Source organism: Rhizobium mayense (assembly GCF_030272705.1).
In the GTDB taxonomy this organism is placed as follows: domain Bacteria; phylum Pseudomonadota; class Alphaproteobacteria; order Rhizobiales; family Rhizobiaceae; genus Rhizobium; species Rhizobium mayense.
In genome coordinates this window covers 56398-113489 of the sequence record NZ_JARFYM010000009.1, presented here as the reverse complement: position 1 = coordinate 113489, position 57092 = coordinate 56398, and the positions used below count along the sequence as shown (strand labels likewise).

55 protein-coding genes (1 of these 55 running past the window's edge) are annotated in these 57092 nt (G+C 60.1%); 22 read left to right on the top strand and 33 right to left on the bottom strand.

The window, feature by feature from the left end:
* The 5 genes from PY649_RS13665 to PY649_RS13645 all read right to left on the bottom strand — a co-directional run.
* Nucleotides 1-790: the 5' portion of an adenylate/guanylate cyclase domain-containing protein gene (locus PY649_RS13665; protein ID WP_285868993.1), read on the bottom strand. 269 nt of this gene lie to the left of the window's left edge; 790 of the gene's 1059 nt are visible here — the first part of the coding sequence; its start codon is at nt 788-790; its stop codon lies beyond the left edge, outside the window.
* 149 nt (nt 791-939) lie between these two features.
* A complete protein-coding gene (locus PY649_RS13660) occupies nt 940-1386 on the bottom strand; it encodes an SRPBCC family protein (protein ID WP_285868992.1) in 447 nt (148 codons plus the stop codon).
* A 211-nt stretch (nt 1387-1597) separates the two neighbouring features.
* Entirely contained in the window at nt 1598-2446 is an 849-nt protein-coding gene (locus tag PY649_RS13655; protein ID WP_285868991.1) for a helix-turn-helix domain-containing protein, read from the bottom strand.
* 54 nt (nt 2447-2500) lie between these two features.
* Nucleotides 2501-2890 (bottom strand): nuclear transport factor 2 family protein, encoded by a 390-nt coding sequence (locus tag PY649_RS13650; protein ID WP_285868989.1) that lies wholly within the window; start codon nt 2888-2890, stop codon nt 2501-2503.
* A gap of 303 nt (nt 2891-3193) precedes the next feature.
* Entirely contained in the window at nt 3194-4237 is a 1044-nt protein-coding gene (locus PY649_RS13645) for an aldo/keto reductase (RefSeq protein ID WP_285868988.1), read from the bottom strand.
* 196 nt (nt 4238-4433) lie between these two features.
* Here PY649_RS13645 and fabD point away from each other — a divergent pair, with 196 nt between their 5' ends.
* The 7 genes from fabD to gmk all read left to right on the top strand — a co-directional run bounded on the left by fabD (nt 4434) and on the right by gmk (nt 11164).
* Entirely contained in the window at nt 4434-5378 is a 945-nt protein-coding gene (gene fabD / locus PY649_RS13640) for an ACP S-malonyltransferase (RefSeq protein ID WP_285868987.1), read from the top strand.
* Between the two features lie 28 nt (nt 5379-5406).
* Nucleotides 5407-6144, top strand: a complete 738-nt coding sequence (fabG, locus tag PY649_RS13635) for a 3-oxoacyl-[acyl-carrier-protein] reductase (protein ID WP_285868986.1) — start codon at nt 5407-5409, stop codon at nt 6142-6144.
* 294 nt (nt 6145-6438) lie between these two features.
* On the top strand, nt 6439-6675 hold the full coding sequence (locus PY649_RS13630; RefSeq protein WP_003547058.1) for an acyl carrier protein: 237 nt from the start codon (nt 6439-6441) through the stop codon (nt 6673-6675).
* Between the two features lie 114 nt (nt 6676-6789).
* Entirely contained in the window at nt 6790-8052 is a 1263-nt protein-coding gene (gene fabF / locus PY649_RS13625; RefSeq protein ID WP_285868985.1) for a beta-ketoacyl-ACP synthase II, read from the top strand.
* Between the two features lie 220 nt (nt 8053-8272).
* Nucleotides 8273-9499, top strand: coding sequence for an endolytic transglycosylase MltG (gene mltG / locus PY649_RS13620; RefSeq protein ID WP_285869065.1), 1227 nt, complete (start codon nt 8273-8275; stop codon nt 9497-9499).
* A 111-nt stretch (nt 9500-9610) separates the two neighbouring features.
* A complete protein-coding gene (locus PY649_RS13615; RefSeq protein WP_285868984.1) occupies nt 9611-10498 on the top strand; it encodes a YicC/YloC family endoribonuclease in 888 nt (295 codons plus the stop codon).
* A gap of 3 nt (nt 10499-10501) precedes the next feature.
* Nucleotides 10502-11164: a guanylate kinase gene (gmk, locus tag PY649_RS13610; protein ID WP_285868982.1), complete on the top strand. Its 663-nt coding sequence runs from the start codon at nt 10502-10504 to the stop codon at nt 11162-11164.
* A gap of 7 nt (nt 11165-11171) precedes the next feature.
* Here gmk and rsmA read toward each other — a convergent pair whose 3' ends face one another.
* From rsmA to PY649_RS13575, 7 genes are all read right to left on the bottom strand, one after another.
* Nucleotides 11172-11999, bottom strand: a complete 828-nt coding sequence (gene rsmA, locus PY649_RS13605) for a 16S rRNA (adenine(1518)-N(6)/adenine(1519)-N(6))-dimethyltransferase RsmA (RefSeq protein ID WP_285868981.1) — start codon at nt 11997-11999, stop codon at nt 11172-11174.
* Nucleotides 11999-13024, bottom strand: a complete 1026-nt coding sequence (gene pdxA, locus PY649_RS13600; RefSeq protein WP_285868980.1) for a 4-hydroxythreonine-4-phosphate dehydrogenase PdxA — start codon at nt 13022-13024, stop codon at nt 11999-12001. Before pdxA ends, rsmA begins: the two co-directional genes overlap by 1 nt.
* Nucleotides 13025-13032: 8 nt before the next feature.
* Complete coding sequence (locus PY649_RS13595; protein WP_285868979.1) at nt 13033-13980, bottom strand: SurA N-terminal domain-containing protein; 948 nt, start codon at nt 13978-13980, stop codon at nt 13033-13035.
* A 203-nt stretch (nt 13981-14183) separates the two neighbouring features.
* Nucleotides 14184-16574: an LPS-assembly protein LptD gene (locus PY649_RS13590; protein WP_285868978.1), complete on the bottom strand. Its 2391-nt coding sequence runs from the start codon at nt 16572-16574 to the stop codon at nt 14184-14186.
* Nucleotides 16575-17660 (bottom strand): LPS export ABC transporter permease LptG, encoded by a 1086-nt coding sequence (lptG, locus tag PY649_RS13585; protein WP_285868977.1) that lies wholly within the window; start codon nt 17658-17660, stop codon nt 16575-16577.
* Nucleotides 17657-18835 carry an LptF/LptG family permease gene (locus PY649_RS13580; protein WP_285868976.1) on the bottom strand — a complete coding sequence of 393 codons (1179 nt, stop codon included), beginning with the start codon at nt 18833-18835 and terminating at the stop codon, nt 17657-17659. The genes lptG and PY649_RS13580 overlap by 4 nt, the downstream gene beginning before the upstream one ends.
* A 105-nt stretch (nt 18836-18940) precedes the next feature.
* On the bottom strand, nt 18941-19723 hold the full coding sequence (locus tag PY649_RS13575; protein ID WP_285868975.1) for a phosphatase PAP2 family protein: 783 nt from the start codon (nt 19721-19723) through the stop codon (nt 18941-18943).
* A 210-nt stretch (nt 19724-19933) separates the two neighbouring features.
* Between PY649_RS13575 and PY649_RS13570 the strand changes: the two genes are divergently transcribed.
* Together PY649_RS13570 and PY649_RS13565 are read left to right on the top strand one after the other, a co-directional pair.
* Entirely contained in the window at nt 19934-21427 is a 1494-nt protein-coding gene (locus tag PY649_RS13570; protein WP_285868974.1) for a leucyl aminopeptidase, read from the top strand.
* A 32-nt stretch (nt 21428-21459) separates the two neighbouring features.
* Nucleotides 21460-21909 carry a DNA polymerase III subunit chi gene (locus tag PY649_RS13565; protein WP_285868973.1) on the top strand — a complete coding sequence of 150 codons (450 nt, stop codon included), beginning with the start codon at nt 21460-21462 and terminating at the stop codon, nt 21907-21909.
* Nucleotides 21910-22063: 154 nt separating this feature from the next.
* On the opposite strand, the gene PY649_RS13560 is transcribed toward PY649_RS13565, so the two are convergent.
* From PY649_RS13560 to PY649_RS13525, 8 genes are all read right to left on the bottom strand, one after another.
* Nucleotides 22064-22609, bottom strand: a complete 546-nt coding sequence (locus PY649_RS13560) for a GrpB family protein (RefSeq protein ID WP_285868972.1) — start codon at nt 22607-22609, stop codon at nt 22064-22066.
* A gap of 72 nt (nt 22610-22681) precedes the next feature.
* Nucleotides 22682-23605, bottom strand: a complete 924-nt coding sequence (locus PY649_RS13555; protein ID WP_285868971.1) for a Gfo/Idh/MocA family protein — start codon at nt 23603-23605, stop codon at nt 22682-22684.
* Between the two features lie 133 nt (nt 23606-23738).
* Nucleotides 23739-25799, bottom strand: a complete 2061-nt coding sequence (locus tag PY649_RS13550; protein ID WP_285868970.1) for a prolyl oligopeptidase family serine peptidase — start codon at nt 25797-25799, stop codon at nt 23739-23741.
* 123 nt (nt 25800-25922) lie between these two features.
* Complete coding sequence (locus PY649_RS13545) at nt 25923-26813, bottom strand: polysaccharide deacetylase family protein (protein ID WP_285868969.1); 891 nt, start codon at nt 26811-26813, stop codon at nt 25923-25925.
* Nucleotides 26814-26919: 106 nt separating this feature from the next.
* Entirely contained in the window at nt 26920-28809 is a 1890-nt protein-coding gene (locus PY649_RS13540) for an ABC-F family ATP-binding cassette domain-containing protein (RefSeq protein ID WP_285868968.1), read from the bottom strand.
* A gap of 49 nt (nt 28810-28858) precedes the next feature.
* Complete coding sequence (locus tag PY649_RS13535) at nt 28859-29365, bottom strand: hypothetical protein (protein ID WP_285868967.1); 507 nt, start codon at nt 29363-29365, stop codon at nt 28859-28861.
* 193 nt (nt 29366-29558) lie between these two features.
* Entirely contained in the window at nt 29559-30578 is a 1020-nt protein-coding gene (locus PY649_RS13530) for a zinc-binding alcohol dehydrogenase family protein (RefSeq protein ID WP_285868966.1), read from the bottom strand.
* A gap of 36 nt (nt 30579-30614) precedes the next feature.
* Nucleotides 30615-31034 (bottom strand): GlcG/HbpS family heme-binding protein, encoded by a 420-nt coding sequence (locus PY649_RS13525; protein WP_285868965.1) that lies wholly within the window; start codon nt 31032-31034, stop codon nt 30615-30617.
* A gap of 347 nt (nt 31035-31381) precedes the next feature.
* Here PY649_RS13525 and PY649_RS13520 point away from each other — a divergent pair, with 347 nt between their 5' ends.
* Together PY649_RS13520 and ndk are read left to right on the top strand one after the other, a co-directional pair.
* Nucleotides 31382-31747: a winged helix-turn-helix transcriptional regulator gene (locus tag PY649_RS13520; protein WP_285868964.1), complete on the top strand. Its 366-nt coding sequence runs from the start codon at nt 31382-31384 to the stop codon at nt 31745-31747.
* A gap of 272 nt (nt 31748-32019) precedes the next feature.
* The gene (ndk, locus tag PY649_RS13515; protein WP_285868963.1) at nt 32020-32442 is read left to right on the top strand and encodes a nucleoside-diphosphate kinase; all 423 of its coding nucleotides are present in this window, start codon (nt 32020-32022) and stop codon (nt 32440-32442) included.
* A gap of 73 nt (nt 32443-32515) precedes the next feature.
* Here the strand turns inward: ndk and PY649_RS13510 are convergent, their stop codons facing one another.
* Nucleotides 32516-33025 (bottom strand): hypothetical protein, encoded by a 510-nt coding sequence (locus tag PY649_RS13510; RefSeq protein ID WP_285868962.1) that lies wholly within the window; start codon nt 33023-33025, stop codon nt 32516-32518.
* Nucleotides 33022-33573 (bottom strand): CGNR zinc finger domain-containing protein, encoded by a 552-nt coding sequence (locus tag PY649_RS13505; RefSeq protein ID WP_285868961.1) that lies wholly within the window; start codon nt 33571-33573, stop codon nt 33022-33024. The genes PY649_RS13510 and PY649_RS13505 overlap by 4 nt, the downstream gene beginning before the upstream one ends.
* A gap of 64 nt (nt 33574-33637) precedes the next feature.
* Between PY649_RS13505 and PY649_RS13500 the strand changes: the two genes are divergently transcribed.
* Nucleotides 33638-34534 carry a branched-chain amino acid ABC transporter permease gene (locus tag PY649_RS13500; protein ID WP_285868960.1) on the top strand — a complete coding sequence of 299 codons (897 nt, stop codon included), beginning with the start codon at nt 33638-33640 and terminating at the stop codon, nt 34532-34534.
* A 158-nt stretch (nt 34535-34692) separates the two neighbouring features.
* Here the strand turns inward: PY649_RS13500 and PY649_RS13495 are convergent, their stop codons facing one another.
* Nucleotides 34693-35748 carry an aldo/keto reductase gene (locus tag PY649_RS13495; RefSeq protein ID WP_285868959.1) on the bottom strand — a complete coding sequence of 352 codons (1056 nt, stop codon included), beginning with the start codon at nt 35746-35748 and terminating at the stop codon, nt 34693-34695.
* A 100-nt stretch (nt 35749-35848) separates the two neighbouring features.
* On the opposite strand from PY649_RS13495, the gene PY649_RS13490 reads away from it, so the two are divergent.
* Nucleotides 35849-36439, top strand: coding sequence for a TetR/AcrR family transcriptional regulator (locus PY649_RS13490; RefSeq protein ID WP_285868958.1), 591 nt, complete (start codon nt 35849-35851; stop codon nt 36437-36439).
* 56 nt (nt 36440-36495) lie between these two features.
* Here PY649_RS13490 and PY649_RS13485 read toward each other — a convergent pair whose 3' ends face one another.
* The 5 genes from PY649_RS13485 to PY649_RS13465 form a co-directional block, all read right to left on the bottom strand.
* Nucleotides 36496-36966, bottom strand: coding sequence for a molybdenum cofactor biosynthesis protein MoaE (locus PY649_RS13485; protein ID WP_285868957.1), 471 nt, complete (start codon nt 36964-36966; stop codon nt 36496-36498).
* 5 nt (nt 36967-36971) lie between these two features.
* Nucleotides 36972-37226, bottom strand: a complete 255-nt coding sequence (gene moaD / locus PY649_RS13480) for a molybdopterin converting factor subunit 1 (RefSeq protein WP_285868956.1) — start codon at nt 37224-37226, stop codon at nt 36972-36974.
* Complete coding sequence (gene pgsA, locus PY649_RS13475) at nt 37226-37813, bottom strand: CDP-diacylglycerol--glycerol-3-phosphate 3-phosphatidyltransferase (protein WP_285868955.1); 588 nt, start codon at nt 37811-37813, stop codon at nt 37226-37228. The genes moaD and pgsA overlap by 1 nt, the downstream gene beginning before the upstream one ends.
* Before the next feature lie 211 nt (nt 37814-38024).
* Nucleotides 38025-40067, bottom strand: a complete 2043-nt coding sequence (gene uvrC, locus PY649_RS13470; RefSeq protein ID WP_285868954.1) for an excinuclease ABC subunit UvrC — start codon at nt 40065-40067, stop codon at nt 38025-38027.
* Nucleotides 40064-40831 (bottom strand): SDR family oxidoreductase, encoded by a 768-nt coding sequence (locus tag PY649_RS13465; protein ID WP_285868953.1) that lies wholly within the window; start codon nt 40829-40831, stop codon nt 40064-40066. Before PY649_RS13465 ends, uvrC begins: the two co-directional genes overlap by 4 nt.
* A gap of 365 nt (nt 40832-41196) precedes the next feature.
* On the opposite strand from PY649_RS13465, the gene PY649_RS13460 reads away from it, so the two are divergent.
* Nucleotides 41197-41829: an outer membrane protein gene (locus PY649_RS13460; protein ID WP_285868952.1), complete on the top strand. Its 633-nt coding sequence runs from the start codon at nt 41197-41199 to the stop codon at nt 41827-41829.
* 74 nt (nt 41830-41903) lie between these two features.
* Here the strand turns inward: PY649_RS13460 and PY649_RS13455 are convergent, their stop codons facing one another.
* Nucleotides 41904-42746, bottom strand: a complete 843-nt coding sequence (locus PY649_RS13455) for an oxidoreductase (protein ID WP_285868951.1) — start codon at nt 42744-42746, stop codon at nt 41904-41906.
* Between the two features lie 123 nt (nt 42747-42869).
* On the opposite strand from PY649_RS13455, the gene PY649_RS13450 reads away from it, so the two are divergent.
* Nucleotides 42870-43772: a LysR family transcriptional regulator gene (locus tag PY649_RS13450; RefSeq protein WP_285868949.1), complete on the top strand. Its 903-nt coding sequence runs from the start codon at nt 42870-42872 to the stop codon at nt 43770-43772.
* Between the two features lie 12 nt (nt 43773-43784).
* On the opposite strand, the gene PY649_RS13445 is transcribed toward PY649_RS13450, so the two are convergent.
* Together PY649_RS13445 and PY649_RS13440 are read right to left on the bottom strand one after the other, a co-directional pair.
* Nucleotides 43785-44381, bottom strand: a complete 597-nt coding sequence (locus PY649_RS13445; protein ID WP_285868948.1) for a glutathione S-transferase — start codon at nt 44379-44381, stop codon at nt 43785-43787.
* A gap of 31 nt (nt 44382-44412) precedes the next feature.
* A complete protein-coding gene (locus PY649_RS13440; RefSeq protein ID WP_285868946.1) occupies nt 44413-45264 on the bottom strand; it encodes a 23S rRNA (adenine(2030)-N(6))-methyltransferase RlmJ in 852 nt (283 codons plus the stop codon).
* A 63-nt stretch (nt 45265-45327) separates the two neighbouring features.
* Here PY649_RS13440 and PY649_RS13435 point away from each other — a divergent pair, with 63 nt between their 5' ends.
* The 3 genes from PY649_RS13435 to PY649_RS13425 all read left to right on the top strand — a co-directional run bounded on the left by PY649_RS13435 (nt 45328) and on the right by PY649_RS13425 (nt 49390).
* A complete protein-coding gene (locus tag PY649_RS13435) occupies nt 45328-47469 on the top strand; it encodes a molybdopterin-containing oxidoreductase family protein (protein WP_285868945.1) in 2142 nt (713 codons plus the stop codon).
* The gene (locus PY649_RS13430; protein WP_285868944.1) at nt 47466-48059 is read left to right on the top strand and encodes an NUDIX domain-containing protein; all 594 of its coding nucleotides are present in this window, start codon (nt 47466-47468) and stop codon (nt 48057-48059) included. The genes PY649_RS13435 and PY649_RS13430 overlap by 4 nt, the downstream gene beginning before the upstream one ends.
* 161 nt (nt 48060-48220) lie before the next feature.
* Nucleotides 48221-49390, top strand: a complete 1170-nt coding sequence (locus PY649_RS13425; RefSeq protein ID WP_285868942.1) for an alpha-D-ribose 1-methylphosphonate 5-triphosphate diphosphatase — start codon at nt 48221-48223, stop codon at nt 49388-49390.
* Nucleotides 49391-49451: 61 nt separating this feature from the next.
* Here PY649_RS13425 and purN read toward each other — a convergent pair whose 3' ends face one another.
* A complete protein-coding gene (purN, locus tag PY649_RS13420) occupies nt 49452-50123 on the bottom strand; it encodes a phosphoribosylglycinamide formyltransferase (protein WP_285868941.1) in 672 nt (223 codons plus the stop codon).
* Entirely contained in the window at nt 50120-51193 is a 1074-nt protein-coding gene (gene purM / locus PY649_RS13415) for a phosphoribosylformylglycinamidine cyclo-ligase (protein WP_285868940.1), read from the bottom strand. Before purM ends, purN begins: the two co-directional genes overlap by 4 nt.
* Nucleotides 51194-51414: 221 nt before the next feature.
* Between purM and PY649_RS13410 the strand changes: the two genes are divergently transcribed.
* From PY649_RS13410 to ppx, 4 genes are all read left to right on the top strand, one after another.
* Entirely contained in the window at nt 51415-52545 is a 1131-nt protein-coding gene (locus tag PY649_RS13410) for an AI-2E family transporter (protein WP_285868939.1), read from the top strand.
* 2 nt (nt 52546-52547) lie between these two features.
* Nucleotides 52548-53261 carry a DnaA regulatory inactivator HdaA gene (gene hdaA / locus PY649_RS13405; protein ID WP_285868936.1) on the top strand — a complete coding sequence of 238 codons (714 nt, stop codon included), beginning with the start codon at nt 52548-52550 and terminating at the stop codon, nt 53259-53261.
* Between the two features lie 78 nt (nt 53262-53339).
* Entirely contained in the window at nt 53340-55541 is a 2202-nt protein-coding gene (locus PY649_RS13400) for an RNA degradosome polyphosphate kinase (protein ID WP_285868935.1), read from the top strand.
* Between the two features lie 11 nt (nt 55542-55552).
* Nucleotides 55553-57073, top strand: coding sequence for an exopolyphosphatase (gene ppx / locus PY649_RS13395; RefSeq protein ID WP_285868934.1), 1521 nt, complete (start codon nt 55553-55555; stop codon nt 57071-57073).
* The last annotated feature ends 19 nt before the right edge of the window (nt 57074-57092 follow it).

The following is a 57092-nucleotide window of genomic DNA, read 5'->3' as shown; positions in this document are numbered from 1 at the left end:
GCCCCTGCGCCTGCCGCACCGCATCGAGGTGGGCCATGCCGGCGCGGGCGGCGGCGACCGCGCGAAGCGCCGCTTCGCAGGCCTCGCCCGGCGCGCCGGTGGCCGGGAAAATCGCGAGCACGCCGTCGCCGATAAACTTCAGCACCTCGCCCCCGAAAGCATGCACTGCCCCGGCAACGCGGTCGAACCAGGCATCGAGGGCTGTGATCATCGCCGCCGGCTCCGTCGCCTCGGACAGGGCGGTGAAATCGCGTAAATCGGCGCAGAGCAGTGCAGCACGGATCGTTTCCCCGGTGCCTCTGTGCAGCGCGCCGGCTTGTACCCGGGCGGCACTGCGCCGGCCGAGATAGGCCTCGAGAAGCGCTGCCAGCGCCGCTTGCGCAGCCAACGCAGCCAAGGGCGCTCCGGCGAAGCGCGCGGCCTGGCGCAGCCGGCCGGTCTCGACGGAGTCGAATGGCCGAGTCCCGGCCCAGCCCAGCACTGGGCTGTCCTGGGCTGTGCCGATCGTGTCTTCCTGCACTGGGCCAAGCCCGGTCAGCCAGTCGTGTCCGGCTTGGCTAGGTGGACCGCCGGCGAAGCCCAGCGACTCGATCACCGTCCCGGTTTCGGATCGCCATAGCCAAATGCGTCGGGCGATGATCGGATGCGGTACCGCGAGCGACAGGGCTCCCCCGGCAAGCGGCAGGCCATCGGCCAGTAGCCGTCCGCCGAGCTCGGCCAGGAACCGTTCAGGGCCGGGCGAGGCTCCTGCCTCGTCAACCAGCCAGGCAAGAGGGGCGGGCAGATCCATGCCTCGATCATGCCATGGCCGCCGCAGGCTGTCATCTGCGTTGGCGGCGGCGCTTATGTTTGCAATGAAAGCTACGGCTACGTCTTGCGACTGACGCCGTTGGGCGCGGTAGTCGGCTCAAGGCCGGCGATTTCGGGTGCAGAAAGCGGTCATTTTCTGCCAGCCATTGGGTCCGGACCCGGATCTCGCCCGGCTGCAGCTTCGGCGAGCCGTCCAAGATAGTGAGCCCAGCCTTCAGCATGGCCGGCGCATTGTTCGGCATTGGGCAGGCCGGTGTGGGTCAGGCGCAGCAGCGTTCCGTCCGGTTGTTCGATCAGGTCGATCTCGACCAGGCTCGACCCCGGTGGGACCGCGTCGCTGCCATCCCAGCCGAAACTATAGGCCAGGCGGTGTACGGGTACGACTTCGCGAAAGGAGCCGCGGGCAAAACGCGCACCAGTGACATTGACGAGATAGAGCCCCTCGGGCTGAGGCTCGATCTGTGCCTCCGTTCCCATCCAGCGCAGAATCTTTTCCGGATCGGTTAGGAGGGCGAAGACCGCTGCGGGCGGCGCCGGGATGCGCCTCTCTTGGCGGACGACGAGGGTTTCTGGCATCGGTCTCTCCTTTGGTTGCATGGCCTGCCTCACCGGAGGCGGAGAATGGACAGCCACATCCTAACGCGGAACGTCCTCAGGCAACAGCATGTAGGCGCAAGCCTGCCTGCAATAAGGGCGTTACTTGATGCCCGCGACGGGTTGCTACGCTGTGCGCTCAATCTTCATTATTCGCAACGGGCGGAAAGCGGCGTTGGCCTTGGCAATCCCATCAATGATCCGCAGGAAATATCGGCATCGGCGCATCCTTCATCATTTCTGCGTAGAGCCGTTCGGTCTGCTGATCCGTCGGGAACATGCATTCGAGCCTGAGCTCCTGCAATGCGATGGACATCGGGGTGCCGACTGTCGTTATCAGTGAAAAGAAGCCAAGATTCTTGCCACCCTTCACAAAGACCAGAGGAATGACGGGCGTGCTTGTGGGCGCGGTGAGCGCTTTCCAGTCGACTTCGACATCTGGATAGGCGAGCAGTGTTTTCAGCAGCTCCCGGGTCTTGTCGTCGACGACCCGGCCGATGGACTCGCGATGGACGCGCGCCAGCAAGCTTCTCGATGTCTCCGGCCAGTCGCGAATGAAGGGGCGCATTCCGGCGGGGTCGAACATCAGATGCAGCAAATTGCGTGGCGAATTGCGCGCTGCCATATCGACGAAGCAGTTGAAGAAGCGGAGCGTGGCGGTGTTGGACAGCAGAACATTCCAATAGCGATCCATGACAACCGCGGGGAAAGGTTCATGCTGACGCAGCATCCGCCGCAGAGCATCTGCGACGGGTTGCATTTCCGGTGCGTCCCAGGAATCATCCGAATAGATCGGTGCGTAGCCCGCGGCGAGCAACAGTGTATTGCGTTCGCGGAACGGCACGTCGAGCGCCTCGGCGACGGTCAGCAGCCTCTGGCGGCTGGGGACGCTGCGGCCGCTTTCGACGAAGCTGATATGGCGTTGCGAAACGCCCGTCTCCATCGAAAGGTCGAGCTGGCTTTTGCCGCGCACCTCCCGCCAGTGACGCAGCAACGGGCCGAGCTGTTTCGACACAGATATCGCTTTGTTGCTGATCGTCATGAAGGATCTCTTTGTCGGCTGCGCCTGGGGCATCTTATGCCTGGCACGGAAAGGTTAGAATTGCACCGGCCCGACGGAGCCGAACCAGTGACGCACTCTGGTGTGATCAGCCTCGTCCATGTAAAAGAAATGCGTCATGACGGGCTTGACGACAGGGTGGTTCGGATCGTCCGGGGTCATCGTAACGAAGCCGCGAAAGACCTTGAGGACCCCGCCGTCCCAATATTCGATCACATCATGAACGGCGGTAAATCCGGTGTCGATGAAAGCGCGCAGACTTTCGCGGATGGTCTCGCGGCCCTTCCATTCAGCGATACCCAAATTTGCGGTGGCATCGTCTGCGAAGCAGTCGAAGCCGGCGCCGAAGGTCTTGTCGTCAATTTCCTTCCAGAAGGCCAACAGCCAGTCCGGTGTTTCACGCTTCGTAAAAAGCATCTCATTCATAGTCTGTCTCCTGATGTGTTGCTGAAGGCAACAAGAGGCCAGAGCTGCCGGGGCAAAACCGCCGGCGCTTGCTGTCTGTTCTCTCTCGTTGGTGCTTATCTCTTGTGGAGATGTCCCGAAATTACGCGCCAGTACGACACGTCTCAATTACATCAGGGGTCATATTTTCGCGGCTTGTTCGGCCGTCTTTGTGCCGACGGACAAGATCGGCTTACGTGTCGACGCAGATGCGATCGGGCTTCGCAAAAGAGTATCTTGCAGTCGTTGCGCCTTGCCGCGGCGGCAAGGCGCTTTCACCCGACGTTACATCGGCCAAGGATAGAGCCGGTGTACCTTTTCGATCTCGGCAATCGCCTCTTCCGGCAGCGTGACATAGGCTGAAGCAATGTCGGTTTCGAGCTGGCCCATCGAGGTCGCACCGATGATGACGGAGGTCATGAAGGGCTTGGTCAGGCAATAGGCGAGCGCCAGCTTGGCCGGATCGAGATGATATTTGGCGGCGATCTCCAGATAGGCCTTCACCGGCGGCTCCTGCAGCGGCTGCAAGCGGCCGCCGATGTCGGTATTGATAGAGCCGCGCGAGCCGGCCGGCCGTGCGCCACCGACATATTTGCCGCTGAGAATGCCGCCGGCGAGCGGAGAATAGGCGAGCAGGCCGACATCTTCGTAATGCGACAGCTCGGCCAGATCGAGATCGAAGTGCCGATAGAGCAGATTATATTCGTTCTGGGTTGAGACGACGCGCGGCAGGCTCTTTTGCTCGGCGATCGTCAGATATTTCTGGATTCCCCAGGTCGTTTCGTTGGAAAGGCCGATAGCGCGGATCTTGCCGGCCTTCACCAGCTCGCCCATCGTCTCCAGGATGTCGGTGATGTTGGCGATCGCCTTTTCGCGGTCCTGGGTGAAAGGGTTGTAGCGCCAGTTCTGACGGAAATGGAAATGGCCGCGGTTCGGCCAGTGCACCTGATAGAGGTCGATATAGTCGGTTTTGAGCCGCTTCAGGCTGCTGTCGATTGCGGCGCGAATATTGGCGGCATCCGCGCCCTGGCCGCCACGCAGATAGTTGCGGCCGGAGCCGGCGACCTTGGTGGCGAGTACGATCTCCCCGCGCTTGCCAGTCCTTTCGAGCCAGCTGCCGATATATTCCTCGGTACGGCCCTGAGTCTCCGGGCCGACCGGCGTTGTCGGATACATTTCGGCCGTATCGAAGAAATTGATGCCCTTATGGAGGGCATAATCCATCTGCTCGTGCGCTTCGGCCTCGCTGTTCTGCGAGCCCCAGGTCATCGTGCCAAGGCAAATCTGCGAAACGGAAATATCGGTGCGGCCTAAATTCTTATACTTCATGGGAAAACCTTGAGGCTGGCAGGAAAAGTCTTATGGAAAGAGTCGCGCAAATCTAGGCGGGAAATGAGCGAGCGCAAGAAGAAAATCGCCGCTTCTCGCATCTGCAAAAGGCAGTGAACGCAGGGATTGCGCTATTGACTCCACCGCAAACAATGTCATTGGGGAAGCGAAACGACCCCGAAGGAAGCCTTATATAATGACTGTTGCTTTCACATTTCCCGGCCAGGGTAGCCAGACCGTCGGCATGGGCAAGGATCTCGCGGACAATTTTGCAGAAGCGCACGCCGTTTTCGAGGAAGTCGATGAAGCGCTCGGTGAAAAGCTTTCTGACATCATTTTCAATGGCCCCGAAGACAAGCTTACGCTGACTGCGAACGCACAACCGGCGTTGATGGCCGTATCGATCGCCGTCATGCGCGTTCTCCAGGCGAAGGGCCTCGATCTGAAGAGCAAGGTTGCCTACGTTGCCGGTCATTCGCTCGGCGAATATTCGGCGCTGTGTGCCGCCGGCACCTTCTCGCTGGCCGATACGGCGCGGCTGCTGCGCATTCGCGGCAATGCGATGCAGGCGGCGGTTCCGGTCGGTGTCGGTGCCATGGCGGCGATCATCGGCCTGGAACACGCCGACGTCGTCGCGATTTGCGGCGAGGCTTCGGCCATCGGTGCTTGCCAGATCGCCAACGACAATGGCGGCGGTCAGATCGTCATTTCGGGCGAGAAGGCTCCCGTCGAAAAGGCTGCCGAACTCGCGACCACCAAGGGTGCAAAGCGCGCCATCCTGCTTCCGGTGTCCGCACCCTTCCATTCGTCGCTGATGGCGCCCGCCGCCGAGGCTATGCGGGCGGCTTTGGCAGAGGTCGCGAAATCCGATCCGGTCGTGCCGGTCATCGCCAATGTTCGCGCGGCTCCGGTGACGGACGCTACCACGATCGGCAATCTACTGGTCGAGCAGGTTACGGGTCAGGTGCGCTGGCGCGAAACGGTGGAATGGTTTGCCGCCAATAATGTAACGACATTATATGAAATCGGCGCCGGCAAGGTGCTGACGGGCCTGGCCCGGCGCATCGACAAATCGGTGACCGGTATCGCGGTGAATTCGACCGCCGATATCGACACCGCGCTCGCCAGCCTGCTTGGCTGATACAACAATTTGGAACGAGGGAAATCACATGCTTGATTTGACCGGCCGCAAGGCCCTGGTAACCGGCTCTTCCGGTGGTATCGGCGAAGAAATCGCACGGCTGCTGCACAAGCAGGGTGCCATTGTCGGCCTGCACGGCACGCGCGTCGAGAAGCTCGAGGCTCTGGCCGCCGAACTTGGCGACCGCGTCAAGATCTTCCCGGCCAACCTTTCCGATCGCGATGAGGTCAAGGCACTCGGCGTCAAGGCTGAAGAGGAACTCGGCGGCGTCGACATCCTCGTCAACAATGCCGGCATCACCAAGGACGGCCTGTTCGTGCGCATGAGCGACGAGGACTGGGACAGCGTGCTGGAAGTCAACCTCACCGCCGTTTTCCGGCTGACCCGGGAGCTGACCCATCCGATGATGCGCCGTCGCTACGGCCGCATCATCAACATCACCTCCGTCGTCGGCGTCACCGGCAATCCGGGTCAGGCCAACTACAGCGCCTCCAAGGCCGGCATGATCGGCTTTACCAAGTCGCTGGCGCAGGAGATCGCGACGCGCAACGTGACCGTCAATTGCGTTGCCCCCGGCTTCATCGAGAGCGCCATGACCGGTAAGCTGAACGACAAGCAGAAGGAAGCTATCATGGGTGCCATTCCCATGAAGCGCATGGGCAGCGGGGCCGAAGTCGCGTCCGCCGTCGCCTATCTGGCCTCCTCGGAAGCAAGCTATGTCACCGGCCAGACGATCCACGTCAACGGCGGCATGGCAATGATCTGAAAAAGGAAAAGTCTGTTGGGGGGAACTTTCCCTCCAATAGCATGTTGAGCAACCTGGAAGCGGCTATTTTCTGGCTTTGCGACAGACTTAAACCGTGTTAAGCGGGCCATGACTGTGTTCAGTCGTCCCGAAAATGCAGACGGACTGGGCCGCGTGTATGGCGGCAGGGCCGAATCTCAAGACCGGGTTGAACGGGTTTGCCAGCGGCGCCGATACAAGCGCTGCAGGCTTGAACAGGGTAGGGATGTCAGACGGCATTCTGATCAGGACATAAATAAGGTCGAGGAAACCGACATGAGCGATATCGCAGAACGCGTAAAGAAAATTGTTATTGATCATCTTGGCGTTGACGCCGACAAGGTTGTTGAAAGCGCAAGCTTCATCGACGATCTGGGCGCTGACTCGCTCGACACCGTCGAACTAGTCATGGCCTTCGAAGAAGAATTCGGCGTTGAAATTCCTGACGACGCTGCCGACTCGATCCTGACGGTTGGCGACGCGGTAAAGTTCATTGAAAAGGCCCAGGCCTAATTATTTGCGCTTTGTAAAGGGCGGGCTCTCTGAGTCCGCCCTATTTCGTCCGGCAAGGTCGGACGGACCATATTCATACGCATGGCATGATAAAAAGACGGGGGTCTGCGGGCGATGAGACGTGTCGTTATCACGGGTACCGGCATGGTATCACCTTTGGGCTGTGGCACTGAGGTGTCTTGGGCGCGCTTGATCGCTGGACACAACGGCGCGCGTCTCGTGACGGAATTCGAGGTCGAGGATCTCGCGGCGAAGATTGCCTGCCGCGTTCCGGTCGGCGATGGCAGTGACGGCACATTCAATGCCGACGACTGGATGGAGCCGAAGGAACAGCGCAAGGTCGATTCTTTCATCATCTACGGCATGGCTGCCGCCGATATGGCGCTGAATGATGCCGGCTGGCATCCGACATCCAATGAAGACCAGATCGCCACGGGCGTCATGATCGGCTCCGGCATCGGCGGCCTGGAAGGCATTGTCGAGGCTGGCTATACGCTGCGCGACAAGGGTCCGCGGCGGATCTCGCCCTTCTTCATTCCGGGGCGTTTGATCAACCTCGTTTCCGGCCAGGTCTCGATCCGCCACAAGCTGCGTGGTCCGAATCATGCCGTCGTCACGGCCTGCTCCACCGGCGCACATGCGATCGGCGATGCGGCCCGCCTGATCATGCTCGGTGATGCGGACGTGATGGTCGCCGGCGGCGCAGAAGCTCCGGTTTGCCGTATCGCGCTCGCCGGCTTTGCCGCCTGCAAGGCGCTGTCGACGCAGCACAACGACGATCCGCATAAGGCATCGCGCCCCTATGATCGCGACCGCGACGGCTTCGTCATGGGCGAGGGCGCCGGCATCGTCGTGCTGGAAGAGCTGGAGCACGCCAAGGCGCGCGGCGCCAAGATCTATGCCGAAGTGGTCGGCTACGGTCTTTCCGGCGATGCCTATCACATTACCGCGCCGTCTGAAGACGGCGAGGGCGCATTCCGCTGCATGACCTCGGCTCTGAAGCGCGCCGGGCTGACGCCGGCAGATGTCGACTACATCAATGCGCACGGCACCTCGACGATGGCCGATACGATCGAGCTCGGTGCTGTCGAGCGGCTGGTCGGCGACGCAGCGTCCAAGATTTCGATGTCGTCGACCAAGTCGGCAACCGGCCACCTCCTTGGGGCCGCCGGTGCGATCGAGGCGATCTTCTCGACGCTCGCCATTCGCGACAATGTCGCGCCGCCGACACTGAACCTCGATAATCCGGAACGGGAAACGGCCATCGATCTCGTTCCGCATAAGGCCCGCAAGCGGGACATCAATGTCGCGCTGTCGAATTCCTTCGGATTCGGCGGTACGAACGCATCACTTGTTCTGCGTCGTTATGAGGCATAAAAACAGCGCGTAATTCCGAAAAGCAGGGAGTGCTTTTCGGCAAGGCCATGCGCCATCCTTGAATGTTATTGCGTCCTTCGCGTGTCCCGTGGGATGTGACGCGGTAATGTCTGATCGGTCGAAAGCGGATCTTCGCCAGGCTCCGCTTTATCTTCTGAACCTGTTTTTTGCCGCATTGCTTGGCCAAACAGCAGGCAACGACAAAATAAAGGGATTGCCGGTGAGCGATACGAACCAGAACAACGGAACTCCGAACGGGCAGAAGGGGCCGATCATCCCGAAATCGGCCAACGAAGCCCTGCGTCCGGAGCGTGTTCCGGATCCGCCGAAGCGTTCCCGTAAAGCCCGCAGCCAGATGGTGATCTTCCTGAACTTTCTGATGACGCTGGTCGTCTTCGTGATCGTTCTCGCTGTCGTCGGTACCTACTACGCCATTTCCGCTTATCAGAGCCCTGGGCCGCTGACGACGAACAGCAATTTCATCGTGCGCAACGGCGCAGGCCTTGCCGAGATATCCAGCCGGCTCGAAGCCAGTAACATCATCACCGATGCCCGCATCTTCCGCTATCTGACAGCAACTTATCTGCGCAATGGCGAGACGCTGCGGTCCGGCGAATACGAGATCAAGGCCGGCGCTTCGATGAAGGATATCATGGAGTTGCTGAAGTCCGGCAAGTCAATCCTCTATTCGGTCACCTTGCCGGAAGGACTGACCGTACGGCAGATATTCAACAAGCTGCAGGCTGACCCGGTGCTGGAAGGCGATCTGCCATCGGCCTTGCCGCCGGAAGGCAGCCTGGAACCCAATACCTATAAATTCACGCGCGGTGCGAGGCGCACGGAAATCATCGATCAGATGAAGGCCGCGCAGGAAAAGCTGGTCGATGAGATATGGGAGAAGCGCGATCAGTCATTGCCGCTGACGAATAAGCGCGATCTGGTCACCTTGGCGTCCATCGTTGAAAAGGAAACCGGGCTTGCGGATGAGCGCGCCCATGTGGCGTCCGTTTTCCTCAATCGCCTTGGCAAGGGCATGCGCCTGCAATCCGATCCCACGGTCATCTACGGACTCTTCGGTGGCGACGGCAAGCCGGCCGATCGCCCGATCTTCCAATCGGACCTGAAGAAAGAAACGGCCTACAATACCTACCTCATCAAGGGCCTGCCGCCGACGCCGATCGCCAATCCGGGTAAGGATGCGCTCGATGCCGTGGCCAACCCCTGGAAGACACAGGACCTCTATTTCGTTGCCGACGGCACGGGCGGGCACGTCTTCGCCGCGACGCTGGAAGATCATAACGCCAACGTCAAGCGCTGGCGCAAGATCGTTGCGGAAAAGGGAGAGGATCCGAGCGCGATCGCTGTCGACGGTCAGCCGGATGACAGCGGCGCTGCTGCCGCTGGTGGCGGCCTTTCTGGCGCGCAGCAGAAAAAGAAGACGAACTGATCTCTGCTGCGCCGTGCTTTCGATCGGGCGCACGGCGTAGTCTCACCTTTGCATTGGTCTATGATCCTCTGATTTTGAAAGGATTTTGGACGAAAACTATCGGAGGCTTGCATGCTATTGCAGTCCATGACCGGTTTTGCCCGGCGTGAGGGAACGAGCGGCCGCTCGCGTTGGGCCTGGGAGCTGCGATCGGTCAACGGCAAGGGCCTGGATTTGCGTCTGCGCCTGCCACCGGGGTTGGAGCGTGTGGAAACCGATGTCCGCAAGCTTATCACCGACAGGTTTTCGCGCGGCAATCTGCAGGTCGGCCTCTCCCTATCCGTCGATGAAAGCCGTGTCGAAGCGGTCGTCAATCAGGACGCGCTGGCGACGGTGCTGGCGTTGCGCGGCCAGCTCGCGGGGGTCATCGATCCAGCGCCACTGAGCCTGGACACGCTGCTCGCCATTCGTGGCCTGGTTGAATTCAAGGAAGCCGAGGAAGGCGAAGAAGCGCTCGCAGCGCGCGACGCCGATATCATCGCCGGTCTCGAAGCCGCGCTCGTCGATCTCAGCGATATGCGCCGGCGGGAGGGGCAGGCGCTTGGCCAGATCCTGCTCGGCCATGTCGCCGTCATCGAGACGCTGACGGCGACCGTGGAACGCGATCCGTCGCGTTCGCCGCAGGAAATCGCTGCGAGGCTGGCGACGCAGGTTGCCATGCTTCTGGACGGGACTTCCGGCCTGGATCGTGACCGGCTGCATGCCGAGGCCGCGCTCATCGCGACTAGGGCCGATCTGCGCGAAGAGATCGACCGGCTGAAAGCGCATGTATCGGCGGCTCGTGATCTTATCGCCAAGGGCGGACCGATCGGACGCAAGCTTGATTTCCTTGCACAGGAATTTAACCGGGAATCGAATACTATCTGTTCGAAGTCGAATGCCGCGGCGGTCACTGCCGCCGGCATCGAATTGAAGGTGGTCATCGACCAGTTCCGCGAACAGGTCCAGAATTTGGAGTAAGCTATGAAGCCGGCGACATCCACATCCGTTTCGATTGCCCGCCGGGGGCTGATGCTTGCCATTTCCTCGCCCTCAGGCGCAGGGAAATCGACGATCGCGCGCACCTTGTTGGAGATCGACAAGCAGATCGGTCTTTCAGTCAGCGTCACGACGCGGCAACGGCGGCCGAGCGAGATTGCCGGCATACATTATCATTTTGTCTCGCCGCGAGAATTCGAGCGCCTGCGCGACTCCGACTCCCTGCTCGAATGGGCGGAGGTTCATGGCAATTTCTACGGCACGCCGCGCGAGCCGGTAGAAACTGCGATGGCCGAGGGCCGCGATATGCTCTTCGACATCGATTGGCAGGGCGCGCAGCAACTGCAGGAGAAGATGCCCGCTGATGTCGTATCAATCTTCGTGTTGCCGCCCACCATGACGGAGCTGCAATCGCGCCTGCACCGCCGCGCTGAGGATTCGGAAGAGGTGATCGCCACGCGGCTTGCCAATTCAAGGGCCGAGATCGCGCATTGGCGCGAGTATGATTACGTGATCATCAACGACGATCTGACGGCCGCTTTCGACGCGGTTCAGTCCATCGTCAAGGCTGAACGTCTGCGTCGCGACCGCCGCCATGGAATGTTCGATTTCGTTCGTGGCCTGCTGGAAGAAACGCCGAAGCTCTGAACCGCCATCAAAGGCAGTTTGCCAGCCGGCAGAACTCTTCGACGGAGAGCGTTTCGGCGCGTCGCTGAGGGTCGATACCGGCCTTCTGCAGCAGTGCTTCGCCGCCAAGCGGCTTCAGGCTCTGTCGCAGCATTTTGCGCCGCTGACCGAAGGCGGCCTGTGTCACCCTTTCCAGCTTGTCGACGGAGCAGAGGATCGGATTTTCCTTAGGCGTCAGATGCACGACCGTCGAGACCACCTTCGGCGGCGGCGTAAAGGCCTGCGGCGGCACGTCGAAAGCCATGTGCGCATTCGTGCGCCAGCCGCAGAGAACGCCGAGACGGCCATAGTGATCGTCATCCTCATTGGCGACGATCCGCTGGCCGACCTCCTTCTGGAACATCAGCGTGAGCGATTGCCAGAATGGCGGCCAATGGCCCGGCAGCAGCCAGTTCACCAGCAACTGCGTGCCGACATTGTAGGGCAGGTTGGCAATGATCTTGACTGGACCTTCCGGCGCAAGCGCCGCAAAATCCGTCTTCAGCGCATCGCCCTCGATGACGTCCAGCCGGCCGGGATAATGGTCGGCGATCTCGGCCAGCGCCGGCAAACAGCGCGGGTCGCGTTCCACCGCAATGACCTTGGCGGCGCCGAGAGCCAGTATGGCGCGGGTCAGGCCGCCTGGCCCCGGTCCCACTTCAAAGACCGTGACGCCGTCAAGCGACCCGGCCGCGCGGGCAACCTTCTGTGTCAGGTTGAGATCAAGCAGAAAGTTTTGGCCGAGCGCTTTGCGCGCATCGAGGCCGTGGCGCTGGATCACCTCGCGAAGCGGCGGCAGACCGTCAAGTGCGGCCATCAGAGATCGCTTTCGGTCGGGCGGCTGATCTCGCTCGCCAGCTTGAGTGCTGCCACGAGGCTGTCTTCCTTGGCGACGCCTTTGCCGGCGATACTGAAGGCGGTGCCATGGTCCGGCGAGGTGCGGACAAAGGGGAGGCCGAGCGTCACATTGACGGAATCGTCGAAGCCGAGTGCCTTGGCCGGAATCAAAGCCTGATCATGATACATGCAGACGGCGACGTCATAGCGACGGCGCGCATCGTCATGGAACATCGTGTCGGCGGGCAGGGGGCCAAAGGCATCGATGCCTTTGTTGCGCAGCACGTCGATCGCCGGACGAATGATGTCCTCATCCTCCTTGCCAATCGCACCACTCTCGCCGGCATGCGGATTGAGGCCGGCGACTGCAAGCCGCGGCTTTGCGATGCCGAAACGAGTCCTGAGGTCGTGGTCGGTGATCCGGCAGGTTTCAATGATGAGTTCAGAGGTCAGCGCCTGCGGTACATCCTTCAGCGGAATATGGATGGTGACGGGAATCGCCCGCAGTTTCGGCCCGGCCAACAGCATGACCGGCACTACCGGCTTGCCTGTGGCGCGTGTCGCAAGATCGGCAAGGAATTCGGTATGGCCGGGAAAGCCGAAGCCAGCGTCGTAGAGAACCGATTTGGCGATCGGATTGGTCACAACCGCGGAGGTCTCTCCCTTCATGCTGAGCGAGACCGCTGTCTCGATGGCTGCAATCGTCGCCTTGGCCGTCGCGACATGCGGTTCGCCGGCAACCACATCCATGCCGGCGGCGATCGGTAATATTGGGAGCGCCTCCGCGAAGATACGAGAGGCTGTCGATGCATCGGATTCCCGCAGCGGCACGGTCAGGTTCAACTGGCGCGCTCGCGCCGCAAGAACCTTCGGGTCGCCGAGAAACAGGAAGGGCGTCAAACCAAGCTCGCCGCGGCGAAGCCAGGCGGCGAGTGTGATGTCGGGTCCGATACCTGCTGGATCCCCTTGCGTGAGTGCAAGGGGGCGGGCGGGGCGCGAGGGCATCGGAGCGATCAGCGATAGAGGATCTGCGCCTTGGAGCGCAGTTCGTCCACGTACTTCTTGTCGTTGGCGCTGACGCCCTGAGCATTCGCCTTGCCGAGATCTTCGGCGCGGAAGACGGCAGCCGCGGCAACGTCGTCGTTCACCTGGCGCTGTGAGCAGATGGCAACATATTCAACACCACGATCGGTCACGATCGCATCGGTCGTATTGCCCTTGGCCTTCTCAAGCAGCGGTTTCCAGGCCTCCGGAAGGTCGGGTGCGAGCACGCGGCCGAGATCCTGGACGGAAACGTCATGCATCGTTGCAGCAAAGACTTTCGCCTGATCGCAACCGGGGAAATTGGCCCGTGAGGCTTCGGCCTCGGCCTTGCGTTTGGCGAGAATTGCGTTGCGCTTCGCGGTCGGGACGACGAAGACCATCTGTTTCAGGAAATATTCCGTCGTTACCGGCTTTGTCTTGTTTTCCGTCATGCGCGTCACGAGGTCGTCATTCGACATGCGACCACCGCTCGCGCCGAAGCGGGCATTGACGACACGGGGCCAGCTCATGGAAATGGCGATGTAGTTTTTGAAGTGATCGACGCCGACACCCATCTTGTCTAGGATCTGGCTCAGCTGCTGGGTCGACATCTTGTTGCTGGCTGCGAAGCGGGCAAACGCATTGTCGACGTCCGTCGTCGACACCGACATGTGCACACGGGCGATTTCCGAACGCTTCAGCGTCTCATCGACGAGCTGCTGTTGCGCCAGCTTATTGAGGTCGCCTTTCTGGCGCTGCAATTTCAGGAAGTTGACGCGCTTGGCGACATCGCCTGATGTGATCACCGTGTTGTTGACGACGACCTTCACCTCACTTGCCGCGAAGGCAACATCGCTGCTTGGTACGGCAAAAGTGGCCATGACCAACGCTACGGCGCCGAATAGCACAGCGCGCTTCGGTGTCTTTCCAGAGAACATCAACTACCCCTTCCCAAAGGTCCTTGTCCGCACCGCGTCACATTGGGACGCCATTGGCGCAATACGGTAAATTTGCGCTGATATCTACAACAAGCACGACGAATTGCAAAATCCTTGCGGCGAAACAATGACGCGGGGGAATGGCGATCCGATTCAAAGCCAAAAGGCCGGCTTCGAAGCCGGCCTTTTGGGGATTTGATTGCTCAGAACGTTGCGTCCTGTACGTTGCCAAGATTGACGTCGCCGAGCGTGCGGAACGTTATGCGGGCACCGATAGACCAGTCGCTTCCCGATTGGTTCGTCGAATCCTTCTTGTCGAGGAAGGAGACGCTGAAGATCGTGCATTCATCCGCATAGGACAGGCCGATACCCTGGCGGGTGATCTGGCTGTCGTTGAGATCGTAGCTGACCGTGCCGAAGACAGACCAATATTCCTTGAATTTGATCTGCGCGCGGCCCTGGATTTCGTCCTGATCCGTGGTGAAACCATATTGCGGCTGAGCGGCGATATGGGTGTAGGTCATCGAGGTCTGGAAGGCGTCGTTGGCATATCCGACCTGGGTATCGCCGCGACGGAACGCGAAATCCTTTTCGTCGAAGCGGTAGGACGTCGAGAGCGAGATGCCCTGCGGCGTGGTGAGGCCGAACATGGTCACATAATCAGAGCGGGTGGTTTCAAGCCCCGATTCCGCTCCGGCGCCGACCAGATCGTCCGTTGCGAACGAATTGCGCCCGGCAAGCTGGAACGATTGACCAAAGATGCTCTGCAACTTGTAGCCACTGTCGAAGCTGCCGGTGTAGCGCCAGCCGAGGTTGGCGCGCGTGCCACCCTCGATGCGATCATAGCCGGAGAACTTGTCACGGTCGAAGAGATTGGTCGCATCGAAGACAAAGCTCTGAGCGTCCTCATTCGGCAGTTGCCCGGCAAGCGTCTCGTTCGGGCGCACATAAATCTGCGCGATCGGCTCGAACACGTGCGAGCTGTTGCTGGTTGTGATGAGGAAGGGATATTTGGCTTCGAGGCCGGCCGTCAGCATTCCACGCGTGGCATAGTCGCTGGTGTCGTAGTTGCCGGGATAGCTGAAGGACGAACCCAACGAGTTGGGCGAATCCATACCCAGGCCATAGACGTCGCCGCGAGCTGCGAGCAGCGGTGTCAGAACCAGACCCTGATCGGTGGTAAAGGTACGCTGCCACTGCAATTCGGTGCTAAGGCGCGTATAGCTGCCGGGAAGACCGAGAAAGCGGTCGTTCAGGCTGGCGTCGCCGAGATTGTTGACGTTATCCAGCACGGAGGCCTTATCGCGCGACAGGTGCGTCAAATTCATGTTTGCGGACAGTTCGCCGCCATATACCGACTTCGGATCCACATAGTGATAGTCGATGGTCGGATAGACGACCGCCTGCTGCTTTTCAGCAGTGTTGTTGTTGTCGGCATCCTGAATGTCATAGTAGAAGGCGCGCATATCGAAAAAATTGCGCTTGCCGAGACCCGTCAAATAAATGTCGTTCGTGTGGGTGCTTTGGTTGAGACCTTGTAAGTTATAAGTGCGCGAAAAGTTATTGTCGCTTTGCGCCATGACATCCCAGCCGAATGTCCAGCGGGGGTTGATTCTGAAATCGGCCTTCGACGTGATCATGCCGCGAGTCTTGTTTTCGGCGTCACTGGTGCCGGCGGTGAACTGCCCGGGACTCATCTGGTTGATGCCGGCGGCGCGCAGAATAAGCGTGCCGTTTTCAAAGCGTCGGCGGAATTCGCCTTCAAGCAGCAAACCCTGGCTCGTATAGCCGGTGGCGCTGATCGTCGCGTCCATGCTCGGCGAGATCACGTAGTAATAAGGAATCTTCAGGCCGAAGCCGAGATTCTGCGAGATGCTGGCCGACGGAAACAGGAAGCCGGACTTGCGCTTCACCGTATTGTCGGGAACTTCGACCCACGGGACGTAAGCGATCGGCTGGCCAAAGAGCTCGAAGCGGGCATGCTCGAGGCGGACGGTATGCGTCACGCCGTTCTGCACGACGCGCTGGGCCTTGACCTGCCACAGCGGTGCGCGGCCCTGTTCGGAGCAGGGCAAGCAGGCGGTGTAGACGCCCTTTGTCAGGATCAACTGATTGCCGCCAACGCGTTCGCCCTTTTCGGCGACCATGCGGGTATTGTCAGGCATTTCGATGCGCAGGGCGTTGACGAAACCGTCGGAGAAGCTGTCGGTGACATCCATTTTGTCGCCGTACATGCGATTGCCGTCCGGGGTGATCAGCTCGACATTGCCGATCGCCGTCATCCGCCCGGTTTTCTGATTATATTCAACCTTCTGTGCGACCATCTTATAGCCGCCATAGTTGATCTGGACCGCACCGCTTGCGGTGACGATCTGCGTATCCTTGTTGTAGACCAATTCGTTCGACGAAAGGATCAGCTTGGCGTTTTCCGGTACTTTGACCTTGATGGGAGAGGTCGCAGCACCGGCGCCGGCGTTATTATTGTTGTCCTGGGCGTAAGCTACGACCGGGCTCATGACAAATGCATATGCGGCCGCGCCCATGACGAGGGCAGCGACAAATTTCCTGATACTCTTGCGGTTGCCTGCCGCCACTTAGCCGTCCTCCTGATGAAGCAGGATCGTTGCTCCGAATGCCAAAGCGACGATCACGGGTATCCATGTCGCCACGAAAGGAGGAACCACTCCGCTGCTCCCGAATGCCTTTACAAGCACGGTGACAACATAAAGCACGAAGCCTGAGAGGATTCCACCCAGAATCACGGAGCGCGATTGGTTGAATCTACTGAATTTTAAAGAGACGGTTGCCGCAATCAGCGTCATTGCCACCAGGAGGAATGGCTGTGACAGCAACGAGTGAAATTGCGTCTCAAGGGCCTTGGTTGAGATACCAAAAGACCTTGCAATCGCAATTCGATTAGAAAGATCATAAAAAGCAATGGTTTCCGGCTGCGCCAACCGCTCGGAGACGAAATCCTGTTTCAGATTCGTACGGACCTTTGTCGTACCCTTGTGATCGGGAATTTCGCCGGGGCGGCGCTCGACGACACCATTAAGAAGCCAGTAACCATCTTCCAATTTAGCCGACTGCGCGTCCTGCCTGAGAACGATATTCCCCTGTGAATCAAAGTGGATAAAGACGACGTTCATCAGCGTCGTTCCGTTGTCGAGGATGGCCTTGGCGCCAATGATGACGTCGTCTTTGCCGTCCGACTGGCGCAGCCACGGAATCGAGAGTTTGTTGTGATAGGACGGATCGCCGCGCAGATCGGCTTCCATCGTTTCCGCCTGCCGTTGTCCCCATGCCGCAACAGGATTGAGGGCGAACATGGTCAGAAGGCCGACGAAGAAGGCGCCCATCACGAATGGCGTCATGAATTGCCAGACAGAGATACCGGCCGCACGAGCAATCACGAGTTCGCGACGCCGGTTGAGTGCGATCAACACCGTCATGCCGACGAAGAGGGCAATAAACGGCACTGTCTGCTGCAGGATGAACGGTAATCTGACGGCCGTCATCAGCAAGCCGACGCTGACCGTGTATCCGGGAAGGCCGGCAAGCCGGCCGGCCGTCTCGCTGAAATCGACAAGATAGACGATCGAAATCACGCCCAGGAAAAACCAAAAGGTGGTGATGACGTAACGCATGAAGAAGTAGCGGCCGAGCGTACTGAAGATCATGCGTCGCCCCCATTCGAGCTGTCGGGCGCCACAGGCATGCGATCCTGAATTTTCTGGCGCCAATTGCTGAAGCGGTTGCGGATCGACGCCGGTATCGACATCTTCCTGTTCCTGAATAGCAGAGCAATGGCAATCAGAGCCGCGCCGATGTTGATCGCATAGAGGACGCCGATGAAAATGGGTGCATTATCGATCTGGTTTACCGCGTAAAAATTCGCCCAACGCAACGCAAAGGCTATAGTGAGTGCCGAAACCATCGGATGCAGCCGCGCTTCACGATGAGATCGCGCGTCGCCGGCAATGACCAAAGATATCAGAGCAAAGATGGCCGGCAGCGCCCAGTCATTGAGACGTCGGTGCAACTCGGCACGGTAGTCGCCTGATTTCGCTTTGTAATCCGCGTCGTTCGGGTCCGGATTGAGCAGAAAGCCAAGGCTGCGGTCGCTGGCGCGCCGCGTTGCCTGACCGCGGCTCTGCGTCATGTCGGAAAGATCGAAGGAATAGGAGTCGAAATTGATAACGGAGACGTTGCCGTCCGGCGTCTTGCGGTGGACTTCGCCATCCTTCATCAGCAACGATGTGCCGCTCGGATCGACGGCGCCTTCCTTGGCATAGTAGATGAGATCGAAACCGGGATCGCGCGAATCCACCACGAAGAGGCCTTTCAGGATTCGTCCCGACAAGCGCTGGGTGATCTGCACATAAAGCCCATCCTCGATTCGCCTGAAATTCTTCTCTTCGATAACGGTCGAGAGCAGGTCGGCATAGGCTTCCGCGACCATTTCGCGGGCCGCAACGCGGGCTTTCGGCTCGGCCACATTGCCGACGACGAAAGAGAAAACGCTGATGGCCATCGCGAGAATCATGATCGGGCGGATGATGATGCTGCGCCGCGCGCCCGCCGCCTCCATGACGGTCAGTTCCGAATCGCTGTTCATCGCAGTCAGCGTCTGCGTAATGCCGATGACCAACGCAAAGGGCAGGACCACGGGAATGATCGTCGGCAGGATGAGAGTCGCAAGCTTAGCAAACGAGCCAATCGATTGGCCGCTGTCGGTAACGAGATTGATGCGCTGCAGCACCTGGGTCGTCCAGATGATAGCGAGCACCGGCAGCAGGGCTACCAGGAACATCATGCCGACACGCCGTACGATATATGTTTCGAATAACTTCATGCCGGCCCTTAAACGCAACACCCCGCCGTGCGAGCCGGCAGAGAGATTCACCCTCCTCTACGCTGTTTGCGTTTTTTTGGCGACAACCCACTCGCAAAAAATTCGTTAATTTTCTGAAATTCTTCTGCTGTGTGTCGTTTGGGATAGAGCCAGAAGAGCGGAAAATACAACCAGCGAGGAAAGCCAGCCCAGGACGGCATCCGATAGGAAGTGGCCGCCGAAGGCCACTCTGAGGGCTGCAATGAGAATCGAAACGGCTGTGATCGGCACAGCAAGAGCCGTTCGCGCCGGCTGCGGGATGATGAAGACCAGGCAAAACAGCCAGCCGGCAGCGGCAGCTTCGCCGGACACGAAGGAACAATTGCTCACGCATTTTCCGGCGAAGGAACCGGCATGAACGAAATCGAGCGCGCCGCCGAACAGATCGATCTGTCGAGGCCGCGGACGGCCTGAGAAGGCCTTGAGCCAGAGATTGACGATCAGTACAGGGCCGAGGAGCAGCGAACCGAGCGCGATCTCCAGATTGCGAGCCCTCAACCTTTTGAAAGTTGCGCCGTGCTGCTGCCAGCACTGGATCAGCATCCAACAGAGTGCGATCGCAACAATATAAGGAACCTGAAAGAAAATCTCCCTGAGCAGGCGCATGTGAGGGTCGTCACTGTAAGGGAAAATGCCGCAGATCTGGCCAGTCCTCGCGGGAGTGGCGCATGGCTCGGGCAGGAAGAACATATTGGCGACGGCGAGATCGATCTGTGGAAAAATCGAAAACAGCCCGAGCAGTAGCCACCAAAGGCAGAAAAGAACGACGAAGGCATCCCCCGCCGAGCGCGGTCGCAGGATTTCGGGGAAACGATCTCGGCGATCGAAGCTGCTGAAATCTATGATCAATGTGGCATTCCGATAAGTGATCGCACCGGCCGGGGAGCGGCACACGGTAACCGGCTTGGCAGCCTAAAGGCCCTAGATGACAGGGATTTGAATGTAGCCGGGGTGTTTCTTCGCGGAATGCCTCGCCAAAAGCTTGTATTTGATGAGGAAACCTTGAATGATCGAAAGCGTATAATTCTATTTTGCACGACGCTTATTATCGGAGCAGAAATGTCTGTGAAATTCGAGATTTCCTTTGCCAAATCGGTTCGGTTGAATGGTGGCTTGGCCATTCTGCTGAAAGACACGGACAGCGAACTGCCGGCAGGGGCTGAAAGCGCCGATCCGGCGAATGTTTTCGCCAAGGCGGCGCGCATCGCCCGCTTCACCGCCAAGGGTTTGAGCAGCCTTGATATCGTTGCACCCGAGGGCTCGCCGGTCGACCGGATCTTCGTCATCGGCACCGGCAAGGCGAAGGATCTGAATGCGCATGATTGGCTGAAGCTCGGTGGCGGCGCGGCCGCGAAAATCCGCAATGTCGACAAGGTCGCGATCTTTGTCGACGTGCCTGGTGTCGAGGTCGGTGCCAAGGCGGCTGCCGATTTCGCTCTCGGCATGCTGCTGCGCGCCTATAGCTTCGATACCTACAAGACAAAAAAGAAAGACGACGAGGACAACGGCGCGCAGAAGACCGTCAAGGTCACGATCGTCACCGCGAATGTCGTTGCCGCAAAGAAGCTCTTCTCTGCATCGGAAGCGATCGCCGACGGCGTTATTCTGGCGCGCGATCTTGTCAATGAGCCGCCGAACGTTCTGGGCCCCGTGGAGTTTTCCGCGAAAGCCAAGGCGCTGGAAAAGCTCGGCGTGGAAGTGGAAATCCTGACGGAGCGTGAGATGCGCCGGCTCGGCATGGGCGCGCTGCTTGGCGTGGCGCAGGGTTCCGTGCGTCCTCCGCGCCTGGTGATCATGCAATGGAAGGGCGGCAAGCCGAAGGACAAGCCCGTCGCCTTCATCGGCAAGGGCGTAGTGTTCGACACCGGCGGCATTTCCATCAAGCCGGCCGCCGGCATGGAGGACATGAAGGGTGACATGGGCGGAGCCGCCGCTGTTACGGGCCTCATTCACACGCTCACCGCCCGCGGAGCCAAGGTCAACGCCATCGGCGTCATCGGCCTGGTCGAAAACATGCCCGACGGCAATGCCCAACGTCCGGGCGACATCGTTACGTCGATGTCGGGCCAGACGATCGAAGTGATCAATACGGATGCCGAAGGCCGGCTCGTCCTCTGCGATGCGCTCTGGTACACCAACGATCGCTTCAAGCCGCAGTTCATGATCAACCTCGCGACGCTGACCGGCGCCATTCTGGTTGCGCTCGGCAATCTACATGCCGGCCTGTTCTGCAATGACGATAAGCTGGCAAACGAGCTGACTGCCGCCGGCCTTGCCACCAACGAGCGCCTGTGGCGCATGCCGCTCGGCAAGGACTACGACAAGATGATCGACAGCAAGTTCGCCGACATGAAGAATACCGGCGGACGCCATGCCGGCTCGATCACCGCGGCACAGTTCCTCAAGCGTTTTGTGCAGGAAACGCCATGGGCGCATCTCGACATCGCGGGTACTGCGATGGGCTCGATCCAGGACGAGATCAACCAGTCCTGGGGCTCGGGTTTCGGCGTGCGCCTGCTCGATGAACTGGTCCGCGCGAACTACGAATCGTGACCTTCGAAGGTGTTTGAGATAGAAGGGACGGCATGACCGACGTTCTCTTCTATCACCTGACCGAATCGAAACTGGAGGATGCCCTGCCGCCCTTGATCGACAAAAGTGTCGAGCGCGGCTGGCAGGTTGCCATCCAGACGCGCGAGCCAGCGCGGCGTGACTCGCTTGATGCGCATCTCTGGACCCATCGTGAGGACAGCTTTCTGCCGCATGGCACGGACGAAAGCGAGATGCCGGACAAGCAGCCGGTGTTACTGACCGTCTCGCCCGACAACCCGAACAGAGCTATTGTCCGTTTCTTCGTGGATGGCGCCGAAGCGTCAGGGATCGAGACCTATCAGCGCGTCGTCTTCATGTTCGACGGTTATGATCAAGAGCAATTGGAAGGCACCCGAGCGCAGTGGAAGAAGCTGAAGGGCGAGGGACATAATCTCACCTATTGGCAGCAGACTCAGGACGGGCGCTGGGAGAAAAAGGCCTGAGCAATCTTCCTTCTCCCCTCGGGGACAAGGCGCCCGTTAGGGCGGATGAGGGGGCGCGGCATATTAAAACGCCGCCATCTTCAAATAACATCGCTTCTCCCGGCAATGCCCCTCAATCTGCGCGGCCTTCTCCCCACTGGGGCGACGGTAAGGCTTAATCGCCCTTCGCAACGATCTCATCGATAAACGCTCTCTTCGCTTCCGTATAGGCGGCGCGATTGTCGGCGTGTTCTTCGGCCAAGTCGATTTTGAGAGCCTCGTATGCTTGGGCAAGATCGGGTCGGGCGCGGAGCCTGTCGCGGAACAGGATAAACCGGCTCCAATGGGCGCCGCCATGTTCGACGATGTGCACGAGGTGCGTGCGCGTCTCGCCTTTGGTGCCGCGTCCGAAAATATGATCGTTGGGAACGATGTTGTTGCCGGCGTAATCGTAGCCGAGCTCTTCCATCGGCTTGATGCAGTCGAAACCGTCGTCGAAACGCCCGACGCCGATGGCGATATCGATGATCGGCTTCGCCTTGATGGCCGGTATCGACGTACTGCCGAAATGCTGTATATCGAGGGCGAGATCGCCGAGCACCCTGCGAATGGCGGCTTCCTCCTGCGCATAGGCCTCCTGCCATCGGGCGTTCGGCTCGGCCAGCGTGACAAACTTGTGCTTCACACCCAACCCGAAGGTTTCCCCGCCTTCCGATGCCATCGCCACCCTCCTGAACAATGAAGATGCGCCACGTTAACATTCCGCGCGGCGCATCTCATCGGTCAATGGAGTTTAGTCGTAGAAAACCTCGACGAACTTGCGCTTGCCGAGCATGAAAGCGTCGGCGACATGGCGAAGCGGTGCGAGGTCGACATCAGACGTGCCGGCTTTGACGATCTCGGCGAAGCGGCGGTAGAGCGAAGGATATTCCGCCTCGGGGGCGGTGAACTTCAGTTCGCCGTTCACCGAAAGCTTCGAGCCGCCTTCGGAGAGCACCATCTGGCCGGCCTCGGTTTCGGCGATGATATCCCAGCTTTGCTTGCCGGTCTGGCGCCAGTCGAATTCGGCGTGTACGGGCAGACCCTCTGCGCTTTTGAAATGCAGATCGGCAGCGATCGGCGAATCGCGGTTTTCGGGGAATTCCAACACAGCTCCCGTCAGGAAGAGCGGCGGGAAGATGTGCGTGACGATCGACAGCGCGTTGATGCCGGGATCGAAGACGCCGAGACCTCCGGCCTGCCAGATCCATTCCTGATTCGGATGCCAATGGCGCACGTCTTCCTTCCAGATGACATGGACGCTCTTGATCGCCGTCCCGGCTAGGAAGGCCTTGGCGGCCTCGACGGCGGGCGCGTAACGCGAATGCCAGCTCGCAAACAGGGAAACGCCCTTCGTTTTGGCGAGCGTCTCGAGATCTGCCACTTCGCTCAACGTCGCGCCCGGCGGCTTTTCCAGGAAGACATGCTTGCCAGCCTGAAGCGCCTTGTAGGCGGCCTCGTGGCGGTATTGCGGCGGCATGCAGAGCGAGACGGCATCGATCTCGGGAACCGCGTCCAGCATGGCCTCGATGGACGTGAAGGCCGGAATGCCGTCGACAGTGCCATGGCGGCTTGCCGTTGCGATCAGTTTGAAATCCGGATTGTTCGCGATGGACGGAAGATGCTGGTCGCGGACAATCTTGCCGACGCCGACGATGGCGAGGTTGATGGGGGACATGGGGCGTTTCTCGATTAGTATGATTATTTGTATGATCTTTAATCAGAATGCAGCAGGTGGGCAAGGCCGGTGTTCAATATCTCGTCCGGCGCCTGGTTGGAAGCGCAATGATACCTGCCCGCCGCCTATACGCTCAGGTGTTGTGCGGCTTCACGATCGTCTCCCGAAGGAAACTGTAGCCGAGCGCTATACGCGCCGCGAGCTGTGTCGATGCGCCGTCGCCGCCATGGCCGCCCGAGTGGAATTCGTGGAACAGCGGATGATGGCCAAGATCCTCCATGCGCGCAGCAAACCGCCGTGCATGCGAGGGATGAACGCGGTCGTCGTTGCTGGAGCTTTCGATATAGATCGGCGGATAGGTGATCTCCGACGCCGGCTTTAGATTCTGCACCGGCGAATAGGAAAGCAGGTAGTCCCGATCTGTCTGATCGTCGGGATTGCCATATTCGTCGATCCAGGCCTGGCCGGCGGGGAAGACATGGAAACGGATCATGTCGAGCACCGGCACTTGGCACCAGACCGCGCCGAAGTCACGCGGATAGCGGGTCAGCATCACGCCGGTCAGCAGCCCGCCATTGCTGCCGCCATTGCAAGCGATGCGCGACGGCTTGGTGTAGCCGCGCCCGACGAGATCGCGCGCCACGGCAACAAAATCGGCAAAGGCCTTGTGGCGACCATGGCCTTTGGCGGCGCGATGCCAGTTCGGGCCGAGTTCGCCCCCGCCACGGATATAGGCCTGCACATAGGCGCCGCCCTGTTCAAGCCAGCGGCCGATGACGCCGGAATACTGTGGACGGACCGAGAAATCGAAGCCGCCATAGCCGTACATCAGGACTGGGAGTTCGCCATCGGTCCACGTCTTCGGTAGCACCAGCCGGTACGGCACCCTCGTGCCGTCGTCGGAAGTAGCTTCGAGCAATTCGGAGGTCATACCGTCGGTATCGAAATAGGCCGGTGAACTTGCCGTGTGGACGAGTTCAAGCGGCTTCCTGCGGTCGGCAAGATCCAGGCGATAGCAGGAGGGCGGCTGCAGGAAGCCTTCGCCATAAACCTGCAGCGTGTCATCGCCGAGATGCAGATCGGAATAAAGCGGCCAGACCGTTACGGTCTGGACATCGGCCGGCAGCGTGATTTCCTGGATCGCCGCATCCGCCTTGGTCAGGTCGAAGACGAAAAGGCGTGGCCGCAGGTTGTCCGAAACGACAAAGACGCACCATTCGCGCATCAGCAGGAATTGCGACACCGACTGGCGTTCGCCGGGCACGAACAACACGCGCATCGCCTCCGCGCCGGCATCGGTCGCCAGCCGCGGCAGGGGTTGTATCGCCAGGCTGCCGGCGGGTATGCGCTCATCGGTCTTGGCGAGCCAGAGGCAATCGGAATAGCTGAGTTGGACGTCGATATCCTTCGGCAGATCGATCCGCCGCAGCGAAAAATCCTGTTCTTTGACGAAAACGCTGGAACTGCCGATTTGATGGCCCGTGATGAACAGGCGGATGGGTTTGGCCGTACCTTTCTTTGCAATGCCCGCGAGCACCGGATCGAAGACCAGGCACGAACCATAGACGTCTGTGTCGGCGGTCGCGTAGAGCAGGGGTGCCTTTGCCGGCGTTTGGCCGCGCTTCAGGCGGCGGCCGACGCGGGGCCAGCCGGAGCGGGTCGAGGAAAGACGGTCGATAGAGCCGAAATAGGCAATCTCGTCCCGGCTGAGCCAGGTCGCATGGCAACGCGCCGGCGGCGTGTCGAAGCCACCTTCGACGATACTCTTGGCTTCGCAATCGAACTCCAGGAGACGCCCAAGATCGGAACCGCCATCGGAAAGGCAAAGCAGCACCCGCGTCGGCTCCCAGGGGCAGGTGATCGCGCCACGCCAGAGCCAGAGCTTGTTCTCTGCCGCGCAGAAAGCGTCGAGATCGAAGATCGGTTCCCAAGGCGCACCAGGCAAGGGTGTGAGATCGGCCGGCAGCCGGAACCACATGCCGAGGGGATGATTTGGGCTGCGATGGAAGTCGAACAGCCATTTGCCACGACGTACGGCCTGGATCAGCCGGTCTTCACGCTCGATCAGCGCTTTGATCGCAGCACTGTCCGCCTCGAATTCGGGCGTCATCAGCGCCTGCTCAGATTGTGCATCCCTCTCGGCGACGAATTGCAGGGTCAGGGGATCGTCGGCATGCTCGAGATGGAGGTTCATAAGGTACCTGATACGCCATTGATGAAGTGAATCATATATAATCAAATCAAAATACATTCGGGGAAGCAACAGGGCTTCCCCGAATGTATTAGGTCTCACAGTTTTTGCAGGTTTATCCCGCTCTCAGCGCATAAGCCTGATGCTGGCCTCGGCAACCAGATCCGTTGTCGGTGCGGAAGTGCCCTTGTACTTCAGCGTCACGACCTTATAGCCCTCTCTTTCGAGGCGCGTCAAAAGGGTTGGCAGCATGGTGGCGGTGCGTGAGTGAATGTCGTGCATCAGGATGATGCCGCGGCCGCGCCTGTGCAGCTGATCCATGGTGCGCGCCACGACAGCGGAGGGCGTCGAATTGAAATAGTCCTTGCTGTCGATATCCACATCCATGACGACGAGGTCGCGCATGGCGACCGCGGTGCGCAGTCGCTTGGAATCGGCAAGGTAGGGGAAGCGGAAGAAGGAGACATCCGTGCCGATGACCTTGGCCACAGCGTGCTCGCCGTGGGCGATCTCGGCCATCGCCATGTCGAAGCTCATCTTGTCGAGATCGGGATGGCGGAAGGTGTGGCTGCCGATGGTGTCGCCGTCGGCAAGGACCTTGCGGGCCGTCGCCGGATGCGCTTGCGCCATTTCGCCAACCATCATGAAGGTCGCCTTGACGCCGAATCTGTCCAGCGTCGCAAGGATACGCTCGGTCTTGCCCGGGGCGGGGCCGTCGTCGAAGCTCAGAATGACTTCCTTGTCGGCGAGCTTGAGGTCGTGCAGCGAGGCAACTTCCAGCGTGCGTCCAGCCAGGTGATGCGGGCCGCCGGTATCGGTCGTTTCCCTGGTTTCAAGCTCGGCGCCTGCCCATTTTGTCGGCTCCATCTCGACGGGGTCGTTGGCCTTCAACCGCTTGTGATGCGGCTCTTCCGCGGCATAACTCGTCTTCAGCGACGCGTCGTTGCCCGGCTTTGTGGCGCAGCCGGCAAGAGATAGGGACACGGCAAGGCCGGCCAGGAGAAGGCGGTAAGGCATCGGAATCGCTCAACAATATGTGTTAATAAATGTTGAGCGTATTTTTTCCGATTATGGTTAAGGATCGGTTAGGATTGGGGTAGAGATGCCCCAGAATTAACCGTTTTTAACCGGCCATCCCGCTCTCATATTCTGAAGAGAGTTCGAGCCATTGCTCTTCGGCAGCGGCAAGTTTTTCCGCCGCATCGGAGCGCTGTTTGGCCTTTTCGGCCGCCTTGGCAGGGGCTTTCTCGTAGAGAGAGGGATCCCCAAGTTCCGCATCAAGCGCCTGAATCAGTTTCTCCAGCTTGCCGGTCAAAGACTCGATTTCATTGATCTTTTTCTTGAGCGGCGCGAGCGAGGCGCGGCGGTCGGCATTGAGCTTGCGCTGATCCGCCTTGGAGACGGAATCGTCGGCGCCGTTCATCTTGGCCTTGTCGTCCCCGGGCTTCGGGCTGGCAACAACGAGGCTGCGATAGTCTTCCAGGTCGCCGTCGAAGTTGGAAACCGTGCCGTCGCGCACCAGCCACAGCCGGTCGACGGTCGCCTCGATCAGATGGCGGTCGTGTGAGATCAGGATGACCGCGCCCGAATAGTCGTTCAGCGCTTGGATCAGAGCGTTGCGGCTGTCGATGTCGAGATGGTTGGTCGGTTCGTCGAGGATCAGCAGGTTCGGCGCGTCGAAGGCGGCAAGGCCCATCAGCAGCCGTGCCTTTTCACCACCGGAAAGGTCCTTCACCTGCGTATCCATCTTCTCGGTCGCAAGGCCCATCTGGGCGACGCGGGCACGTACTTTCGCCTCCGGCGCGTCGGGCATACGGCGGCGCACATGCTCGACGGCCGTCTGGTTTGGGACCAGATCGTCAAGCTGATGTTGCGCGAAGAAGCCGATCTTAAGGTTCGGTGCCAGCTTCACGTCGCCGCTTTCGGCATCGAGGCGACCGGAAACGAATTTCGCAAAGGTGGATTTGCCGTTGCCGTTCGAACCGAGGAGGGCGATGCGGTCGTCGGCGTCGATGCGCAGGTTGAGGCGTTTCAGGATCGGCTTGCCGGGCTCGTAGCCGACCGCGCCGCCGCTGACGGCGATGATCGGCGAGGCCGCCTGCTTTTCCGGCTCGGGAAAGCTAAAGCCCATCACATGATCTTCGATGACGGCGGCGACCGTGCCCATGCGCTCCAGCGCCTTGACACGCGATTGCGCCTGCCGCGCCTTCGTCGCCTTGGCCTTGAAGCGGTCGATGAAGCTCTGCAGGTGCTTGCGCGCGGCTTCGTTCTTCGCCTTCGCCTTCATCTGCAGTTCGTCGGCTTCCGCCTTCTGCCGCTCGAACTGGTCGTAGGAGCCGCGATAGAAAGTGAGCTTCTTCTGGTCGAGATGGACGATGGAATTGACGGCCGTGTTCAGGAGGTCGCGGTCATGCGAGATGATGATGACCGTGTGCGGATAGCGGCGGATATAGTCCTCCAGCCACAGCGTGCCTTCAAGGTCGAGATAGTTGGTCGGCTCGTCGAGCAGCAGCAGGTCCGGCTCGGAAAACAGCACGGCAGCGAGCGCCACGCGCATGCGCCAGCCGCCGGAAAAGGAGGAGGCCGGGCGGTGCTGTGCGTCATGGTCGAAACCGAGGCCGGCCAGGATACTGGCGGCGCGCGCCTCGGCGGAATGCGCGCCGATATCGGCAAGTCGCGTCTGAATGTCGGCGATGCGATGTGGATCGGTCGCCGTTTCGGCTTCCGCGAGCAGGGCGGTGCGTTCCTTATCGGCCTTCAGCACAATCTCGATCAGCGGCTCTTCTGTGCCAGGCGCTTCCTGCGCCACCTGACCGATGCGGGCATTGCGCGGGATGGAAACCGAGCCGCTCTCGGCGGCGAGATCGCCGGTGATCACGCGGAACAGCGTCGACTTGCCTGCGCCGTTCTTGCCGACAAGCCCCGCCTTCGTACCCGCCGGAAGCGTCACGCTGGCATTGTCTATGAGGAGGCGGCCGGCAATGCGGGCGGAAAGCTCAGAAATCGAAATCATGGCGCGGTTTTGGCCGAACTCCGCGCCGAAGGCAAGAGCCGGAGAGCGCTTAGGCGCGACTGTCGCTTGCTTGTGGCGGCAAGCTGGCACAGTCCTTCAGCCTCTCCGTCAGTTCGGTTTCGTAGAGCAGCAGATTGCTGAGGAACGCATTGAGGCTGTCCATCGCTGCGGCGGCATGTGGGGCTATTTCGATCTTGCCAGCGAAGCTCTGTTTTTTCACCAGCCCCTCGGCCAGTTGATCGGCGACCTCGCGCAGCATCTCGGCGGCATCGGTCTCGGATTTCCGGGCGACCAGGCCGCAATGGCTGACGAGGCGATATTTCAAGCCGATCTCGTCGAGACTGGCTTGCGATGGGGCAGGGCCGAGCGCCGCGATCTCGCTGGCGATCCTGCGATCCGAACCGTGGAGCGCCTCATGGAAAAGCTGGTAGTTGCGGGGCAGGGCCTTGACCCTCAGCTTGGCCATGTGGCGGCCGATCATCTCGAGATCGGTGGTTGTCTCGCTGTCGTCATTGCCGATGGGATATGCTGAAACATCTGCCTGCGAACTCTTCATGCCTACTCTCTGATGACCCGCCAACTGATATATTTCGTCAACCTGCAAGCCCGCAGGTTAATACGACATGAACGCAGCTTCATATCGGCGTGATCTTGCAGCAAAATTAGACAATCGGGCAACGCGTGACTGTATCGAGGAACAGTGGCTCGCGGAGCGACGGCCCCTAGCAGGCCGTCGCTGGGATTCAGGATCAGGCGAAGCCTTCGAGTACGACCTTGCCGATCGTCGATCCGCTTTCGAGCTGCGCATGTGCCTTTTTCAGGTTTTCGGCGTCGATCGGCCCGAGATGCTGTGTCGCGGTCGTCCGGATCCTACCTTCGTCAGCGGCAGCGGAAATCTCGTCGAGGATCCAGCCCTGCTCGCCCATGTCGGGCGTCCCATAGATCGGCCGGGTGAACATCAGCTCGTGGTGGATCGACACCGCCTTGCGCTTGAACAGCATGATGTCGAATCCGGCCGGATCGTCGATCAAGCAGAAGCGTCCCTGTGGTGCGATCAGTTCGGCGATCTCGCTGACGTGTTCTTTCGTCTGCGTCGTGGAGAACACGAAGGCGGGCGCACCGATGCCGAGCGCGGCGATCTGCTGGGCGAGCGGCTTTGCGTGGTCGATGACGTAGTGGGCGCCGAGCGAGCGGACGAATGCCTGCGTCTCCGGCCGAGAGGCGGTCGCGATCACCGTCAGATCGGTGAACTGACGAGCAATCTGGATGGCGATCGATCCAACGCCGCCGGCACCGCCGATGACGACAATAGCGGGCGCGGCACCAGGCACCGGCTTCTTCACCTCGAGGCGGTCGAAGAAGGCCTCCCATGCCGTGAGCGAAGTCAGCGGCAGAGCTGCCGCGTCCGCCCAGCCGAGCTTGGCGGGCTTGCGGCCGACGATGCGTTCGTCGACGAGGTGGAATTCGGCATTGGTGCCGGGCCGGGTGATCGAGCCCGCATACCAGACCGCGTCGCCGACCTTGAACTTGGTCACCTCGGGGCCGACGGCGGCAACGATGCCGGCCGCGTCCCAGCCGACGACCTTCCACTCCGCACCCGGCGCCGGCGGCGTGCTGCGGCGGACCTTGTAGTCGACCGGGTTCACCGAGATGGCCTTGACCTCGACGAGAAGGTCACGGCCTTCGGGGGAAGGTTTCGGAAGGTCGATGTCGACGAGCGAATCCGACGCTGTGATCGGCGACGGGGTTTTGTATCCGACTGCTTTCATGGGAATTTCCCTTCGATTTGAACGTGGTGTGTCGAGTCACTGGCCGAACTTGTGCAGCGCTTCCTCGCCGGCTTCCTGGTCTTGGGCCCAGCTGCCGCCGGAAATCCCGAGGCCGCCGATAATCGCGCCGCCTTCCATGATCGGGAAGCCGCCTGCAGCCGCCATGACGCGGGGAACATGCCTGAGGTTCGACGCACCGCGGTCGTCCAGCAGGTCGACCCACTGGGCGGTCGACAGGCCGAACGAGGCTGCGGTGTAGGCCTTGTCGATTGCGATGTTGACCGCCAGGTACGAGCTTCTGTCGCTGCGTTCGAACGCCTTCAGGTTGCCTGCGGCGTCAACGATGGCGATGACCGGCTCGAAGCCGACGCGTGCAGCGGCGGCGATGGTCTCTGCGATCAGCCTTGCGGCGGCCTCGCGGGTGATCGAACGGGATGTAAAACTGTTTTCCGACATGGATCATTCCTTTGCGCTGCTGGTGTTTCCCGGATACCGGCGGTGGCCGGAACATCCTTCCAGTGAGCGCCATGTAGCGGTTCCTGCCCAATCGAGGGATACGCACAACGTTTGCCTATAGTATCGTTCTGGATACCGTCGATCGGCTGCGCCGGCAGCCATGTAACTCGAAAGTCTATTTTATATCAGTGGTTTGCGTAACGGTCCCTTGGAGCCGTCGAAGTGGAGGCTGCACCGATGGCGCCTCCGCGGCAGCGACGAGACGCCTTGCAGCGGCATCCGAATTCCATTACGCAAATGCGAGTGGTACATGCCAACATGCATGTACCTTTCAGAAGGATACCGTCATGGCCAAGGTCCGCCATTCGCGTTTCGACTGCAATCCCGGCTGCTCGGTGGAAGCCGCCATCAGCCTGATCGACGGTAAGTGGAAGTGCGTCGTCCTTTTCCACCTTTTGGGCGGTACGATGCGTTTCAACGAGATCCGCCGGCAGGTCAGCGGTGTCACTCAACGGACGCTGACGAACCAGTTGCGCGAGCTCGAGGAGGACGGCCTCATCGAGCGGAAGGTCTACGCGCAGGTCCCGCCCAAGGTCGAGTACAGCATCTCGCCACTCGGCAGGAGCCTCGAGCCGATCCTCATCGCACTGAAGGCCTGGGGTGACGGCAATATCGGCCGCTTCGGCAAGCCCACAGCCGCAAACGCCGCCTGATTGTCCGGATGTGGTATGGGCCGCTCTCCGTTGCTCGCTGTGTGACCGCCTCCGACACTTTCTACGGTGCGGCTGACGGCGCTCAATCGCTATTCTATAAATAATTCAGAGCGAGCCCCGTGGCGGTTTCCCGTTGGCGGGTCACCTTTGGTTGGCTTCGAATCGATCATCCAGACTGTGACAGCAGCGTGAAATTGGCGCATCCCCCTTGTTTTCAGGCTGTGGGGCGGGTAAAGACCGCCCACTTTTCTCTGACGACAAGGAATTGACCCATGGCGATTGAACGCACTTTTTCGATGATCAAGCCGGACGCAACCAAGCGTAACCTGACCGGTGCCATCACCAAGATTTTTGAGGACAACGGCCTGCGCGTCATCGCTTCCAAGCGCGTTTGGATGAGCAAGCGCGAAGCCGAAGGCTTCTACGCCGTTCACAAGGAACGTCCTTTCTTCGGTGAACTCGTCGAAGGCATGACCTCCGGCCCGACGGTCGTTCAGGTTCTCGAAGGCGAAGGCGCGATCCTGAAGAACCGCGAAATCATGGGCGCGACGAACCCTGCCAATGCTGCTGAAGGCACGATCCGCAAGATCCACGCTCTGTCGATCGGCGAAAACTCCGTTCACGGCTCGGACGCTCCGGAAACCGCTGCGATCGAAATCGCCTACTGGTTCTCCGAAACCGAAATCGTTGGCTGAATCAGTCATTCAGCCTGCGCGCTGAAACAATTGAATTAATAGAAGAAAGCCGGGGTCAGACGCCCCGGCTTTTTCATGCCGGACAAGCCTCGTCATGGCCATAGTCGATGCTGCCATCGGCTTTGAAAACATCCGGGTTCTTCGTATAGCTCGGGCCGACCACGAGCGGCCTTGTCGGCAATACGGTCTGGTCGAGATCGGATTTCACTTCGGTCTTGATGGTCTGGAGCGTCTTGTCGCTGGCATCGACCAGCTTGATCGAGACGGAATAGGGGCGGTCCTTGCGCACACAGCGCAGATCTGGGCTTTCAAGCGTGATCTTGTCCCAGAACGTATAGATTTTCTCGCGCACCACCAGGGGATCGCCACCCATCGGGTTTTCAAATTCCGCGACTGCCGTCGTGCCTTCGGGGATCGGTGCGATCTTCTTCAGCGTGATCATGTAGCTTGCGCTCGCGACGCGATAGTTGAAGACGAAGAGCCGGCCGCTGAGCTCGGTCGGGCCGCTATCGGCCTGCCGCTGGCAGCTGGCGAGCGTCAGGCCTGCAATTGCGGCCATCAATAAGATCGCCTTGGTTTTCATGGTGGGCTCTCCTCCTTCTTGCGGCGATAGTACCGGTTTGCCTTGGCGCGGTTGCCGCAGACCGCCATGTCGCACCAGGCCCGGCTCTTGTTCTTGCTGCGGTCGATGAACAGCCAGCCGCAGTTGCGGCAGATTTTCATGCGATCCGGATCGGGCATTGCAATAAGACGTAGCGTCGAATGCACCGTCGCGGCGTCGAGCCCATCTGGCGAGACAGCCCGTCGCAGCACCTTTGAAAGGGCCTCCAGCAAATCGGCGAGCAACGCCTCGACATCACGGTCGAGAACGCGCGCGCGAAAATAGCGGTCGATCGCCTCACGCAGTTCAATGAAGCCGGATTTGTTTTCCTGCCGCACCGGCAGGATATCGCCGAACAAAGCCCGCTCGGCGCAGAAATTCGCCGCCGCTTTCGGAAAACTCTCCATCTGTCCCTGCGCCTCGAAACGATCGGCGCGCCGCTCGTCGTCATGGCGCAGGATGACGCTGTTGGCGACATCCAGCGCCAACGCGCCACCGGAAAATCGATGTGGGGTCCAGGAAAAGCTCATACTTAAAATTATAACTGGTAAAATGGATTTTACTAGTTATTATTCGTCGACATCCGGAGGTTCCATGGCCTATCTCCTGCAGCAATTGGCGAACGCCGTTCCGCTCGCCGCGCTCTATGCGGCGCTGGCCTTCGGCTATGCCCTTGCCTTCGGTGTGATGAAGCGGGCCGACATCACCTATGGAGCTCTTTTTGCCTTTGCCGGCCAGATGCTGGTCCTGTTTACCGACGTTGGCTACACGAGGATATTTCTCATTCTGCCGGCCGCGCTCGCCTTTGGTGCGGCCATTTCGCTCGCCTATACCTTGGGAACGAGCTTTCTCATCGGCCGCTCGATCATGCTGCCGCTGTCGCGCAAATCGCCTAACACGATCATCGTCGCGGCGCTTGGCATGATGATCATATTGATGGAAACGGCGCGGCTGGCGTCCAATACGCGCGGGATCTGGCTGCCGCCCTTCCTGAATGACATGATCGTCTTCTGGAACAGCGGCGGTTTCCAGGTAACGCTGACAGAGATCCAGCTCATCAACACGGCGTTGATGGTTCTGGTGATCCTCGGCGGGGCTTATGTCCTCAGATATACCGGATGGGGCCGTGTCTGGCGGGCGGTGACGGACGATGCGCTGGCCGCCGAGCTTTGCGGCACAAGCGCCAATCGCGTCTTCCTCTTGGCCTATGTCGCCTCGGCGTTGGTCGCAACCGTCTGCGGCCTGCTGGCGACGTCCTATTACGGCACGATGGATTTCGGCGCCGGCCTGATGTTCGGATTGAAGGTGCTGATGATTGCCGCCGTCGGCGGCTATTCCGATCCGTTGAAATCGGCAGGCGGCGCGGCCTTGCTTGGCCTGTTCGAGACCATGTGGGGTGCCTATGGGCCGTTCCTGTGGCGCGATTTCGTGATCTTCTCGCTGCTTGTCCTGCTGCTGGTACTGAGCCGGCGGGAGCGTGTGGTTCCCTAAAGCAATTGTGCCAAATTGGGTTGCAAATGCCACCAGTCATAACCACCCCGTTACGACGGCTTCGCGCCAGGAGCAGACCTTCCCGCACGGCGGCCCATCGGCCGACGGAGCGGCCGATGAACGCCTTATCACGATTGAGAGCGTGCCCGTAGCAAGGCTTAAGCGACGGGTTCAGCAGGCGCGTTGATCTGATCCGTCTTACCGCCCGTGATAAGATCTTGAATGCGAGGATCGTCAAGGACAGTGTAGGGATAGCCTCGGGGAATGGCACTGACCCCATCCAGCAGGGCCATCTGTTCGGGTGTCAAGCTGACCCTTGACGCGGCGAGATTGCCGTCAAGTTGGGATCGCGTCCGCGGCCCGATGATGGGAAGAGATCCTTTTGCTGCGACCCAGGCAATCGCCGTCTCTCCAGGCGTCACGCCGATCTCTTCTGAGACGGCAATGAGCGTGTCGATGATCGCCGTGCGTTGCGGGCTATTTTCCGGCTGAAAACCCGCACCAGCCCAGGCTTCGTCACGCCGGGCGTTGTCTTTTCCCTGGCGGTATTTGCCGGTCAGGACGCCCCCTCCAAGTGGTGAATAGGCGACCACGCCGATGCCAAGCGCCTGTGCGGCAGGTATGAGCTCCTGCTCGGTCGCCCGCTGGACAAGGCTATGCTCGACCTGGATGCCGGCGATCGGAACCGAGCCGCGGAGCTCCGCAATGGTCGCAGCGCGGGCGACTCGCCAGGCCGGAAAATTCGAAAGCCCGGCGTAAAGAATTTTTCCTGCCCGAACGAGATCGTCGAAGCCGCGAACCAGCTCTTCAAGCGGCGTCACACCGTCAGAGACATGCGCCCAGAAGAGATCAATGCGATCGGTCTTCAGGCGCTTAAGGCTCGCCTCCACCGAGGAGACCATGGCCTGGCGGCTGTTGCCGGTAACAAGAATACCGGACTGGGCGTTCGTCTTGACGGCAAACTTCGTCGACAGGACAAACTCGTCTCGCCGCCCGGTCAGCAGGTCGCCGAGAAACTCTTCAGACTGGCCCTCCTGGTAACCATTGGCCGTATCGATGAAGTTGCCGCCGGCATCGGCATATGCGTCGATGATGCGACGCGATTCTGCCGGGTCGGCGCCGTGTCCGCCCCAGGCCGTGCCGAAGTTCGCCGTCCCGAGGACATATTCGGAAACCCTCAATCCCGTCTTTTTACCAAAGAGCCTATAACGCAAAAGAACATTCCTTCTTGTGGATCGTATCGTGGTCGCGCTAGATTAAGCGGGCCACTGATCCATATAAATGGGCCAATGGCCCGTTTGTCAAGGAGGGCCGATGCGCGCCGATGCCAGGGAAAATTACAATCACTTGCTTTTGATCGCCCGCGATGTCGTTGCGGAGCAAGGGGTCAACGCATCGCTGCGCGACATCGCACGCAGGGCGAATATCGGCTGGGCAACGCTGCAACGTCACTTTCCGACACGCGAAGCGCTGCTGGATGCGCTGTTGCGCAAGAGTTTGGAGGAATTGGCACAGAGAGCGGATACGCTCGAAGCGTCAATGTCATCAACAGACGCTCTCGTCATCTGGTTGCGTGATGCTGTTGGTTTCGTGCAGGTCTATAGCGGTGTCGTGAGCATGATGGCCTCGGCGATGGCCGACCCCGAGTCCGCGCTCCATGCTTCCTGTGACGATCTGCGCAGGGCAGGCGCGCGTCTGCTGGAACGGGCGCAAGCGGATCAAGTGGCTCGTCGCGACCTAAACGGGAACGACCTGTTTGCGCTGATCGGCGCGCTGGGTTGGATCGGCGATCAGCCCTCATTCGCATCCCGAAGCAAAGATCTCTTCAAGGTCGTCGTAGGCGCAATCCTCACTGAAAGGGCAGCGATTGAGAATATCATGGATGCGAATCCGATGTCCGCTTAGGGCCAAAAGCCGCAGTGGTGGCATTTGCTATCCGATAGCGTAATTTTGCTCTGCGCCTATTTCTCACCGGCCCATTTGGCCCGCGCGGCGTCGTCTGCGTCCTTGGCCGAAACCCAATCGCCTTCCTTGCCGTCTTTCGCATGTTCCTTTTTCCAGAAAGGCGCTGAGGTCTTCAGGAAATCCATGACGAAATTGGCGCCGTCGAAGGCGGCTTGCCGATGTGAGGCGGCGGCAACGACGAGGACGATGTTTTCTCCCGGGGCAATCTTGCCGTAGCGATGAATGGCGGTCAGGCCGCGAAGCTCGAAGCGCTCGATGGCGAGCTTCGCAATGCGGGTGATCTCTGCCTCCGCCATGCCGGGATAATGTTCGAGTTCCAGCGCGCCGAGCGTACCGCCTTCGTCGCGGCAGAGGCCGGAAAAAGTGACGACTGCGCCAACATCGCGCCGTCCATTCGTGAGGCGGTCGATCTCGGCCTGAAGGTCGAAATCCTCACGCTGAACGCTGATAATCGGCACCGCAGCCATGGTCATCACCCACCGGTCATCGGCGGAAATAGCCCGATCTCGCGGGCTCCGGCGATCGGCTCGTCATGATCGACATGTTCCATATCGATGGCCACGCGGATGGCCTCCGGAAATTGAAGCGCGGTCTCGTATTCCTCGCCCAACGTCTGCAAATGATTCAGGAGATCGCCAACGGTGATCACCTCGGCGGGAAGTGAAATCTCTTCCTCACCCTTGCCGATCCGTTCACGTACCCAGGCGAAATATACGAGCTTCGTCATCATTCCTCATCCACCACATGCTTCAAGCCGGCGCGGAAATAATCATAGCCGGTGTAGATGGTCAGCAGCGCTGCGATCCAGAGCAGGATGATGCCCATCTCCGTCGTATAGGGTACCACCTTGTCGCCGGCCGGCCCAGCCAGCAGGAAGGCGATGGCGACAAGCTGCGCAGTCGTCTTCCATTTGGCGATGCGCGTCACCGGCACGCTGACCTTCAGCGCCGCCAGATATTCGCGCAGGCCCGAGACCAGGATTTCGCGGCAAAGGATGATGATGGCGGCCCAGAGCGACCAGCCGGCGATCGTGCCGTCGGCTGCGACCAGCAATAGGATCGCCGAGACCAGCAGCTTGTCGGCGATCGGGTCCAGCATGCGGCCGATATTCGAGGTCTGATTCCAGATGCGCGCGAGATAGCCATCCAGGAAGTCGGTGATCGAGGCGATGATAAAAATCCACAGCGCCACCCAGCGTGCGAAATCGGAGCTGTCCAGTTTGCCCTCGATGAAAAAGCACAGGACAATCAACGGTACGCAAAGGATGCGGCCATAGGTGAGCAGATTGGGAATGCTGTATGTGCGCGAAGCCATGGAAATCGTTTCGTTCGGTTGTCTCACTGGACTAAAACGGCCTTGTCCCTAAGGCGTCAGCTCGTTCCAGCTATTTGATTTAGCATGATCTTATCCAAAAACCGTTCCGCACTTTTGGGGATCATGTCCTAGATGGCGGTTCGAGGACCTTACCGTCAATATTGTTTCCGTTTTTTCATCGTCATTGCGTGGAATTTGCGACCAGCTTTTTTTATTTCGCGGCGTCCTCGTGAAAATGATTGTAGACCTGCCGCGCCACGGCTTCCGATATGCCTTCGACGGCCATCAGGTCGGAGAGCGCCGCGCGCGACACGGCTTTGGCGGTGCCGAAATGTTGCAGCAGCGCCCGCTTGCGCGAAGGGCCGATGCCGCCGATTTCGTCCAGCGGGTTCTTCACCATTTCCTTCTTGCGCCGTGCCCGGTGCGAGCCGATGGCGAAACGGTGCGCCTCGTCGCGCATGCGCTGGATGAAGTAGAGCACAGGATCGCGCGGCGGCAGGGTGAAGCTCTCGCGGGCGGGCGCAAAGAAGCGTTCGCGTCCGGCGTCGCGGTCGACACCCTTGGCGACGCCTATGGCAATGACGCTGTCGGTAATTCCGAGCTCTTCGAGAATGGCGCGCACCGCCGTCATCTGGCCTTGTCCGCCATCGATGAGGATGACGTCCGGCCAGGCGGGAAAGGGTCGATCCGCAGCGTCAACGGCTGCAGTCTCCGCATTCGCGCTTCGATCCGGCTTTCCCTCTTCCTTCAAAAGGCGGGAGAAGCGCCGGGTCATGACTTCGCGCATCATGCCGAAATCGTCACCGGGCGTGATGTCGGTCGATTTGATATTGAACTTGCGGTACTGGCCTTTGACGAACCCTTCCGGCCCGGCCACCACCATGCCGCCAACCGCGTTCGTGCCCATAATGTGCGAGTTGTCATAGATCTCGATGCGTTGCGGCACGCAGGGAAGCTGGAATGTCTCCTTGAAGCCTTCGAGCAGCCGCGATTGTGACGCCGTCTCGGCGAGCTTGCGGCCATGCGCCTCGCGGGCGTTGGCCACGACATGATCGACCAGATCGCGCTTCTCGCCGCGTTGCGGCACCAGGATAGTGACCTTGTGGCCTGCCTTTTCACTGAGCGCGGCGGCCAGCAGCTCGATCTCCTCGACGGTCTCCGACAGCAGGATCTGCCGCGGCACCGGCTTGTCGTCGTAGAACTGCGCAAGGAACGCGTTCAGCACCTCGGCGCCGGAAAGCGACGGGTCGGCCTTCGGGAAATAGGCGCGGTTGCCCCAGTTCTGACCAGTCCGGAAGAAGAAGACCTGGATGCAGGAGATGCCACCTTCGTGATGGATTGCGAAGACATCGGCCTCTTCGACGCCGGCGGGATTGATGCCCTGATGGCTCTGCACGTGCGATAGTGCCGCCAGTCGGTCGCGATAGATGGCGGCACGCTCGAAATCGAGGTCTTCGGCGGCAACGTTCATTGCCTCCGCCATGTGCGCCTTGACGTTCTGGCTCTTGCCGGACAGGAAGTCCTTCGCTTCCTGCACCAGCTCCGCATAGCCCTCATCGCTGATTTCACGGGTGCAGGGGCCCGAGCAGCGCTTGATCTGATAGAGCAGGCAGGGCCGCGTGCGGGTCTCGAAAACGCTGTCGGTACAGGTGCGGATCAGGAAGGCGCGCTGCAGCGAATTGATGGTGCGGCCGACGGCGCCGGCCGAGGCGAAAGGACCGAAATAATCGCCCTTGCGGGCACGCGCGCCGCGATGCTTGAAGATCGCGGGCGCCCGATGGTCGCCGGTAATGAGAATGTAGGGAAAGGACTTGTCGTCCCGCAGCAATACGTTGAAGCGCGGCCGTAAGCGCTTGATGAGATTCGCTTCCAGCAGCAGCGCTTCGGTCTCGGTGCGGGTGGTGACGAATTCCATGTTGGCGGTTTCACGCACCATGCGGGCGATGCGGTTGGAATGCACCCGGCCCATCGCATAGTTGGCGACGCGCTTCTTCAGGCTGCGTGCCTTGCCGACATAGAGCACGTCGCCGTCCTCGTTGAACATGCGGTAGACGCCGGGATTGTTCGGCAGGCGCTTGACGAATTCCGCGATCAGCTCGGCACCCCGAAGGCCGGTTTCGTTCTTGCCGCCTTCGTTCCAGTCAACGGGCGCGACAGGGGAGGCGCCGGCATCGCCTTCCGCCTCGATGTCGTCTTCAATGTCCTCTGATTCGTCATAGAGAATGCCGCCGTCGGGCAGCTTTCGTCCGTTCATTCCATGCTCTCCGCCACATCAGGCGTTTCCCAGGCAAGATGCTGGCCGCCATCGAGCGCTATCATTTGGCCCGTGATCGAAGGCGTGTCAAAAAGAAAGCGGACGGTACGGCCGAATTCCTCGAGCCCGGGCGCCGCCTTCAGTATGAGCCCATCGATCTGCGCCTGGAAGTCCTCTTCCGTCTGGCGGACGCTGCGCACCGTCGGACCCGGGCCGATGGCATTGACGCGGATGCGTGGCGCGAAGCTCTGCGCCATCGTCTTGGTGGCCGTCCAAAGTGCAGCCTTGGACAGCGTATAGGAATAGAAGCGCGGGTTCAGCGCCCACACGCGCTGGTCGACCATGTTGACGATCAGCCCCGGAATACGCTCGGGAAGCTGCCGCGCGAAATCGGCCGCAAGAATCGAAGGCGCGCGAACATGCACGGCGAAATGCGCATCAAAGGCTTCAGCGTCGAAATGATCGGCGGAATCGCCCTGGAAAACGGAGGCATTGTTGACCAGAAGATCCAGCGGTCCCAGCTCCGCAAAGGCCCTTTCGATCAGCATCGATGTATCCGCCGAATTTTGCAGGTCGGCCTTGATCGCAACCGCCTTTTTGCCCTGCTGCCGCAATTTCGCCACAAGCTCGGTGGCTTCGGCGAACGATTGATTGGCATGCAGCGCCACCGCAAAGCCGTTAGCCGACAAATCCTCTGCGATCGCGCGACCTATTCTTTTTGATGCACCCGTTATCAGGGCGGTGCGTAGTTTTTCCTGGCTCAAGATGTTGCCTTTTTCGTCGCCATTACCCAACTAGGGCTCATATAGGGCGTCGATACACCATATGAAAAGGTGCTTCTGCAAGACGAAGTGGCGCGCGTGACTTATGTAAAACTTCGGTTATATTTCGACGCAAATAAGTATACGCTCTTTAATTAATCGTTAGGGTTAACAATTCCTCTGTTGCGCTCAAGCAACATCCAAATTCAGCCGCCTCTGTGCCACAATGATATCATATTTTAGCTCTCCGAATTCCTCAATTGCATTCCAATTTCAGTGCCGATCCGGGAGGGACATTTAGTAATTGCTCGTGGTGCTTCGAAGTCAAGGACAGTAGACGAAGTACACGGGACTGAAAGGAGAAAAGTATGCGTACTCTTATTGCGACCCTCATGGTCTCTGGTTTCGCTCTCGGGGGCTTCACTGCGGCTCATGCAGCCGATGCTGTGGAGCAGGTTCCGCAACCGCCCGTCGCCCAGGAGGCTCCGCCGGCTGTCAACAACTGGTCGGGCTTCTACATCGGTGGCACCGGCAGCTACAACATGGGTCATTTCAACCACAACGGTAACTCCTATGCCTGGGGTGGCTCGGCTTTCACCGGCTACAACTGGCAGCAGGGCCAGATCGTATATGGTGTTGAAGGTGACCTCGGCTACGCCGACTCCGAAGCAACCCGCAATGGCCTCACCGCCAAGAACGGCGTAAACGGCTCGGTTCGCGGTCGCATCGGTTACGACTTCAACCCGTTCATGCTGTACGGCACCGCTGGTCTGGCTATCGGCCAGAACAAGCTCGAAGACGCTACTTCGTCTGAAAGCAAGACGGCTGTTGGTTACACGGTCGGCGCCGGCGCTGAAACGTTCATCACCAACAACATTACCGCTCGTCTCGAGTATCGCTTCACCGACTACGGTCGTAAGGATTTCCACCTCGACTCCGGCAGTTTCTCGCGCGGTTACGACGAGAACAGCGTCAAGGTCGGTATCGGCGTCAAGTTCTGATAATTTGATGGCATAATCTGACGAAAGAGCCGGGGTTCATGCCCCGGCTCTTTCCGTTTTATGCTTCTGAATATTTATGCGACTTCCTTCGGGAAGTCCGTTGAGGCGGCCAGTTCATGCCAATCGGCCAGTTCCTTGGCGACATACGCATTCTTGGCCTCAATTGCGCCGATCGTATCGGTGCCGAATGGCATGCGCAGCGGCGGGTTGGCCGAATGTGCAAGCGTAATCATCGACTTTGCAAGCCGTGTCGGATCGCCGGGCTGGCCGTGATTGTGGCCGGCTGCGAAATCGCGCATGGCACCGGCAGGCGTGTCCTTGTAGTCGGCAATCGAGCTCGGGCTGACGGCGAGCGAGCTTTCGTCGAGGAAGTCGGTCCGGAAGAAGCCGGGTTCGACGACGGTGACCTTGATGCCGAGCGGCTGCAGTTCCGCCGCCATTGCTTCGGAAAGGCCTTCGACTGCGAACTTCGTCGAGGAATAGATGCCCCAACCGGGAAAACTCTGGTAGCCACCGATCGAGGAAGTGTTGATCACGTGACCGGAACGCTGCCGGCGCATGTGCGGCAACACGGCGCGGGTAACCTTCAGCAGACCGAAGACGTTCGTGGCATAGAGCTTCTCGATTTCCTCTGCCGTTGCCTCTTCCACTGCACCCAGCAGGCCGTAGCCGGCGTTGTTGAGAAGGATGTCGATCCTGCCGAAGCGCTTGACGGCCTCCGCTGCAGCTTCATGGGCCTGCGCCTCGTTCGAAACGTCGAGGGCGACGGACAGGAGGTTTGGATGATTGGCAAATTTCTCCACCAGGCCGGCCGGGTTACGGGCCGTGGCGACAACGGCATCGCCGGCATTGAGGGCTTCCTGAGCAATGAGGGCGCCGAAGCCGCGGGAAGCACCCGTAATGAACCAAACGCGCATGACTTTCTCCTTCGTGGATTTGCAATTCCTCGGATGGAATTCGCTTGCAGGAGAAAGGTAGCTTGATGGCGTCGTTGAGATAATCTACTTTCTTCTCCATGGAGTACTGAGAAAATCTCATCAATGCGACGCATTCGTTCGACCGATCTGGCAATCTTCCTGGCCATCGCCCAACACCGCAGCTTTCGCAAGGCCGCGGTAGAGCTCGGCGTGACGGCTTCCGCGCTCAGTCATTCGCTGCGGGCGATCGAGGAGCGGCTGGACGTGCGGTTGGTCAATCGCACCACCCGTGGAGTGGGGTTGACGGAGGCCGGCGAGCGCCTGTTCGAGCGCATCCGCCCGGCTTTCCTCGATATCGACGATGCGCTCGACGATCTCGATAAATTCCGCGGCCAGCCCTACGGCAAGCTGCGCATCAACACCCCGCGCCCCGCCACCAAGATGGTGTTGCTGCCGATCGTGTCACGATTCCTGAGGGCTTATCCGGCCGTTGAAATGGAGATTGTGGTCGACGATGGGCTGGTGGACACCGTCTCCGGCGGTTTTGATGCCGGCATAAGGTTCGGAGAAAGCATCGCCGCCGATATGATCGCCATCGCCATCGGCCCTCGTCAACGGACAGCGATCGTTGGGTCGCCCGACCATTTTGAACGTTTTCCCAAACCGGTGACGCCGCATGATCTGAAAGATCACCCCTGCATCCGCTACCGTTTCCCGAGCGGCACCTATTATCGCTGGGAGTTCGAACGCGGGGGTATCGAGTTGGAGATCGAGGTACAGGGGCCGCTGACGCTCGGCGATCTCGATATGATGTTCGACGCTGCCGTCAACGGCTCCGGTCTTGCTTTCATGTTCGAGGATCTCGCGCTGCCGGCTTTGCAGGATGGCCGGCTGATCCGCGTCCTGGAGGACTGGTGCCCGTATTATCCCGGCTTCTTCCTCTATTATCCGAGCCGCCGGCAATTGCCGACGGCCTTGCGCGCCTTTGTCGATTTCGTAAAGACCGACGGTGTCCGCCAAAGCTGAGCCGGGACAGTGTCAGCCCTGCGGCTTCATCGCCTGATAGTCCGGAAAATGCTTTTCGAACTTGCGTGCCCAATCGATCAGGTCAGCGTGGTCCGCTTCCCACTGTCCCTCAAATCGCAGTTGCAGATAGCCCAGCATGGAGGCCAAAGCGAAATGCCCGCCATGCAGTTTCTTGCCGATCTTCGGCGGTTCGGCGTTGAGATGGGTGAGCGTGCGGCTCACTTTCGTCCATTGCCGGTCGATCCAAGGCTGATGTTGCTTCTCCTGTTCGCGGAAACGTCGTTCGTAGACGATCGACAGGAGGCACTCGTTGGTGCCATCGCATAGCGCTTCCAGCACCTCGGCCTCAGTGCGCTTGCTGTCCTTGGCGGGATAAAGCTTCTTGCCCTTCAGGCGGTTGAAATGGTGCATGATGGCGCGGCTGTCGAAGATCGCTTCACCGTCGTCGGTCAGCAATGTCGGGATCTTGCCGAGCGGATTATTGTCGATCAGCACGGCTGGGCCGGCATTGGTATCGACACGGATTTCGTTGAGCTCGATGCCGAGATGGCGCGCTGCCATCCGTACCTTGCTGGAAAAGGGGGAAGCGGGTGCGCAGAGAAGTTTCATGAGATCACCTGTGCGATGTGCGAAAGAAATATCAATGTTCGCCGCGCAGCCAGAAGGCGCGTTGCGAGGCGAAACGATCCTGCGCCAGCATTTCCTTCAGGGCCGGCAGCAAGGCATGCAGTTCGTCCTTCAGCGTAAACGGTGGGTTGACGATGATGAGTCCTGAGCCGGTCAGGCCGGTGAAACCACGATCGCTTTTGACCGCCAGTTCGGCGCAAAGCATTTTGGGGATTTCCAATGCCTGCAATGCCTCGTGAAAAGCCTTGATGGGTGCCTCCTTCTTGAGCGGATACCATAGGCAATAGGTGCCGCCGGGAAAGCGGCGCCAGGCTTTTGCAAGGCCGTCCACCAGCCGCTCATATTCGCCGTCTTCCTCGAAAGGCGGATCGACGAGCACGATGCCGCGTTTTTCCTTCGGCGGCAGATGCGCGCCGAGCGCCAGCCAGCCGTCGAGTTCGGTGATGCGCGCATGGTGATCGCCCTCGAACAGCCGATGCAGCCGCTGGAAATCTTCCGCATGCAGCTCCATCGCCGATAGCCGGTCCTGTGGGCGAAACAGCATGCGGGCGAGCTTTGGCGAGCCGGGGTAGAACCGCAGCCCGCCTTCGGGATTGAGCTCGCGGACAGCGGTCAGAAAGGGCTCCAGCAGGCCGGCAACCTGCGGCACGAGCTCGGCTTCCAAGAGCCGGCCGATCCCGTCTCGCCATTCGCCCGTCTTCTGTGCCTCTTCCGAAGAGAGATCGTAGAGGCCGATGCCGGCATGGGTGTCGAGGACGCGGAAGGCCTTGTCCTTGTTCTGCATGTAGCGGACGAGGCGGGCAAGCACCGCGTGCTTCAGCACATCGGCGAAATTGCCCGCGTGATAGATATGCCGATAGTTCATTGTCGGTGAAGTCCGCATGAATTGTTGCGATGGGCCAGATTATGCCTTTTGGCCGGACAAGGCATGAAATATACAAACGCCATGAACATTGCGACCCCTATTCACGCCAAATCCCGCATCGGCCACACGGCCTGTCCGCACGACTGTCCTTCTACCTGCGCGTTGGAGATCGATCTGACAGAGGATGGGAAGATCGGCCGCGTGCGCGGTGCCAACGATCATTCCTACACGTCCGGCGTTATCTGCGCCAAGGTCGCTCGCTATGCCGAGCGGCTTTATCATCCGGATCGGCTGATGCAGCCGCTGCGCCGCGCCGGTACCAAGGGCGAGGGGCACTGGCGGCAGATCTCCTGGGACGATGCGCTGGACGAGATCGCCAATGCCTTCGTCAAGGCCGAGGCAAGAGACGGCAGCGAAGCGATCTGGCCCTATTTTTACGCCGGCACCATGGGCTGGGTACAGCGCGATTCCATCGAGCGGCTGCGCCATGCGAAGCGCTACTCTGGCTTCTTTTCCTCGATCTGCACCAATCCCGCCTGGACCGGTTTCACCATGGCGACGGGTGTGCTGCGCGGCCCCGATCCGCACGAGATGGGCCGCACCGATTGCGTGGTCATCTGGGGCACCAATGCGGTTGCCACCCAGGTCAACGTGATGACCCATGCGGTAAAGTCGCGTAAGGAGCGCGGCGCCAAGATCGTCGTCATCGACATCTACGACAATCCGACGATGAAGCAAGCCGACCTGGCGCTGATCGTCAGGCCCGGAACGGATGCAGCCCTTGCCTGCGCCGTCATGCACATCGCCTTCCGCGACGGCTATGCCGATCGCGCCTATATGGCGAAATATGCCGACGACCCGGCCGGCCTTGAACAACATTTGAAGACGAAAACGCCGGAATGGGCGGCTGCGATCACCGGCCTGTCTGTGGATGAAATCGAAGCCTTCGCCAAGCTCGCCGGCACGACGAAGAAAACCTATTTCCGCCTCGGCTATGGCTTCACCCGCCAGCGCAACGGTGCCGTCGCCATGCACGCGGCCGCTTCGGTCGCCACCGTGCTCGGCTCCTGGCAATATGAGGGCGGCGGCGCTTTCCATTCCAACAGCGATATCTTCCGCATGGATGCAAGCGAGCTGACCGGCCGGTCGATGAAGGACCCGGATGTCCGCATGATCGACCAGTCGCAGATCGGCCGTGCGCTGACCGGCGATGCCGTCGCCTTGCGTCATCGCGGCCCGGTAACGGCCATGCTGATCCAGAACACCAATCCGGTGAACATCGCGCCGGAACAGCGGCTCGTGAAGCGCGGATTTGCCCGCAGCGATCTCTTCGTCGCCGTGCACGAACAATTCATGACCGATACCGCCGAGATGGCCGATATCGTCATCCCCGCCACCATGTTCGTCGAGCACGACGATATCTATCGCGCCGGCGGTCAGAACCATATCCTGCTCGGCCCAAAGCTGGTCGAGCCGCCAGCGACGGTGCGCAGCAATCTCTTCGTCATCGAGGAGCTGGCGAAGCGTCTCGGCGTCGGCGATCGTCCCGGCTTCGCATTTTCGGCGCGCGAGATGATCGATCGCGTTTTGGAGCGAAGCGGCCTGCCGGATTACGATTATTTCCTCGAGCATAAATGGTTTAGTCGCCAGCCGGCTTTCGAGGATGCGCATTTCCTCAACGGTTTTGCCCATCCCGACGGCAAGTTCCGCTTCCGTCCGGATTGGACCAACCAGCCGGCTCCGAACCGGCCGCCGGAAGCTGTCGGCCTGCTCGGACCTCATGCTGAGCTGCCGGAATTTCCGGATCAGGTCGACGTGATCGAAGTTGCCGATCTCGATCATCCGTTCCGGCTTGCCACATCGCCGTCGCGCAATTTCCTGAATTCGAGTTTCGCGGAAACGAAGACCTCGCGTCAGAAGGAAGGTCGCCCGGAAGTGATGATCAATCCGGCGGACGCTGCAGCATTGGACATCGCTCATGGCGACCTCGTTCAGCTTGGCAATCTCAGGGGCGATATCCGCATCCATGCGCGCATCACGACCGAAGTGAAGCCGGGCGTGCTGATCGCCGAAGGTCTGTGGCCGAACAAAGCGCATGTCGATGGCGAAGGCATCAATGTCCTGACCGGCGCCGACCCGGTCGCGCCTTATGGCGGCGCTGCTGTTCACGACAACAGGGTATGGCTCCGCAAGGATAAAGCATGAGCAAGTTTGACAAGGCGAAGGTCGAGATCGTTAACGAGAAGACGCTTTCGGACCAATGGACGCGGCTGAGCAGCTTCGACATAGACTACACGGATTCAACGGGCGAGACGCATCGGGTGAAGCGGGAAATCTATCACCGCACACCGGCCGCCTGCATCCTGCTTTACGATCCCAAGCGGGAAACAGTCATCCTCGTGCGGCAATTCCGTCTGCCGGCCCATCTCACCGGCTTTCCGGCCTGGATGATCGAGGTGCCCGCCGGCCTGCTGGATGGTGATCATCCGGAAGAAGCGATCCGCCGCGAGGCAATGGAGGAAACCGGCTTCCGCGTCCGCGATGTCCATTTTCTTTTCAAGGCATTCACCTCGGCGGGCGCGGTCACCGAGATCATTCATTTCTTCGCTGCCGTTGTCGACACCACGGATCGCATCGGCAATGGCGGCGGGCTCGCTGACGAGCACGAGGATATCGAAGTGCTCGAAGTGAAACTCGTCGACGCTATGGCGATGATCGAGGCAGGCGAGATCTATGACGCCAAGACGATCATGCTGCTGCAATGGGCGATGTTGAACAGGGCAGGCCTGAAATAGCCTGAAATGAGACGGTTCGGCAGTGTTTAGCTGCCGCCAAAATCAATCTTGCAGCTTTCATCATGATGTCACGAATCGCGACTAACGAGGGGCGCTCGCCGGATAGGTCCGGACCATCACCATACTTTCAATACGATTGATGCTATTTCAGGAGAAAGCCGATGTGGCTCAGCAATTTTTCGCTCGTTCTTCCCGATGAGGTCGTCGATCAGGGATCTGTTCGCATAGAAGATGGTGTGATCGCGGAGATCCGACCCGAGCTTGTGGAGGGTGCGACGTTCGATGGCGGTGGACGGCTGCTGATGCCGGGCTTCGTCGATCTGCACGGCGATATGATCGAGCGTGAAATCGCGCCGCGGCCGAATGCGACCATGCCCATCGATTTCGGCATCCATGAACTCGACAAGAAACTTGCCGCCGCCGGTGTCACCACCGCCTATGCCGCCGTCTCCTTCGCCACCGAAAGCGTCTACGGCCATGTCCGCTCGCTGGAGACCACCTCGGCTGTCATCAAGGGCATCAACAGCCTGCGCGACCATCTGCTGATCGACCACCGCGTTCATGCCCGTTATGAGATCACCAATGTCGGCGCTGCGGCGACGCTGGAGCGTCTGCTGGAGGATGGCTTCGTCGACATGGTATCGTTGACGGACCATACGCCGGGGCAGGGGCAATACAACAATATCGAAGCCTACCTTCTCAGCATGTCGGAGCGCCGCGGCATGACCCGCGAAGCTGCCGAGGAAGTGCTGGCCCGGCGCATCGCCCTGCGGCAGGATCCCGATATCGAGCTGAAACTGCGCGATATCATCGGCCTGTCCTTGAAGCACAAGCTGTCGCTTGCCTCGCATGACGATGACAGCGCCGAAAAGGTGGCCGAAATGTTCGACCTCGGTGTCACGATCAGCGAGTTTCCGGTGACGCTGCCGGCCGCAGAAGAGGCGCGCCGCCGCGGTCTTTGGACGCTGATGGGTGCGCCGAACGCTTTGCGTGGCCAATCCATGTCCGGAAATCTGAGTGCGCTCCATGCCGCCAGCGCCGGCTTGCTCGGCATCATCGCCGCCGACTACCATCCGGCTGCCTTCGTGCCGGCGATTTTTAAGATTGCTGATGTCGCCAGCGGTGGCCTGCCCGCCGCCGTGGCCATGGCGACGTCCGGTGCCGCGCGCGCTGCTGGCCTCACGGACCGTGGCGAGATAGCAGTTGGACAGAGGGCCGATCTGGTGGCCGTCGAGCATGGCGCGGTTCATCGCATCCGCGCCACCTTCCGCAACGGTCGCATCGTCTATAGCGACGGCACGCTGCATCCGCTGATGGCAATGGCGGCTTGAGGAAAGAATCGAAGCAGGTGAATTAAGGCGCCCAGCTCCGTCGAGCGCCGCAATTCCCTACTTAACCCGCATCACCAAGCAGTGACACAATCTGCCGTCCATGCGCGGCAGGCGCGCTGGCGAGGCTTACGGCTTTGCCGCCTTCCATGCGTACCTTGCCTTGTGCCAGCAATCGAAGCGATTGCGGATAAAGCTGATGCTCGATCGTGAGAACGCGGGCGGCGAGCGTTTCCGCCGTATCGTCCGTCAGCACCGGCACGGCCGCTTGGCCGATCGCCGGTCCTTCGTCCATGCCCTCGGTGACGAAATGCACGGTGCAGCCGGCGATCCGCTGGCCCGCGTCGATGGCGCGCTGATGCGTATGCAGGCCGCGAAAAAGCGGCAGCAACGACGGGTGAATATTGATGATGCGGCCTTCGTAGCGCTGGATGAAGCGGCCGGAGAGCAGGCGCATATAGCCGGCAAGGCAGATGATATCAGGCGACAGCGCATCCAACTGCGTGAGGATCGCCTCCTCGTGCGCGTCCTTGCTGGCATAATCCTTGCGGACGAAGGCGAAGGTGGCGATGCCCTCGGCGGCGGCTTTCGCCAAACCGCCGGCATCGGCCTTGTCAGAGATCACACCGACAATTTCGGCTGGATAATCCGAAGCCGTCGCCGCCTTGACCAGCGCCATCATGTTGGAGCCGCTGCCTGAGATGAAGACGACGGCGCGTTTGCGGGTCGAACTCATATCGCCAGCGTGCCCTTGTAAACGGTGCCGGCCGTGCCTTCGTCACGGGCGATCATGCGGCCCAGTGTGACGATGGTTTCGCCCTCGGCTTCAAGCACCGCCTTGACGGCTTCGACATTCTCGGCTGCGACGACGGCGATCATACCGATGCCGCAATTGAAGGTGCGCAGCATTTCCTTGGCCTCGACACCGCCTGTCTTGGCGAGCCAGGAGAAGACCGGCGGCACCTTGACCGCGGCGAGATCGATTTCGGCGGCGAGACGCTTCGGCAGCACCCGCGGAATATTCTCCGGGAAGCCGCCGCCGGTGATATGGGCGAGCGCCTTGATGGCACGGGTCTCGCGGATGGCCTTCAGAAGCGGCTTCACGTAGATGCGTGTCGGCGTTAGCAGCGCTTCGCCGAGCGCCTTGCCGTTGGCGAAGGGAGCGGGCGCGTCCCAGCCAAGGCCGGAGATGCCGACGATCTTGCGCACCAGCGAAAAACCGTTGGAGTGAACGCCAGAGGCGGCGAGGCCGAGAATGATGTCGCCCTCCGCGATATCGCCGGAGGGGAGAAGCTGACCCCTTTCGGCCGCACCCACGGCAAAGCCGGCCAGATCGTAATCGCCATCGGAATACATGCCCGGCATTTCCGCCGTCTCGCCGCCGATCAGCGCGCAACCCGCCTCGCGGCAACCGGCTGCAATGCCGCCGACGATCGCGGCACCCTGGTCGGGATCGAGCTTGCCGGTCGCGAAATAGTCGAGGAAGAACAGCGGCTCGGCGCCCTGAACGACGAGATCGTTGACGCACATGGCGACGAGATCGATGCCGACGGTGTCGTGATAATTCGCGTCAATGGCGATCTTCAGCTTGGTGCCGACGCCGTCATTGGCGGCGACCAGCACCGGATCGGTGAAGCCCGCGGCCTTCAGGTCGAAGAGGCCGCCGAAGCCGCCGATTTCGCCGTCGGCGCCGGGGCGGCGGGTCGAACGAACCGCCGGCTTGATCTTTTCGACCAGCAGGTTGCCGGCGTCGATATCGACGCCGGCGTCGCTATAGGTCAGACCGTTTTTTCCAGACTGGCTCATGCTTCCGTCTCCGATGGCCATCATTCCAATTGGAACAATTTTAATCGGGTCGCCATTGCATGACAGGAACCTTTATGCAAGGCGCTAGCGCAGGCAAACCCTCGATTTTCCCCGCTTCACAGCGCCCAAAAGCCGATTTCAGGCCGCAGGCTTGACCATAATTGCGGCGTCATCCTATGTCCTAAGCGAGCGGCCGACAGCGGCCAATAATGGGGAAGTCGATGGAGCAGCAAGTCAGCGGTGCGAGCCTCAAGCGCCAGATCATCTTCTGGGTGGTCGTGCTCGCCGCCTTCATTGCCTTTCTCTATCTCTTCAGTTCGATCCTCTTGCCCTTCATCGCCGGCATGTCGGTCGCCTATTTCCTCGATCCGGTCGCCGACCGGCTGGAAAGGATCGGTCTCAGCCGCTTCATGGCGACGGTGGTGATCCTCGTTGCCTTCGTGCTGGTCTTTGCGCTGGCACTGACGATCTTCATTCCGATCATCATCAATCAGTTCAACGATTTCGTTCAACATATACCGGGCTACGTCCAGCAATTCCAGAAATTCGTCGCGCATACGCAGACGACGATGCTGCCGGATTGGATTCGCAATCAGCTCGGGGCCATCAAGGACAATTTCTCCAGCATACTATCTGATGCACTGAGCTTCATCGGCGGCCTGTTCGCGCAGATATGGAGTTCCGGCAAGGCGCTGGTCAACATCCTCTCGCTGATGGTCGTCACTCCGGTCGTCGCATTCTATATATTGCTCGACTGGGATCGCATGATCGCCAAGGTCGATGCCTGGGTGCCACGCGACCATGTCTCGACCGTGCGCGAGATCGCCCGGGAAGTGGATCAGGCAATCGCCGGCTTCATCCGCGGCCAGGGCTCGCTCTGCATCATCCTCGGCGTCTATTACGGCGTCGGCCTGTCGCTGGTGGGTTTGAATTTTGGCCTGCTGATCGGCCTGTTCGCCGGCATGATCAGCTTCATCCCCTATGTCGGCTCGCTTGTTGGCCTCTTCCTCGCGGTCAGCGTCGCGCTGGTGCAGTTCTGGCCGGATTATCTCTGGATCGGCCTCACGCTTGCCGTCTTCTTCACCGGCCAGTTCCTGGAGGGCAATGTGCTGCAGCCGAAGCTCGTCGGCGAAAGCGTCGGCCTGCATCCGGTCTGGCTGATGTTCGCCCTTTTTGCCTTCGGCGCACTCTTCGGTTTCGTCGGCCTGCTGATCGCCGTTCCGGCCGCGGCAGCCTGTGGCGTCCTTGTTCGTTTTGCCCTTTCGCGGTACCTTCAGAGTGACCTCTATCATGGACGCTCGGAAACCGGTAAAGCGCGCAGAACCAAGGCCGGCAATCCTGAGAACAAATAGACATGACCGACGCGAAGAACGCTGATCTCAGGCGCAAGCCCGCCGAACAGCTAGCCCTGGCCTTCACCCACGACGCCGCGAGTGGCCGCGATGACCTGTTGGTCGCCAACCCCTTGAGCGCGGCTGTGAAGATCGTCGATTCATGGCCCCACTGGCCGTCGCCGGTAGTCATTCTCGCCGGGCCGGTCGGTTCGGGAAAAACGCATCTTGCAAGCATCTGGCGCGAGAAGAGCGGCGCAATCGCCATTCACCCGAAAGCCGGCTCCGGTGCCGCGGTGGCGGCGGCGAACGGCCCGGTCATCTTCGAGGATGTCGACCGCCTGGGCTTCGACGACACCGAGCTCTTTCACGTCATCAACAGTGTCAGGGAAAACAGTACGGGCTTGCTGATGACCAGCAGGCTCTGGCCGATGTCCTGGCCTGTCGCGCTGGCCGATCTGCGCTCGCGGCTGAAAGCGGCGACGGTGGTCGAGATCGGCGAGCCGGACGAGGAGCTGTTGTCGCAGGTGATCGTAAAGCTTTTTGCGGACCGCCAGCTTTATATCGATGACAAACTTGTCCTTTATATCGTCAATCGAATGGAGCGGTCATTGAACGCGGCACAATTGATCGTCGACCGGCTGGATCGCTTGGCGCTTGGTCGCGGCACCAGGATCACACGCCTGTTGGCTGCTGAAGTATTGAATGAGTTGGGTAATTCCGACTCGGCAGATTGAGCGATTGGTGAACTGTCACAGTTCCGTCGTCAAACTGCTATACGTGGCAAAAAGTTCTAAGATGAGGGTAGGTGGAACATGGACTCGGCGTTAACGGAACATCAGGACACCAGCCAGCAAGCCGCGGAGGCCGCGCCGCCGATCAACGAGTTGCTGACCAGCCCCGAACGCTTCATCAATCGCGAATTCTCCTGGCTGCAGTTCAACCGCCGCGTTCTTGAGGAAACGCTGAACACGGCGCATCCGCTTCTGGAGCGCATCCGTTTCCTCTCCATTTCCGCCGCCAACCTCGATGAGTTCTTCATGGTGCGCGTCGCCGGCCTCGAAGGCCAGGTCCGCCAGAAGATCCTCATGCGTACGCCTGATGGCAAGACACCGGCCGAACAACTCGACGACATCCTGCGCGAAATCGACAATCTGCAAATGGAACAGCAGGCATCGCTTGCCGTGCTGCAGCAGTATCTCGCCAAGGAAGACATTCTGATCGTCCGACCGCCGGCACTTTCCGAGGCCGACCGGCAATGGCTCGCCAGCGAATTCGATCAGGCGATTTTCCCGGTTCTGACGCCGCTCTCCATCGATCCGGCGCATCCGTTCCCATTCATTCCGAATCTTGGCTTCTCGATCGCGCTGCAACTGACGAGCAAGAACGGCCGCGAGCCGATGACGGCGCTGCTGCGCCTGCCGCCGGCGCTCGACCGGTTCGTCCGCCTGCCGGACGCCAGCAATGTCATCCGCTACATCACCCTCGAAGACGTGGTGAACATCTTCATTCACCGGCTCTATCCCGGCTATGAGGTGCAGGGTTCGGGTACGTTCCGCATCATCCGTGACAGCGATATCGAAGTCGAGGAAGAAGCCGAAGATCTCGTCCGCTTCTTCGAAACGGCACTGAAGCGCCGCCGCCGCGGCTCAGTGATCCGCATCGAGACGGACTCGGAAATGCCGCTTGAACTGCGCCAGTTCGTGGTGGAATCGCTGAACGTGCCGGAAAACCGCATTGCGGTTCTACCCGGCTTGCTGGCGCTCAACACGCTGTCCGAAATCGCCAAGGCGCCGCGCGACGATCTCCGCTTCCTGCCTTACAATGCCCGATTTCCCGAGCGCGTCCGTGAGCACGCCGGCGATTGTTTCGCGGCCATTCGCGAGAAGGACATGGTGGTCCACCATCCATACGAATCCTTCGACGTGGTGGTCCAGTTCCTGCTCCAGGCTGCGCGCGATCCTGACGTTCTGGCGATAAAGCAGACGCTCTATCGCACCTCCAACGACAGCCCGATCGTCCGCGCCCTGATCGATGCCGCCGACATGGGCAAGTCCGTCACTGCGCTGGTGGAACTCAAGGCTCGTTTCGATGAGGAGGCCAACATACGCTGGGCGCGCGATCTCGAACGCGCCGGCGTGCAGGTCGTCTTCGGCTTCATCGAGCTCAAGACACATGCGAAGATGTCGATGGTCGTGCGCCGCGAAGACGGCAAGCTGCGCACCTATTGCCATCTCGGCACCGGCAACTACCACCCGGTTACCGCCAAGATCTATACCGACCTGTCCTATTTCACCTGCGATCCGAAGATCGCCCACGATATGGCAAATATCTTCAACTTCATCACCGGCTACGGCGAGCCGGAACATGATATGAAGATCGCGGTCTCACCCTATACGCTTCGCTCGCGCATCCTCCAGCATATCGAGGAGGAGATCGTGCACGCCCAGAACGGCGAGCCGGCGGCGATCTGGATGAAGATGAATTCGCTGGTCGACCCCGACATCATCGACGCGCTCTACCGCGCCAGCAATGCCGGCGTCGAGATCGATCTCGTCGTGCGCGGCATCTGCTGCCTGCGTCCGCAGCTCGCGGGCCTTTCCGAGAATATCCGCGTCAAGTCCATCGTCGGCCGTTTCCTCGAACACAGCCGCATCTTCTGTTTCGGCAATGGCCAGGGCCTGCCGTCAGAGAAGGCGTTGGTCTATATCGGCTCGGCCGACATGATGCCGAGAAACCTCGATCGCCGCGTCGAAACCTTGGTTCCGCTGACCAACAAGACCGTGCATGAGCAAGTTCTTTCACAGATCATGCTGGGCAACATCATTGACAATCAGCAGAGCTACGAGATATTGCCGGACGGTACTTCGCGGCGCATGGAAGTGCGCAGAGGCGAAGAGCCGTTCAACGCGCAGCAGTATTTCATGACCAATCCCAGCCTGTCGGGCCGTGGTGAAGCTTTGAAATCCAGCGCGCCGAAACTGATCGCCGGGCTATTGTCGGGCCGCAAGATATAAACTGGACCTGCATGGTTGAATCAGAAGCCCAGGGGCGCCTTCCCGGTATAGCCCCTGTCTCCGTTGTCGACATTGGATCGAACTCGGTTCGTCTTGTCGTCTATGAAGGACATTCGCGGTCGCCAACCATCCTTTTCAACGAGAAGGTGCTTTGCGGCCTTGGCAAGGGCATAGCGCTGACCGGAAAGATGGATGAGGAGAGCGTTGCGCGCGCACTCGCAGCCCTGCACCGGTTCAAGGCGCTGTCCGACCAGGCGCGTGCATCGACGATCTATGTTCTGGCGACGGCTGCTGCCCGCGAGGCAAGCAACGGCTCGGAATTCATCCATCAGGCCGAATCGATCCTGCAGCGTAAGGTCCGCTTACTTTCGGGCGAGGAAGAAGCACAGTTTTCGGCACTCGGCATCATCAGCGGCTTTTTCAGTCCAGACGGCATCGCCGGCGACCTCGGTGGCGGCTCGCTCGAACTCATCGACATCAGGGGTAAGGAAATCGGCAAGGGCATCACCCTGCCGCTCGGGGGCCTCAGGCTTTCGGAATATGCCGACGGTTCGCTCGCCAGGGCGCGCAGCTTTGCCCGCAAGCATGTGAAAACAGCGAAGTTGCTGGGCAGGGGCGAGGGACGCACCTTCTACGCTGTTGGCGGCACCTGGCGAAACATCGCCAAGCTGCACATGGAAATCCGCAAATATCCGCTGCATATGATGCAGGGCTACGAGGTGCCGCTGGACGAGATGATGCGCTTCCTCGACCAGATCAGCGAGGCAAGGGATACGAAGGAGCCGGCGCTGCTGTCGATCTCCAAGCATCGCCGTTCGCTACTGCCCTTCGGCGCGGTGGCCATGCGCGAAGTGCTGGCGGAGATGAAGCCATCCATCGTGTCCTTTTCGGCACAGGGCGTGCGTGAAGGATATCTCTATTCGCTGCTGACCGAGGCGGAACGCCATAGCGATCCACTGCTGGTTGCTGCCGGCGAGCTTGCTATCCTCCGTGCCCGCTCGCCGGAACATGCCCGCGAGCTTGCCGAATGGACCGGCCGGATGATGCCCTTCTTCGGCATCACCGAGACGGAAGAGGAAAGCCGCTATCGCCAGGCCGCGTGCCTGCTTGCTGACATTAGCTGGCGTGCCCATCCCGATTATCGCGGCTTGCAGGCGCTGAACATCATCGCGCATACCTCCTTTGTCGGCATTACCCACGCCGGCCGTGCCTTCATTGCGCTCGCCAACTACTATCGCTTCGAGGGCCTTAACGACGACGGCGCCACGGGGCCGCTGGCGACGATCGCCACGCCGCTCTTCATCGAGCGGGCCAAGCTGCTCGGCGGCCTGCTCCGCGTCGTTTATCTTTTTTCGGCTTCCATGCCGGGCGTCGTCCGCCACCTGACGTTCCGGCGCTCGCAAAACCCGGAGCTGGATCTCGAATTCGTCGTGCCCACCGAATACCACGATTTCGCCGGCGAACGGCTGGAAGGCCGGCTGCAGCAGCTCGGCAGGCTGACAAACAGAAGATTGGCATTTCGGTTCGAATGATTTGCCCTCGCCCCGACGG

Coding starts and splice junctions, on each gene's coding strand:
- PY649_RS13660 (WP_285868992.1), bottom strand. CDS start 1,386: ATGCCAGAAACCCTCGTCGTCCGCCAAGAGAGGCGCATCCCGGCGCCG.
- PY649_RS13655 (WP_285868991.1), bottom strand. CDS start 2,446: ATGACGATCAGCAACAAAGCGATATCTGTGTCGAAACAGCTCGGCCCG.
- PY649_RS13650 (WP_285868989.1), bottom strand. CDS start 2,890: ATGAATGAGATGCTTTTTACGAAGCGTGAAACACCGGACTGGCTGTTG.
- PY649_RS13645 (WP_285868988.1), bottom strand. CDS start 4,237: ATGAAGTATAAGAATTTAGGCCGCACCGATATTTCCGTTTCGCAGATT.
- fabD (WP_285868987.1), top strand. CDS start 4,434: ATGACTGTTGCTTTCACATTTCCCGGCCAGGGTAGCCAGACCGTCGGC.
- fabG (WP_285868986.1), top strand. CDS start 5,407: ATGCTTGATTTGACCGGCCGCAAGGCCCTGGTAACCGGCTCTTCCGGT.
- PY649_RS13630 (WP_003547058.1), top strand. CDS start 6,439: ATGAGCGATATCGCAGAACGCGTAAAGAAAATTGTTATTGATCATCTT.
- fabF (WP_285868985.1), top strand. CDS start 6,790: ATGAGACGTGTCGTTATCACGGGTACCGGCATGGTATCACCTTTGGGC.
- PY649_RS13615 (WP_285868984.1), top strand. CDS start 9,611: ATGCTATTGCAGTCCATGACCGGTTTTGCCCGGCGTGAGGGAACGAGC.
- gmk (WP_285868982.1), top strand. CDS start 10,502: ATGAAGCCGGCGACATCCACATCCGTTTCGATTGCCCGCCGGGGGCTG.
- rsmA (WP_285868981.1), bottom strand. CDS start 11,999: ATGGCCGCACTTGACGGTCTGCCGCCGCTTCGCGAGGTGATCCAGCGC.
- pdxA (WP_285868980.1), bottom strand. CDS start 13,024: ATGCCCTCGCGCCCCGCCCGCCCCCTTGCACTCACGCAAGGGGATCCA.
- PY649_RS13595 (WP_285868979.1), bottom strand. CDS start 13,980: ATGTTCTCTGGAAAGACACCGAAGCGCGCTGTGCTATTCGGCGCCGTA.
- lptG (WP_285868977.1), bottom strand. CDS start 17,660: ATGATCTTCAGTACGCTCGGCCGCTACTTCTTCATGCGTTACGTCATC.
- PY649_RS13580 (WP_285868976.1), bottom strand. CDS start 18,835: ATGAAGTTATTCGAAACATATATCGTACGGCGTGTCGGCATGATGTTC.
- PY649_RS13570 (WP_285868974.1), top strand. CDS start 19,934: ATGTCTGTGAAATTCGAGATTTCCTTTGCCAAATCGGTTCGGTTGAAT.
- PY649_RS13565 (WP_285868973.1), top strand. CDS start 21,460: ATGACCGACGTTCTCTTCTATCACCTGACCGAATCGAAACTGGAGGAT.
- PY649_RS13560 (WP_285868972.1), bottom strand. CDS start 22,609: ATGGCATCGGAAGGCGGGGAAACCTTCGGGTTGGGTGTGAAGCACAAG.
- PY649_RS13555 (WP_285868971.1), bottom strand. CDS start 23,605: ATGTCCCCCATCAACCTCGCCATCGTCGGCGTCGGCAAGATTGTCCGC.
- PY649_RS13550 (WP_285868970.1), bottom strand. CDS start 25,799: ATGAACCTCCATCTCGAGCATGCCGACGATCCCCTGACCCTGCAATTC.
- PY649_RS13545 (WP_285868969.1), bottom strand. CDS start 26,813: ATGCCTTACCGCCTTCTCCTGGCCGGCCTTGCCGTGTCCCTATCTCTT.
- PY649_RS13540 (WP_285868968.1), bottom strand. CDS start 28,809: ATGATTTCGATTTCTGAGCTTTCCGCCCGCATTGCCGGCCGCCTCCTC.
- PY649_RS13535 (WP_285868967.1), bottom strand. CDS start 29,365: ATGAAGAGTTCGCAGGCAGATGTTTCAGCATATCCCATCGGCAATGAC.
- PY649_RS13530 (WP_285868966.1), bottom strand. CDS start 30,578: ATGAAAGCAGTCGGATACAAAACCCCGTCGCCGATCACAGCGTCGGAT.
- PY649_RS13525 (WP_285868965.1), bottom strand. CDS start 31,034: ATGTCGGAAAACAGTTTTACATCCCGTTCGATCACCCGCGAGGCCGCC.
- PY649_RS13520 (WP_285868964.1), top strand. CDS start 31,382: ATGGCCAAGGTCCGCCATTCGCGTTTCGACTGCAATCCCGGCTGCTCG.
- ndk (WP_285868963.1), top strand. CDS start 32,020: ATGGCGATTGAACGCACTTTTTCGATGATCAAGCCGGACGCAACCAAG.
- PY649_RS13510 (WP_285868962.1), bottom strand. CDS start 33,025: ATGAAAACCAAGGCGATCTTATTGATGGCCGCAATTGCAGGCCTGACG.
- PY649_RS13505 (WP_285868961.1), bottom strand. CDS start 33,573: ATGAGCTTTTCCTGGACCCCACATCGATTTTCCGGTGGCGCGTTGGCG.
- PY649_RS13500 (WP_285868960.1), top strand. CDS start 33,638: ATGGCCTATCTCCTGCAGCAATTGGCGAACGCCGTTCCGCTCGCCGCG.
- PY649_RS13490 (WP_285868958.1), top strand. CDS start 35,849: ATGCGCGCCGATGCCAGGGAAAATTACAATCACTTGCTTTTGATCGCC.
- PY649_RS13485 (WP_285868957.1), bottom strand. CDS start 36,966: ATGGCTGCGGTGCCGATTATCAGCGTTCAGCGTGAGGATTTCGACCTT.
- moaD (WP_285868956.1), bottom strand. CDS start 37,226: ATGACGAAGCTCGTATATTTCGCCTGGGTACGTGAACGGATCGGCAAG.
- pgsA (WP_285868955.1), bottom strand. CDS start 37,813: ATGGCTTCGCGCACATACAGCATTCCCAATCTGCTCACCTATGGCCGC.
- uvrC (WP_285868954.1), bottom strand. CDS start 40,067: ATGAACGGACGAAAGCTGCCCGACGGCGGCATTCTCTATGACGAATCA.
- PY649_RS13460 (WP_285868952.1), top strand. CDS start 41,197: ATGCGTACTCTTATTGCGACCCTCATGGTCTCTGGTTTCGCTCTCGGG.
- PY649_RS13455 (WP_285868951.1), bottom strand. CDS start 42,746: ATGCGCGTTTGGTTCATTACGGGTGCTTCCCGCGGCTTCGGCGCCCTC.
- PY649_RS13450 (WP_285868949.1), top strand. CDS start 42,870: ATGCGACGCATTCGTTCGACCGATCTGGCAATCTTCCTGGCCATCGCC.
- PY649_RS13445 (WP_285868948.1), bottom strand. CDS start 44,381: ATGAAACTTCTCTGCGCACCCGCTTCCCCCTTTTCCAGCAAGGTACGG.
- PY649_RS13440 (WP_285868946.1), bottom strand. CDS start 45,264: ATGAACTATCGGCATATCTATCACGCGGGCAATTTCGCCGATGTGCTG.
- PY649_RS13435 (WP_285868945.1), top strand. CDS start 45,328: ATGAAATATACAAACGCCATGAACATTGCGACCCCTATTCACGCCAAA.
- PY649_RS13430 (WP_285868944.1), top strand. CDS start 47,466: ATGAGCAAGTTTGACAAGGCGAAGGTCGAGATCGTTAACGAGAAGACG.
- PY649_RS13425 (WP_285868942.1), top strand. CDS start 48,221: ATGTGGCTCAGCAATTTTTCGCTCGTTCTTCCCGATGAGGTCGTCGAT.
- purN (WP_285868941.1), bottom strand. CDS start 50,123: ATGAGTTCGACCCGCAAACGCGCCGTCGTCTTCATCTCAGGCAGCGGC.
- purM (WP_285868940.1), bottom strand. CDS start 51,193: ATGAGCCAGTCTGGAAAAAACGGTCTGACCTATAGCGACGCCGGCGTC.
- PY649_RS13410 (WP_285868939.1), top strand. CDS start 51,415: ATGGAGCAGCAAGTCAGCGGTGCGAGCCTCAAGCGCCAGATCATCTTC.
- hdaA (WP_285868936.1), top strand. CDS start 52,548: ATGACCGACGCGAAGAACGCTGATCTCAGGCGCAAGCCCGCCGAACAG.
- PY649_RS13400 (WP_285868935.1), top strand. CDS start 53,340: ATGGACTCGGCGTTAACGGAACATCAGGACACCAGCCAGCAAGCCGCG.
- ppx (WP_285868934.1), top strand. CDS start 55,553: ATGGTTGAATCAGAAGCCCAGGGGCGCCTTCCCGGTATAGCCCCTGTC.